We start from the raw sequence: 56,417 nt of genomic DNA, 5'->3' as shown, positions 1-56,417 counted from the left end.
GCCGGCCGGACCCGACGCCGTCGGTCGAGGTGTCGCCGATGGAGCCGGAGCAGGAGGAATACCTGCCGATCTTCGCGTCGGTGGAGTCCGCCTGGTTCCGCAGGCCGCCCGGCGAGCGGGCGCCGGCACAACCGAAGACGCAGGGCGACGGTGAGGTCACGTCTGCACAAGCCGTACCCTCTGGGGAGGAATCGTGGCGAACGGCCGCCGACGCCGGATGGCAGGCGGCGGCCGCAGCCAGCGAGCCGAGCCTCGGCGGCGTCACTGCCGCCGGGCTTCCGAAGCGCACCCCCAAGGCCAACCTGGTGCCCGGCACTGCTAGCCAGCCGGCGCAATCACAACAGCCGCAGCGGCCGGCTCCGGCGCCTCCGGTCTCAGCCGACCGGCTACGCACCCGGATGGCCAGCTACCAGCAGGGTGTGCGACGGGCCCGTCAGGAAGTTCGTGGACAGGAGGAACAGAGTGAGTAAGCGTCCCGTCGGGGAGGATGCGTGACAACCCTTAGCCATGAAGCGCACAAGTTCGACTGGCTGATCACCGACTTCGTCCGCAACACGCCCGGAGTCGCCCATGCCGTCGTGGTCTCCGCGGACGGCCTGTGCCTGGCGAGCTCGGAGGGTTTCCCGCCGGACCGGGCCGACCAGCTCGCGGCGGTCTCCGCCGGTCTGCTGAGCCTGACCGTAGGCGCGTCCAGGGTGTTCGAGGGCGGTGCCGTGACGCAGACCGTCGTCGAGATGCAGCGCGGCCTGCTCCTGGTCATGGCGATCAGCGACGGGTCCGTGCTGACGGTACTCGCGGGGTCTGATTGTGACATGGGGTTGGTGGCGTATCAGATGACGCTGCTGGTAGACAGAGCGGGACAGGCGCTCACGCCGGCCCTGCGCGCCGAACTCCAGGCGGCCAGGGCCCGGTGATGTGATGGAGCTGATGGGAGAGGGCCGTGTACGGCACTGACGGAATTGGGGAAGAAGAGCCCCTGTTCCGTCCTTACGCGGTGACCGGCGGCCGTTCCGAGCCGAGCTATCACCTCGCGATGGAGACCCTGGTCTCGTCCATGTCGATCCCGGACGAAGAGATGATCATGCTCACCCCCGAGCAAGAGGTCATCATGCAACTTTGCAGAACGTTCCGGTCGGTCGCCGAGATCTCGGCCCTGCTCCGCGTCCCGCTGGGCGTGGCAAGGGTGCTCGTGGCGGACATGTCCGACGAAGGGCTTGTCCGCCTGCACCAGCCACGCCTCAGCCAGGGACAGCCAGACCTCAACATGCTCGAAAGGGTGCTCAGTGGACTACGCAGGCTCTAGCCCCGGGCTCACGTCGACGAAGATCGTCGTCGCCGGGGGCTTCGGCGTGGGGAAGACGACGTTTGTGGGGGCGGTGTCGGAGATCCTCCCGCTCACCACGGAAGCCGTGATGACCGACGCGTCCGCGGGCATCGACGATCTCGGGATGACCCCGAACAAGCAGACCACGACCGTGGCCATGGACTTCGGCCGGCTCTCGCTCGACCGTGACCTGATCCTCTACCTGTTCGGCACGCCCGGGCAGCACCGGTTCTGGTTCATGTGGGACGACCTGGTGCGGGGCGCGATCGGCGCGGTCGTGCTGCTCGACACCCGGCGCCTGGCCGACAGCTTCCCCGCCATCGACTACTTCGAAGAGGCCAAGCTGCCCTTCGTGATCGGCGTCAACGGCTGGGAGGGCCAGTTCCCGCACTCCGACCAGGAGGTCAGGGAAGCGCTCGCACTGTCGCCGCACGTGCCGATCGTCCGTACGGACGCCCGCTACCGTGAGTCGGTCAAGGCGACGCTGATCGCGCTCGTCGAGCACGTCGTACGCCTGCGCGCGACGCCCGTCCACTAGGCCCACGGCACGCTCGTCAGCGTGTTGAGCACCGGGACGAGCCGCTCCTCCTCGTAGGCGAAGTGGGCCTCCAGCTCGTCGGCGGGCACCTCGCCGGTGCGCAGCCTGGACAGCTCGTCCCTGAAGTAGTCGTGGATCTTGATGAGCTCGTCCCCGAACGCGCGCAGCCGCTCGCTCTCCGGATAGAGGGCGATGACCGGGATAACCCTGTGCGTCCGCTCCTGGTAAGCGGGGAAGGCCGGGTTGAGGGCGGCCTGGCGGGCGTACATGCGATCGCGCTCCTCGCCCTCCAGCGGCGCCGCCCTGGCCGTGAACCGCTTCTCGCCCAGCTCGACGGTGACCTCGGGGTTTGCCAGGACGTTGTGGCACCTGTCGCTGCTGGCATACCTGCTGTTCGACGGCGCGATGACGGTGAACGAGCCGGCGGCGCGGCTGGAGGTGGCGTCGGCGACGGTCAGCCTGATGGTGGGGGAGCTCAGCCGGAATGGAGTGGGCCTCGTCAAGCTGAGGCCCGGCTGTTCACCAGGGCCTCGATGCCATCGAGCACGCGCTGCAGGCCGAACTCGAAGGCGTGCTCCGGGCTGTAGGCCGCGTTGAGCGCCTCGCCCGCCGCCTGCCCCACCCTGGCCGCCGTCGGGAAGCGGTCGGTGTCGGCGATGCGGCTGAGCAAGGGCCCGTGCGCGGCCCACCACTGCTCGTCGTTCATCCCCGTCCGGCTCTCGGCCTGCGCGGCCTCCACCGCGCCCCGCGCCGTGCCGTGCACGAAGCCGGTGATCAACGTGATCACCGAGTCCATCTCCAGGTCCGTCAGGCCGATGCCGTCCACGGCACGCAGCTCGTAGTCGTACTTGGCGGTGACGTTCGGCCCGAGCACCGGCCGGCTGGCCGCCACCTGCAGCAGCCACGGATGGCGCAGGTAGAGGGCCCAGTTCTCCCTGGCGATCTGCTCCAGCCGGGCCCGCCAGCCGCCCGGCACGTCCTCCGGCCTGGCGGTCTCGCCGTAGACCGTGTCGAGCATGACATCGAACAGTTCCGGTTTGCCCGGCACGTATGTGTAGAGCGACATCGTCCCCACACCCAGCCGCTCGGCCACCCGGCGCATGGACAGCGCCTCCAGCCCGTCGGCGTCGGCCACCTCGATGGCCGCGCGGACGATGCGGTCGACGCTCAGCTCCGGCTTGCCCTTGCGGCTGGTCCGCTCGCTGGTACGCCAGAGCAGCGCCAGGCTGCGGGCGGGATCGCCCTTCCCCGAATACTCAACGGTCACATTCGTACGGTACATCGTACGGTTGCCGTCGTGAACCGTAAGGTGTACGGTACGGCGTACGCAATCGATAGGGAGGGCGGTATGCCAGCGGTACTCGCGCATGGCCTGCGCAAGACGTACGGCGAGAAGGCGGCGCTCGACGGCATCGACCTGGACGTCGGCCGGGGAACGGTCTGCGGTCTCCTCGGCCCCAACGGCGCCGGGAAGACCACGGCCGTCCGCATCCTCACCACGCTCCTGCGGTCCTCGGGCGGCCGCGCGGAGGTGGCCGGGTTCGACGTGGCGACCCAGCCCCGCCAGGTGCGCCGCAGCATCGGCCTGGTCGGCCAGCAGACGGCGGTGGACGAGCTGCTGACCGGGCGGCAGAACCTGGAGCTGTTCGGCCGCCTCTACCACCTGGGCGCGGCGGCGGCCCGGGCCAGGGCGGACGAGCTGCTCGAACGGTTCGGGCTGGAGCACACCGGCCCGGCCAAGGAGTATTCGGGCGGCATGCGGCGCAGGCTCGACCTGGCGGCGAGCATGATCCTGGCGCCGTCCGTACTCTTCCTCGACGAGCCGACCACGGGGCTCGACCCGCGCAGCCGTACGGAGATCTGGCGTGCGGTGCGCGACCTGGTGTCCGGCGGGACAACGGTGCTGCTGACCACGCAGTACCTGGAGGAGGCCGACCAGCTCGCGGACCGGATCTCGGTGATCGACGCGGGCCGGGTGGTGGCCGAGGGCACGCCCGACCAGCTCAAGTCCAAGCTCGGCGGCGACCGGCTCGACATGGTGATCCATGACCCGGGGCGGCTGGCCGAAGCCGCCGCGATCGTCGGCGGGGTGGCGGCGGGGCCGGCCGAGGTCGATCACGACACCAGGCATGTGTCCGCTCCGGTGAGCGAGCGGGTGCAGGCCCTCACGAAGGTCCTCGCGGCCCTGTCAGCGGCCGGGATCGAGGTCGAGGACGTCGCGCTGCGCAGGCCGACGCTGGACGAAGTGTTCCTGAACCTCACCCACACCGAAGGGGCCGCGAAATGACCGACATCTCCCTCAAGGAAACGCGGCTGCGGTGGGCGCTGGCCGACGGCTGGACGGTGGCCCGCCGCGACCTGATCCACTGGGCCAACCAGCCGATGACGGTGGTGTTCGGAGTGGTCTTCCCCGTGATGATCACCCTGGCCTTCGGCTACCTGTTCGGCGGCGCGGTCAAGGTGCCGGAGGGGGCGGACTACTTCGCGTTCCTCATGCCTGGCATGTACGGCATGACGATGCTCTTCGGCCTGAGCGCCACCATGATCGCCGTCACCACCGACGCCTCCAAGGGTGTCACCGACCGCTTCCGCTCGATGCCCATGGCGCCCTCAGCGGTGCTGATCGGCCGCGCCATCGCCGACCTGCTCAACTCGGTGCTGGTCCTGGCCGGGCTGCTGGCGTGCGGGCTGGCGGTCGGCTGGCGCCCGGCCACGCTGTCCGGCGCGCTGGGTGCGGTGGGCCTGCTGCTGCTCCTCCGCTTCTCGCTGCTGTGGGCCGGCATGTACCTGGGGCTGCTCACCAAGGACCCGGGCGGGGTGGTGGCGATCCAGACGCTGGAGTTCCCGATCGGGTTCCTGTCGAACGCCTTCGTCGCCCCGCACACCATGCCGGGCTGGCTGGGCGCGATCTCGGAGTGGAACCCGCTGTCGTCCACGGTGGCGGCGGCCAGGGAGCTGTTCGGCAACCCCGGCTGGGGCGGGGACTCGTGGGTGGCGCAGCACGCGGTCCTGATGGCCGTGCTCTGGCCCCTGGCGATCACTGTTGTGTTCTTCGTCCTGTCGGTCCGCCTCTACCAGCGTCTCGACCGCTAAGGCTCGGCCAGCCGCTGCCGCACCACCTTCTCGAAGGCGTCGGCCGACTGCCTTTGTGCTCCGCAAGCGGGGGCAGCGGGGTGTTGCCGAAGATGAGACCCGCCGCCCACGATGGCGCGCTCGAGCCTCAGCGGGGAATCCAGTCCTTCCACACGATCTTGTTCTCCGCCACCCAGCGCTTGGCGGCCTCCTCGGCGGTCATCTTCTCGTTGATCATGTCGCTGGCGACCGCGTTCTGGTCGTCGTTGGTCCAGGTGAAGTTGCGGACCAGCTCGTACGCCTTGCCGCCGGTCTCCGCGAACCGCCTGCTGACGATCTTGTCCAGCAGATACGGCGGATAGTCGCAGGCGACCTTCGCCGCGTTCGCGTCACAGCCCACGGCATACGGAGGCAGCGCGATCTTCACGAGTTTGACCTTGGTGAACAGCCATTGCGGTTCGTAGAAATACATGAGCAACGGCGTCCGATTCTTCGTCGCGTACTGGGCGGCCTTGATCAACGCCGCCTCGCTGCCCGAGTAGACGACCTTGTAATTGAGGCCGAGGTTCTTGACGAGAGCCTCGTCATTGGTGACGAACGTCGGATCGCCGTCCAAGATCTGTCCGGCATCTCCGGTTTTTTCGGTCCGGAAGAGGTTCGCGAACTTGTTGAGGTTTCGGTAGTCCGTAATTTCGGGATATTTCTTGGCCATCCACTCGGGGACGTACCAACCGATCACTCCCTTGTTCCCCGTGAGGCCGGCCGTCAGGGCCACCTTCTTCTCCTCGATGAACTCCTTCTTGAGATCCGGATGGCCCCAGTTCTCGATGATCACATCGACCTTGCCGGTTTCGAAGTCCCGCCAGGATTGATCCTCTTTCACGGCCCGCTTGTTCACCTTGTACCCGAGCTCGTGCTCCAGCAGGTACGCCAGCACGGCGGCCTGGGCCTCGTACCCGACCCAGGCGTGGATGTCGAGGTTGACGGTCCCCTTGGACCCGGCGGTGGTTTCTGGCTCCTCGCCGGAGCAGCCGGCCAGCAGCAGGGCCGCGATCAGCGGCCCGACGAGCGTCTTCATGCGCATGGGAGTTCTCCGCGGTCGCGGCCCCGGCGGGGCCGCGACCAAGAGGGGGTCACTTGGGGATCCAGGCCTGCCACTTGGCGGTGTTGGCCTCGACCCACTTCTTGGCTGCCTCTTCGCCGGTCATGCCGTTGTTGGTCATGTCGTCGGCGACGGCGTTCTGGTCCTCGTTGGTCCAGCTGAAGTTCTTGACCAGGTCGTAGGCCTTGCCGCCGGTCTCGGCGAACTTCTTGCTCACGATCTTGTCGAGGTCCATCTCGGGGTAGTCGCAGGCGACCTTCTTCGGGTCGGCGTCGCAGCCCTCGGTGTGAGCGGGCAGGTTGACCCGGACCAGCTCCGTCTTGCTGAACAGCCAGTGCGGGTCCCAGAAGTAGAACAGCAGCGGCTTCTTCTGGGTCTGCGCCTGCTGGGCGCCCTTGATCAGGGCCGCCTCGCTGCCACCGACGACGACCTTGTAGTTCAGCTTGAGGTTCTTGATCAGGGCATCCTCGTTGCTGACGTAGGACGGGTCGCCGAACAGCAGCTGGCCCTTGTCGCCAGACTCCGAGGTCTTGAACATGCTCGCGTACTTGTTCAGGTTCTTGTAGTCGGTGATGTCGGGGTGCTCGTCGGCCATCCACTTGGGGATGTACCAGCCGATGACGCCCTTGTTGCCGGTGGAGCCGGCCTCGACCGCGGTCTTCTTCTCCTCGATGAACTTCTTCTTCAGGTCCGGGTGGCCCCAGTTCTCGATGATGACGTCGACGTCGCCCGTCTCGAAGCCCTCCCAGGCCAGCTGCTCCTTGATCTCGGGCAGCTCGACGGTGTAGCCCAGCTCGTTCTTCAGCAGGTACGCGACGACGTTCGCGCTGGCCTCGTACCCCACCCACGGGTTGATCGCGATCTTCACGGTGCCGGCGGCGCTGCTTGAGCCGGCCTGCGGGGCGGCGGAAGAGCTGGGAGAGGTCTCGACTGTGGCCCCGCCGCAGCCCACGGCGGTGAGTCCAAGTGCGAGGAGGCCTGCGAGCAGGCGAATCTTCATGTGAACATCCTCTTTCGGGGGGAAGGGCGCTTGTCCGCGCCCTGCGTGATGCGATCGAGCATGACTCCGAGCAGCACCATCGCGATGCCGGCGACGAAGCCCAGCCCGAAGTCGGTCCGCTGGGAGAAGCCGAGGATCACGTCGTAGCCGAGTGCCCCCGCTCCGACCAGGCCGCCGATGACGACCATGGCCAGCGTCATGACGATGCCCTGGTTGGCGGCGAGCAGGATGGCCTGCCTGGCCATGGGCAGCTGCACCTTCCACAGGAGCTGGCCCGGCGTCGAGCCGGCCGCGGTGGCGGCCTCCACGACCTCGACGGGGACGCCCCTGATGCCGTCCTCGACCAGGCGTACCACCGGTGGCACCGCGTAGATGATGGAGGCGAAGATCGCGGTGAACCTGGTGCTCTCGAACAGGGCCAGCGCCGGCAGCAGGTAGACGAAGGCGGGCATGGTCTGCGCGGCGTCGAGCAGGGGCCGCTGCACGGCCGAGTAGCGCGGCGAGCGGGCCGCGGCCACGCCGAGCAGCAGGCCGATGAGCAGGGTGACCAGCACCGCCACGGCGACCGTGGTCATCGTCTGCATGGCGTGCTCCCACGTGCCCAGCAGCGCGATCGCCAGCAGGCAGCCGAGCGCGATCAGCGCCGGGCGCATGCCGCTCACCCGCCAGGCCACGGCCAGCACCGCGAGCGCGATCAGCCACCACGGTGCCGAGGTGAGCAGCGACTCCAGCGGGTTGAGCAGGGCATGGGAGGTGACGTCCTTGATGAACGTCGTGACGGGGTACCAGCTCGTCTCGGCCCAGCGGACGACGTCGTTCACCTCGGCGACGAGGTTGATCGTCCAGCTCTCCGGCCACACGCGCGGCAGCACGGGGATGAGCGCGAGGCCGGTCACGGCCAGCGCGCCCGCCGCGACGAGGTCGGCCCGGCCAAGCCTGGCCTGCCGGCCGCGCGTCATCCGGTCGAGCATCACGGCCATGATCACGATGGCCACGCCCGCCGGGAGCATGATGCCGACCTGCGCCCGCGACAGGCCGCGGATGATCTCACTGCCCAGGCCGGGCGCCGAGATCAGGTTCGCGATGACGACCATGGACAGGGCCATCATGATCGTCTGGTTCACCGCCAGCGCCATCGTGGACCTGGCCAGCGGCAGGTAGACCTTGAACAGCGTCTGCCGGCGCGTGGCGCCCAGCGACGACGACGCCTCGACCGCCGTGGGGGAGACCCCCGAGATGGCCAGCGCGGTGATGCGGATCGCCGGCGGGATCGAGTAGATCATCGTCGCGATGGCCCCGGCCGGCGCGCCGATGTGGAAGAACAGCGCCAGCGGCGCCAGGTACGCGAACGTCGGCATGATCTGCATGACGTCCAGCACCGGCGTGATCGCCCGGCGCACGCGGGCCGAGAGCCCGGCCCAGACGCCCACCGGGATCCCGATCGCCAGCGACAGCAGCACCGCGACCGACACCAGGGCCAGCGTTTCGACGCTCGACTCCCACAGGCGCATGAACCCGAACGCGCTCAGCCCGGCGACCGCCAGCAGCGCGATGCGCCAGCCGCCGGTCAGCCAGGCCAGCGCGCCCATGACGCCGGTGATGCCGGGCCAGCCAAGGGCGTGCAGGACGATCAGGAACAGGTCGTAGAGAGCGCCGACGAAGAGCCTGATGTAGTTGAGGAAGTACAGGAAGAGCGGGTTGTCGTTCCGGTGGTCGTCGATCCACTCGCGCAGCTCGGTGACGGCCAGGAACTGCGGTGCCTCCTTGTCGTGCGGCAGCGTCCCCGTGCCGCGGAAGACCAGGTACGCCGCCACGAACAGGACCGCCGCCCCCGCCGGCGCCGCCCACTTGGGCAACCCGAGCCGGGACGGTACGCCGGCCAACGCCGTACTACTCATGCGCCGGCCCGCATGGGGACGTCCTGGCCGGACAGGAAGGACAGCAGGTCGACGCGGTCCACGACGCCCACCAGCGCGTCGCCGTCCACGACCCTGATCGGGCGGGAGGACTCCGAGGCGGCCGCGATGGCGTCCTTGATGAGCGTGCCGGCCGCCAGCTCGGGCCCGTCCAGCGGCTCGCCGGGCTCCGGGTCGCGGCTGATCCAGCGCAGGGTGAGCACGTGGCTCCTGGGCACGTCGCGGACGAAGTCGGCCACGTAGTCGTCGGCCGGCGCGGCCACCAGCTCCTCCGCGGTGCCGAGCTGCACGATCGCGCCGTCCCGCATGATCGCGATCCGCTCGCCGAGCTTGAGCGCCTCGGACAGGTCGTGCGTGATGAACACCATCGTCTTGCCGACCTCACGGTGCAGCCGGATCACCTCGGCCTGCATGTCCCGCCTGATCAGCGGGTCGAGCGCGCTGAACGGCTCGTCGAACAGCATCACCTGCGGCTCGACCGCCAGCGCGCGGGCCAGGCCGACGCGCTGCTGCATGCCGCCGGAGAGCTGGTCGGGGTAGGAGTCGGCGTGCCCGTCGAGGCCGACAAGGGAGAGGATCTCCGCCGCCCGCGCGTGCCTGACGGCCTTCGGGGTGCCCTGGACCTCCAGGCCGTACGCGACGTTGTCGATCACCTTGCGGTGCGGCAGCAGGCCGAAGTGCTGGAAGACCATGCTGACCTGGTGGCGGCGGATCTCGCGGAGCCGGGCGGGGGAGGCGCGGCAGATGTCCTCGCCGCCGATCCTGATCTCGCCCGCGGTGGGCTCGATGAGCCGGGTGAGGCAGCGTACGAGGGTGGACTTGCCGCTGCCCGACAGGCCCATGACCACGAAGACCTCGCCGGGGTGCACCTCGAAGCTCACGTCTCTGACGGCGGCGGTGCAGCCGGTCCTCTCTCTCAGCGTGGCGGGCTCGAGATGCCGGTTCTCGCTGTCCAGCACTTTATGTGCCCTGGACCCGAAGATCTTCCAAAGGCCCTCAACGGTGATTGCCGCGCTGTTGGGAGAATCCCCCACACCCGCCTCCTCGTTTGACGTCGCTCAACATATGTGGTGAATAACGTCAATCTCAACGCCGTGACCTTCCGGAGATCGTGGTGCCTCCCATGTGTTATCTCGTTTGAAACGATAAAATCGCCCATGCGGCGACAATAGGTGTGATATGGGCTAATTTCTCACCTTATGGATGGCTAGATGGAGCCCCAGGTTTCTTCCCATGCGCCACACGACTCGAATTTTGTCGCGTATGTTCGGTTGGCCACCGGCAATGGGATGTGTTCCAATTACCCGCACACTTGCTGATTTCCCCAGGGGGCACAGCACCCCTCATATACGCCGATTCGGGCGAGGTGTGTTCGGTGAGTACAGAGCTGGGCGAGAGGCAGGCCAGTGAGGGCAACTGGCGCCTGCGGAATTGGCGTGTCCGAGCGCGCCTCGTCGCCCTCATCCTGATCCCGACGGCGGCCACCGTGCTGCTTGGCGGCATTCAGGTGCTCGCCTCGACGGCCGCCGCCGGCGACTTCGCCCGGACGAACCAGTTCGCCCAGCTCTCCGAGGAACTGGGCGTGCTCACCCACGCGGTGTCCGGCGAGCGCGCCAGGACCTCCTGGTACATCGCGCGCAACCGGCCCCCGGGCGGGCTGGCCGAGGTGCAGAAGCAGATGGGCGAGGCGGATCTGGCCGCCAAAGAGGTACGCGGCGTCGCCGGGGTGTTGCTGGCCGAGTCCACCGGCCGTACCGCCGACCAGCTCGAGCAGTTGCTCAGCCGCCTGGACGACCTGACCGCCCTGCGCAAACAGGCGCTCGAGGCCAACCTCCTGCCCGGCCCCGCCGTCGAGCTCTACACGACAGTGATCAACGATCTGCTGTCCGTCCACAACGAGCTGATCAAGGGCAGCGCCGACGACGAGCTGTTCCGCCAGACCCGCATGCTCAACGCGCTCGCCCGCGCCAAGGAGAGCGTCTCCTACCAGCAGGCGCTGGTCACGGTCGTCCTCGCCGAGGGGGCGTTCGACCAGGAGCAGCTCAAGCGCTTCCTCGGCGAGCAGTCCAGGGAGGCCACCGAGCGCAAGGGCTTCGCCGCCGAGGCCACCGCCGAGGAGCGCCGCTTCTTCGACGAGACCGTCAACGGCGACTCCGCCGAGCGCATGCTGTTCCTGCGCGAGCTGGTGCTGATCAGGGCCACGAACGGGCTGCCGCTGCGCGGCCTCGACCTGAGCGAGCGCGACGACGCCAGGGAGTGGTTCGAGGCGTCCAGGGTCATCGTCGACTCCATGCGCACGGTTGAGGAGCGTCAGGCCGGCGGCATCGTGGCACGTAGCGAGGCGCTCAGCGCGGACGAGCGGCAGCGGGCGTTCGTGACCGCGGGCGCCGTGCTCGCGCTGCTGGTGGCCGTGCTGCTGGTCACCACCGGGGTGGCCAGGTCGCTCGTACGGCCGCTGCGCCGCCTGCGCGGCGAGGCCCTGGAGATCGCCGGCAAGCGGCTGCCCGCCTTCGTCCAGCACCTGCGCGAGTCCCGTGACGGCGCGATCGACGCCGAGGTCCCGCCCATCGGGATCTTCTCCAAGGACGAGGTCGGCGAGGTCGCCCGCGCCTTCGACGAGGTGCACCGCGAGGCCGTGCGGCTGGCCGGCGACGAGGCGCGGCTGCGCTCCAACGTCAACGCCATGTTCGTCAACCTGTCCAGGCGCAGCCAGACCTTGGTCGAGCGGCAGCTCACGCTGATCGAGAAGCTGGAGCGGGGCGAGCGCGACGACGCCCGGCTCGGCGACCTGTTCAAGCTCGACCACCTGGCCACCCGCATGCGCCGCAACAGCGAGAACCTCCTCGTCCTGGCCGGCCAGGAGGCCGCGCGCAAGTGGAGCGAGCCGGTCGAGCTGATGGACATCGTGCGCGCGGCGCTCGGCGAGGTCGAGAGCTACGACCGGATCAGCATCCAGGTCCAGTCGGACGTCGCCATCGCCGGGCAGGCCGTCACCGACGTGGTGCACCTGCTCGCCGAGCTGATCGAGAACGCCGTCTCGTTCTCCTCGCGGGATACCAAGGTCATCATCTCCAGCAGCCGCATCGACGGCGGCTCCCTGATGCTGTCGGTCACCGACCACGGGATGGGCATGAGCCAGGAGGAGCTGACCGGGGCCAACTGGCGGCTGGCCAACCCGCCGGTCGTGGACGTGTCGGTGTCGCGGCGCATGGGCCTGTTCGTGGTCGGCAGGCTGGCGCTGCGTCACAACATCAGGGTCCAGCTGCGCCGCCAGGACATCGGCGGGCTGACCGCCATGGTGCTGATCCCGCCCATGCTGCTCACCGCCCTGCCCGGCACGATGCCCGCCCTGCAGCCGCAATCCCAGCCGCCTGCCCCGCGGCACCGCGCGCTGCCGCAGCCGCAGCCGCACGTCCAGGTGCCCAGGCAGGCGTCCTCGCCGATGCCGTCCTTCGGGCACCCGTCGTTCGACGTCGCGCCGCAGGCGCCCGAGCCCTCGTCGTGGTTCAGCTCGCCGAACACGCACTCCGCGTCCGTGGAGCAGCCGGTCACGTCGCAGGAGTCGTACCCGTCGTTCGTCACGCCCATCCCCTCATACCCCACCCCGAGCCCGGCCTCGGCCAAGGACGAGTTCCTGCCGATCTTCGCCTCCGTAGAGGAAGAGAGCAGCTGGTTCAGCAAGCCGGCGTCGACCGCCGATCACCGCGACCCCGCCTGGACCTCGCCGGCCGACCAGGGCTGGCGGGCCGCCGAGACGGCCGCGGAGCCCGCGCAGAGCGAGACCACGAACTCCGGCTTGCCGAAGCGGACTCCAAGAGCGAATCTGGTACCGGGCACCGCAAACCCGAAACCACCGCCCGCTCCCGCTCCGGCTCCTCCGCTGTCCCCTGATCGCTTGCGTAGCAGGCTGGCCAGCTACCAGCAGGGCGTGCGCAAGGGTCGCTCAGAGCTCGAGGAGGGCTGATGAACTGGCTGGTCAGCAGCTTCGTCGAAGAGGTCCGCCGGGCGGGCCGAGCTGTCCGCGAGGCCGGACAGGTGATGGGAGCAGACGTTGGCATCGTGGGATAACGGGGAGCCGGAGCCCGAGCGCAGCTCGCTGGTCCGGATGTACGCCGTCACGGGCGGCAGGACCGCTCCGCGCACGCAGCTCGCCATGGAGGCACTGGTATCGTCGGCCACCTCGGCGCAGCTCGGCCCGACCTACGCCCGCGAATTCCGAGCGATCAGCGAGCTGTGCCGCCAGGTGAGATCTGTGGCGGAGATCTCCGCGCTGCTGAGCGTCCCGCTCGGTGTGGCGCGGGTGCTGATCGCCGACATGGAGGCGGACGGGCTGGTCAAGGTGTACCAGCCGCAGTTGGAGGCAGGTCTTCCCGACAGGAGCCTGCTCGAAAGGGTTTTGAGTGGACTTCGCAGGCTCTAGCCGGCTCACCTCCACGAAGATCGTCGTGGCGGGCGGGTTCGGCGTAGGGAAGACCACGTTCGTGGGCTCGGTCTCCGAGATCATGCCGCTGACCACGGAAGCGGTGATGACCGAGGCCTCGCAGGGCATCGACGACCTCGAGCACACGCCCGGCAAGACGACCACCACGGTGGCCATGGACTTCGGGCGGCTCTCCCTCGACAGCGATCTGATCCTCTACCTGTTCGGCACGCCCGGGCAGCACCGGTTCTGGTTCATGTGGGACGACCTCGTACGCGGGGCCATCGGGGCCGTGGTGCTGGTGGACTCGCTGCGGCTGGCCGACAGCTTCCCCGCCGTCGACTACTTCGAGGAGTCGGGGATTCCGTTCGTGGTCGGGCTGAACGGCTGGAACGGCGAGTTCCCGCACGTCGAGAGCGAGGTGCGGGAGGCGCTCACGCTCTCGGCGCACGTGCCGATCCTCCGGACGGACGCGCGGCACCGGCAGGCGGTCAAGACCACGCTCATCACGCTCGTGGAGCACGCCCTCACGGTGCGCTCCGCCTGAGCCGTTCCCTTTGGGCCGTCCTATTGGGCGGTCCACCAGTACGCCGCCACCAGCTCCGCCACCAGCGTCTCCGTCAGCAGGGCGACGTCCGGGTCGTCGTCGTGCGCGTAGCGGACGGCCGCGGCGGCGTCCTTGACCTCCGCGCCCACGGCGATCACGGTGGACCCGCGCTCGCGTACCCAGTCCATGGCCTGCTCGTCGTAGCGCGAACCCGGGAAGAGCAGGGCGCGGTAGTCGAGGGTCTTGGTGAGGTACACGTCCACGTGGGCCCAGTCGCCGCTCTCGCAGGCGTCGGCGGGGCGGCGCGGGCCCTCGCGGAGCATCAGCGCCGACTGCTCGGCCGACGACAGGCGCTCGGCGGGGGCCACCGTGTAGACGCCGTGCGGGCCGTCCAGCAGCTCCATGGTCAGGGGGAGCCACTCGTCCCTGCGGTCCAGGAGGTCGGCCGTGGCCTCGGCGCTCCGTCTGATCAGGGCCGGGACGTCGCGGCCCGTGCCGGTCAGCCTGGCCTCCAGGGTCAGGAGGAGCGCCAGGGTGTGCTGGAACGTGCGGCACGCCACGCCGCCGCGCTCGTCGCCCGCGTGCATCGGGATCACCGCGTCGGCCGCCTCCGCGAGGGGCGATCCCGGGGCGTTCGTGAGGGCGGCCACGAAGGCCGGGCCATCGGCGTAGCGTTCCATGGCGTCCAGGGTCTCCCTGCTGGCGCCGGTCGCGGAGATCGGGATGACCAGGGTGTCCTTCGAGGGCGGGTACGTGGCCGCGGCGGAGGCGTAGTCGGCGTACGCGTCGATGCCGGCGGCGCGCAGGCGCAGGGCGGCCACGCCGGCGGCGTACCGGGAGCTGCCCATGCCCAGGAACAGGACCCTGGCGATGTCCTTCGGGAGCTGCTCGAAGGGGTCCGCCTCGGTCAGGGCGCCGGCCAGTCGCCCCAGGGCGGCCGGCTTGGACTCCAGGTCGGAGAGGTAGAGCTCGGAATTCACGCGGGGTTCTCCTCGGTGTACCAGGTGCGCAGGACGCCCATGGGGGCGTAGCGCCAGCGGGGGAGGTGGCGGGCGGAGTAGATCAGCTCACGGCACTCCTGCTCCACCTCGAACGGGCGGATCAGGGTCTCGTCCAGGAGGTCAGGGCGGTTCTCCGCCGCCAGGCGGGCCTTGTAGGCGGTCAGCATGGTGGTGCGGGCCTCGGCCGCCCAGGCCGCTGCGCGGTCGGGTGGGGTGGCTCTTCTCCTGATCGCCACCTGGGCCACGTGCTCCAGGCTCGTGGTGAGCTGGGCCACGTCTCTGGCCGGCGGCTGGTGCGGGTCCGCGTCCGTGACCGTGGGGTTGCCGTCGAAGTCGATGATCGCGTAGCCGTCTCGCCATTTGAGGATCTGGCCGACGTGGAGGTCGCCGTGGATCCTGATCTGCGGGGTGGTGATGGGGGTGTCCAGCGGGGCCAGTTCGCGGCTGAGGTGCTCGGCTCTGGTGGCCAGCCAGCGGCCGTCTACGCCGTCCGTGAGCGCGAGTGCTTCGGCCAGCGCCGCCTCCGCCCTGACCGCCGCCCGGTTCCTCGCCAGACCGGCCGCGTCGCGCGTTGCGCCGGCATCGTCCGACCCAACCGCGAAAGGCGGGTTGTCGTGCGGTGGGGGGAGGGTGGCCAGGGCCAGGTGGAGGTCGGCGGTGAGGCGGCCGAGATCCGCGGCGAAGGCGGTCCGGCCGGCTTCGGCCTCGTCGACGCACCATTCCCAGCCGTCCCGCGCCTCCGGGAGGTAACCGGTCACCAGGGCCAGAAGGTGATCACGGCCGTCCACCACGCATGTCAAGGCCGCGTAAGGAGGAGCCGTGTCGTTGAAGCCGGCCTCAACGAGGTGGGCGAAGATCTCCGGAGTGGGATGGGGCAGGGGTACGGGAGGGGCCAGCCACTTGACGACGATCTTCTCGGCCACCACCACCGAGTAGTTCGTCTGGTCCACGTGGGGGCCGAAATCTCGCTCGGCCGGGACCCCAGTGTGGAGATCACCAGGGTCGTACGAGAGGCTGGGCAACGGCTGGAAGTGGCGTACGGTGAACGGCGCCGGCGCCTCCCCCTCCAACACCGTCAGGAGAGCGGCGGTGAGACCACGATCTCGTGCGGTAAGGGGTTTCTCACCGAGAGAGATCAACCGGTGAGCAATTGAATCCCAATTCAATGCGTAGACCAAACTTCCTGGTAGCAATGTCTGTAAAAGTCTTGCTCATGTTGATTTCTGCTGCAACACTCCTGGTTTGGTCTGCTGTGTCCGGTAAGGTCGCGCGACCCCTCGTACATCGCACATTCAGAAGGAGTAGCGGCCGTGTCCCGTATCCGGTTCACCCGTCGTCTTCCGGCCGCCGTTGCGGTGGCCGGCCTCGCGCTTGCCACCGCGGCGTGCGGCGGTGGGTCGTCGACCAGCTCAGAAGGCACGACCGCGGCGGCGGCCGACCAGCTCAAGCCCAACGCGGACCTGTCGCAGCAGACGCTCCAGGTTACGGTCTGGGACGGCTATACGCCCAAGGAGCTTCCCGGGAAGGTCAAGGAGAAGCTCAAGGTCAAGGACATGAAGATCGGGCTGCACGCCACCAACGAGGAGGCGATGCAGAAGCTGACCGCCTCCGGCGACAGCGGTATCGACGTGGCGTTCGTGTCCGGCCAGTACGCCCAGGCGCTCAATGAGCAGGGCCTGCTCGAGCCGATCCACGCCGAGCTGATCCCCAACCTGGCCAACCTCTACCCGGAGGCCACCCAGCTCTCCTACGACAAGGGCAACAAGTACTCGGTGCCCTACACCTGGGGCACCACCGGGATCTGCTACCGCTCCGACCTGGCGAAGACCCCGGTGACGAGTTGGAACGATCTTCTCAAGCCGCCGGCCTGGGCCGAGAAGAAGGTCACCATGATGACCACTGAGCGCTGGCTGGCCCTGCCCGCGCTCAAGGCGCTCGGCTACTCGGTCAACACCGACAAGGACGAGGAGATCGCCAAGGCCAAGGAGCTGCTGCTCGCGGCCAAGCCGCACCTGCTCGCCTACGACGACACCACGTTCGGCGAGAAGCTGGTGTCCGGCGAGGCCGCCATGGTCGAGGCGTGGGACGGCTGGTGCCCGACCACGGACGAGAAGCAGAACATCAAGTTCGTGGTGCCGAAGGAGGGCAGCGACCTCTGGGTGGACACCATGGTGATCATGAAGACCTCCAAGAACAAGGAGGCGGCGCACGCCCTGATCAACTACATCCTCGACCCCGAGATCCACAGCTGGGCCGCCGCGAACATCAACTACAAGGTGCCCAACAAGGCGGCCATGGAGAAGGTCGAGGTGCCCAAGGGCTCGCTGCTCGGCATCAAGCCCGCCGAGCTGCTCGACGGTGAGGCGATCATCGACCTGGGCCAGGCGTCGACCAAGTTCACCCGCCTGCAGACCGAAGTCACGGCGCAGTCGTAGTTGCGGTGAATTCTGAGACAAAGGCCCGGCCGGCGCCCCTTTCCCGGGGTCGCCGGCTGGGCGCGTTCGTTTTCCTGTCTCCCGGGCTGACGTATCTGGTCGTGCTGCTGCTCGTGCCGCTGGCGCTGGTGCTGAGCTACACCGTGTTCCAGCGCGGGCGCTTCGGCGGCGTGGTGTACGAGTTCACCACGGAGAACTTCACCCGCCTGGCCGACCCGCTCTACCTGGGCGTGGTCGGCAGCTCGCTGAAGATCGCGGGCCTGACGACGCTGATCGCGCTGCTCGCCGGCTATCCGACGGCCTACCTGATCGCGCAGCTGCCGCGAAGGTGGAAGACCATCGCGCTGGTCGCGATCGTGCTGCCGTTCTGGACGAACTTCATCATCCGCGTGTACGCCTGGATCATCCTGCTCAGCGGCCCCGGCCTGGTCAACAGCGGGCTGAAGGCGCTCGGGCTCGGACCGTTCGAGCTGCTGTACAACCAGGGCACGATCGTCACCGGGCTGCTCTACTCGTACCTGCCGCTGATGGTGCTGCCGCTGTACGCCGCGATCGAGCGGCTCGACCCGCAGCTGCGGGAGGCGTCGGCGAACCTGGGGGCCTCGGGGCTCACCACGTTCAGGAAGGTCACGCTCCCGCTGACGATCCCGGGCGTGCTGACCGGGTGCCTGTTCGTGTTCGTGCCCAGCTTCGGCAACTTCGTCATCCCCGAGATGCTCGGCGGCAACAAATCGACCATGGTGGGCAACCTGATCCGCAGCCAGTTCCTGTCGGCACGCGACTGGCCGTTCGGCTCGACGCTGGCGCTGGCCCTCATCGCGGTGCTGATCGTGCTGCTGATCGCGCAGGCCTGGGCGGCCCGCCGTGCGTAGGTCCAAGCTCCTGTATGTCCCGTTCTGGGCCACGTACGTCTTCCTCTACCTGCCGATCATCGTGCTCGTCGTCATGTCGTTCAACGCCGGCCGGTCGGCCTACACGTATGAGGGCTTCAGCCTCAAGTGGTACGGCGAGCTGGCCGCCGACGAGCGGATCAGGGACGGCGTGGTCAACACGCTGATCGTGGCCGTCGGCTCGACCGCTCTCGCCACCGTGCTGGGCACGCTGCTGGCCGTCGGGCTGGCCAGGCACACCAGGTCCAAGACGCTCGACGCGATCTCCCTGATGCCCGCCGTGCTGCCCGACCTGGTGCTGGCGATCGGGCTGCTGGTCTTCTACGGCATGATCCAGCTGACGCTCGGCCTGTACTCGGTGACGCTCGCGCACGCCCTGTTCTCGATGGCGTTCGTCGCGGCGGTGGTGCGCACCAGGCTCACCAATGCCGACACCTCGCTGGAGGAGGCCTCGCGCGACCTGGGCGCCGGGCCGGTGGTCACGTTCTTGAAGATCACGCTGCCGCAGCTCACGCCGGGCATCGTGGCGGGCGCGCTGCTGGCGTTCACGCTGTCGCTGGACGAGTTCGTGATCGCCTTCTTCACGATCGGGAACGCCGAGCCGACGCTGCCGATCGTCATCTACTCAATGGTTCGTTTCGGGGTGACCCCGAAGATCAACGCGCTGGCCGCGATCCTGCTCCTCGTGAGCTTCACGGCGGTGATCGCCGGGCAGCGGCTGACCAAGCTCGGGGAGAGGGAGCCGAACCGGACACCTGCAGTCAGAGTGCAAGGTGAGGCGGACTCGACCAGTCAGAGAGGGCAACGTGCTCAAGATTGACGGCGTCTCCCGCAGGTTCGGGAGCGTCACCGCGCTCGACGACGTCTCGCTCCGGATCGAGCAGGGCGAGTTCTTCGCCCTGCTGGGGCCGTCCGGCTGCGGCAAGACGACGCTGCTGCGCATCATCGCCGGGTTCGAGACGCCCGACGCGGGCAAGGTGACGCTCGACGGCGACGACCTGCTGTCCAAGGCGCCGAACCGGCGGCCCATCAGCCTCATGTTCCAGTCGTACGCGCTGTTCCCGCACATGACCGTGGCCAAGAACGTGGCGTACGGGCTGGAGCGGGAGCGGCTGCCCCGCCAGGAGATCAAGCAGCGGGTCGGCGAGGTGCTGGAGACCGTCGGCCTGTCGGCGCACGCCGGGCGCAGGCCCGGCCAGCTGTCCGGCGGGCAGCGGCAGCGGGTCGCGCTGGCCCGGTCCATCGTCAAGCGGCCCCGCCTGCTGCTGCTCGACGAGCCGCTGTCGGCACTGGACAAGAAGGTGCGCGCCGACATGCAGCTGGAGCTCAAGCGGCTGCAGCACGAGGTCGGCATCACCTTCGTGGTCGTCACCCACGACCAGGAGGAGGCCATGTCGCTGGCCGACCGCATCGCGGTCTTCGACAGCGGTCAGGTCCGGCAGGTGGACGAGCCGGTCGCGCTCTACGAGCGGCCCAAGACGCCGTTCGTGGCGGACTTCGTCGGCGCCAACAACCTCTTCCAGGGCGCCGCCAGCGGGCTCGACGCGCTCAAGAGCGAGGAGTTCGGCATGCTGCCCGGCACGCCGCTGACGGAGCTGGAGGCGGGCGCCAAGGCGCTTCTGGCGGTACGGCCCGAGAATGTCGAGCTCGTGGACGAGAGCGCCGCCAGGGGCCTGCGAGGCGGTGTCCTGGACGTCAGCTTCTACGGCGGCGTGTCGCACATCTCCGTGGACGTGCCGGGGCATCCCAAGCCGGTGCTGGTGGCCGTGCAGGGGGCCAGCGCGGTCCAGACGGGCGCCAAGGTCAGGGTGCGCTGGGACGCCCAGGACGCGGTCATCATGGCGGTCGATCAATGAGCCAGATCGTTGCCCGTGGCCGCGCGGGCGTAGGACAGGATCAGCTCGGCGGCCTCCGCCGGGCCGATCACCGGGTGCCGGGCCGTGATGCGGTAGCCGTACGCGTCCTCCAGGGCCACCAGGTTGCGCGCGATCGTCAGCGAGTCCGAGCTCAGCCGGAACACGCCCAGCGCGGCCCCCGTGTCCAGGATCGCCTGGTACATCGACACCTGGCGGTCGTAGAGCGAGGTGAGCAGCACGCCGTAGACCCGGTTGCGGCCCGCGGCCCCGCCCAGCTCGTTGAGCAGGCGCACGTCGGGGTCGAGCGGCCCGGTCGGCAGCCCGGACCGGATCGTGACGACCAGCTTCTGGACCGGGTCGGTGAAGTCGGCCAGCCGGCGCATCCGCAGCTCGTAGAAGCGCTCCATGCCCGCGTGCTGCGCCTCGACCAGCAGCTCGCCGAGGTCGGGATAGTGGTAGAGCACCGCGCCGGAGGTCAGACCGGCCTCCTCGGCCACGTGCGAGAGTTGTACGCCGTCGACGCCGTGGCGGATGATGGCTTTGCGCGCCGCCTCGATCAAGTCGATGCGCCGGTCGCTCCGGCTTTTACGCTGAGCCACCCTCACCACCCTCACTCGTTTGGCCACTGTTCAGTTAGCCGTGACCATAGTGCCCGTAACTTGACCATCACGCCAGCCACCTTTTTGAATTGCCCTTCAACTTGATGAGTTCCCCCGGAGTGTCGATGTCTCTCACGATCCTGTTCATGCCGGAAAGCGCCTACGGCCCGACCAACAACTCCATCGGCATCGGCGACATCCTGCGCCGGCGCGGCCACCGCGTCGTCTTCGCCGCCGAGGCGTCGTGGAAGGGCAAGCTCGAAGCACTCGGCTTCGAGGAGGACCTCGTCGATCTCGCCCCGCCTCCCGAGGGCGGCGAGGAGCAGGACCCGGGCCAGTTCTGGAAGGACTTCATCCGCGAGACCGCGCCCGAATACCGCAAGAGCACGCTGGAGCAGCTCGATACCGTCACCAAGCCCATCTGGGCCGAGCTGATCGACGGCGTGAAGTACTGTGAGCCGCAGCTCAAGGCCATCCTCGAGCGGGTGAACCCGGACGTGATCGTCGAGGACAACGTGATCACGTTCCCGGCGCTGCTCACGGCGGGCAAGAAGTTCGTCCGCATCGTCTCCTGCAACCCGCTGGAGGTGCGCGGCGAGGACATCGCGCCGGTCTTCTCCGGCCTGCCCGCCGACGACCGCTCCGAGTGGGACGCCTTCCGCGCCGAGTACGCCCGCACCCACCGCGAGCTCTGGACCGCCTTCAACGAGTGGTGCGTCGAGCAGGGCACCGAGCCGCTGCCCGACCTCGACTTCATCCACGAGGGCGACATGAACCTCTACGTCTACCCGGAGATCCTCGACTACACCGACGCCCGCCCGCTCGGCCCGGCCTGGCACCGGCTCGACTCCTCGGTACGCGAGACCGACGAGGACTTCACCCTGCCCTTCCAGCGCAACAACGGCTCGCTGGTCTACTTCTCGCTCGGCTCGCTCGGCTCCTCCGACGTTGAGCTGATGCAGCGGGTGATCGACGTGCTGGCCACCACGCCGCACCAGTACATCGTCTCCAAGGGCCCGCTGCACGAGGAGATCAAGCTGGCCGACAACATGTGGGGCGCGGAGTTCGTGCCGCAGACGAAGATCATCCCGCAGTGCGACCTGGTCATCACGCATGGCGGCAACAACACGACCACCGAGGCGCTGCACTTCGGCAAGCCGATGATCCTTTTGCCACTCTTCTGGGATCAGTACGACAATGCCCAGCGGGTCGATGAATTGGGCTATGGTGTCAGGCTTTCAACCTATTCGTTCACAGACGAGGAACTGACCGGGGCGGTCGCACGGCTGCTCGCCGACACCGAGCTGCGGGCGAGGCTCGCCGCCGCGGGCGAGCAGATCCGGGGTCGCGACGGCCTGCGCAAGGCCGCCGACCTCATCGAGCAGCTCGGCCAGTGAGGACATGACTTTCCATGCGTGAACTGATCAACCCCGCCACCGGACTCCCGTGTGCCGAAATTTCGGACACGCCGGTGGAGGGCGTGGCGTCGGCCGTACGGGCGGCTCGCGCGGCGTTCGAGGAGTGGTCGCAGACCACCCCGGCCGACCGCGCGCGGTTGCTGCTGCGGCTGGCCGACCTCGTGGAGGCCGACGCCGAAGAGCTGACCAGGCTCGAGGTGGAGGAGACGGGCAAGCCGGCGGCGGTGTTCAGGGACGGTGAGCTGCCGTTCGCCGTGGACAACCTGCGCTTCTTCGCCGGCGCCGCCCGCTCGCTGGAGGGCTCGGGCGCCGGGGTGTTCAGCCCTGGCTACACCTCGGTCATGCTGCGCCGCCCCGTCGGGGTGGTGGGGTCGATCGCGCCGTGGAACTTCCCGTTCGTCATGGCCGTCTGGAAGGTCGGCCCGGCGGTGGCCGCGGGCAACGCAGTGGTGATCAAGCCGGCCCCGCAGACGCCGCGCACGACGCTGCGGCTGGCCGAGCTGTTCGCCAAGGCGGGCGCCCCTCCGGCGCTGGTGCAGGCCGTCACCGGTGCTGCCGAGGTCGGCCAGGCGCTGGTCACCGACCCCGGCGTGGACATGGTGAGCGTCACGGGCTCCACGGAGACCGGCCGGGCCGTGATGACCGGCGCCGCCGCCACGCTCAAGCGGGTGCACCTCGAGCTCGGCGGCAAGGCGCCGGCGCTGGTGTTCGAGGACGCCGACCTGGCGGAGATGGCCCGCGGCGTGGCCATGGGGGCGACGTACAACACCGGGCAGGACTGCACCGCCGCCACCCGCGTGTACGTCGCCCGGGAAAAGTACGGCGATGCGGTGGAGGCGCTTCGGGCAATTCTTGCCGAAATCTCCTTCGGCGACCCGTGGGACCCGGCGACGGACATCGGCCCGCTCATCTCGGCCGCGCACCGGGATCGGGTGCACGGGTTCGTCTCCCGCTCCGGCGGGCGCGTGCTGCACGGCGGCGCCCCCGTCGACGGGCCCGGCTTCTTCTATCCGCCCACACTTGTGACCGATGTCGCACAGGGCAGCGAGATCGTGCAGGGCGAGCTTTTCGGGCCGGTCCTGGTGGTGCTGCCGTTCGACGGCGAGGACGAGGCGGTCCGGCTGGCCAACGACACCAGATATGGTCTGGCCTCCTCGGTGTGGTCGCGCGACGTCGCCAGGGCGATGCGCGTCTCGCACCGCCTGGACGTGGGGGTGACCTGGGTGAACGACCATCTGCCCATCGCCAGCGAGGCGCCGCACGGCGGGGTGAAGGGCAGCGGGTTCGGCAAGGACATGAGCCAGGAAGCGGTGCAGGAGTACTCGGTGACGCGGCATCTGATGGTGAAGCACGCGGCGCCGGTCGAGCGGGATTCGTTCCGGCCCGCCTGAAAACGTGTACGGCGATATACGCCCTGAAGTGCTGCTATGGGCGTGTTTGATGGGATATGTTCGGTTGGCCGATCTGGTACGGGTTGTGTTCCAATTACCCAGCCGGACGAAATCCCATGCGCCACACGCGTGTCTGACTTTTTTCGAGCACGTACCGGCGAGAGGTTGCAGAGTCAGTGAGGACGGATAACCCCAGGCACACGCGGTCAGGGGAGTACACAGGCGGAAGGTTCCGGCTGGGGAACTGGCGTGTGCGCTCGAGGCTGGTCGCGCTGATCCTCATCCCCACGGTCGTGGGCGTGCTGCTCGCCGGCGTCCAGCTGGCCAACGCCATCGGCACCAGCACCGAGTACCAGCGGCTCACCCAGGTCGCCGAGCTGGTCCAGCGCATCGGCGCGCTCAACCACGAGCTCGGCAAGGAACGCACGCTCACCGCGTGGTACGTCAGCGACCGCAACCGGACCGGGCGCTTCGTCCAGCTCAAGACCCAGCGCCAGGCCACCGACAAGATCAAGGCTCAGGTGCTCGCCGCCGCGTCGGCCATCGACGAGACGCACTCGACCCGCGTCCGCGAGGGCGTCGGCAACATGCGCCGCTGGCTCGACGGCCTCGACAGCCTGCGTAACTCCATGGTGGCGAACGTGCCGGCGCGCGCGGCCATCGGCACCTACACCACCATGATCGGCATCTTCGCGTCGGTCCAGGCCGGTCTGGCCGACGGCGTCGGCGATGACCGCCTCCAGCGGGACGTGGCCGCGCTCGCTTCGCTGTCGAGCATGAAGGAGGAGGTCTCGCGCCAGCAGATCATCCTCATCGTCGCGCTCGTCGAGCGCGAGCTGGACAACGAAGCCCTCGCCGACTTCCTGGGCTCCTGGAACAAGCAGCAGGCCGCGCAGGCCGCCTTCGAGCAGGAGGTGCCCGACGCCGAGCACCTCAAGGCGTTCCAGCAGGGCGTCAGGGGGCCGCAGATCGACCGCGCCGACGCCATGCGGCAGCGCGCGCTGGCCCAGGTCCGCGAGTACAACCGCATCAGGGATCTGGACATCACCACCACCAGGGACCTGTCCCGCTGGTACGACACCACCACGGTGACCGCCAACGCCATGCGCAAGGTCGAGGACGGCCTGGCCACCGAGGTCGTGGCCACCACCCGCGAGCTGAGCGACAGCGAGCAGCGCAGCGCGATCATCTCCGGCGCGATGATCCTCGTCCTGCTGCTCCTCGTCCTGATCATCACCACCCGCGTGGCGAGCTCGCTGGTCCGCCCGCTGCGCAGGCTGCGGGCCGAGGCGCTGCAGATCGCCACCACCCGGCTGCCCGACACCGTCCGCGTGCTGCGCGAGTCCGGCGACGGCGCCCACGTGCCCGAGCCGCCCTCGGTCGGCGTCAACACCCGCGACGAGATCGGTGAAGTGGCGCGGGCGTTCGACGAGGTCCACCGCGAGGCGATCAGGCTGGCCGGCGACGAGGCCAAGCTGCGCGCCAACGTCAACGCCATGTTCGTCAACCTCTCCCGCCGCAGCCAGACGCTGGTCGAGCGGCAGCTGCAGCTCATCGAGGGCCTGGAGCAGGGCGAGGAGGACGAGCAGCGGCTCGCGAACCTGTTCCGGCTCGACCACCTGGCCACCCGCATGCGCCGCAACAGCGAGAACCTCCTGGTCCTCGCCGGCCAGGAAGCCGCGCGCAAGTGGAGCGACCCGGTGCCGCTGGTCGACATCGCCCGCGCCTCGCTGTCCGAGGTCGAGAGCTACGAGCGCGTCCAGATCCAGATCCCGTCCGGCACGCTGATCGTCGGCCCCGCCGTCACCGACGCCGTCCACCTGCTCGCCGAGCTGATCGAGAACGCCATCTCGTTCTCCCCCCGGGAGAGCAAGGTCCACGTCACCAGCACGCCCGCCGAGGGCGGCGTGCTCGTCACGATCAACGACCTCGGCATCGGCATGAGCCAGGATGAGCTGGCCGACGCCAACTGGCGGCTGGCCAACCCGCCGGTCGTGGACGTGTCGGTGTCGCGGCGCATGGGCCTGTTCGTGGTCGGCCGCCTCGCCCTGCGGCACGGCATCAGGGTCCAGCTCAGCATGCGGGAGACCGGCGGCCTGAGCGCGCTGGTCATGCTGCCCGACATGCTCCTCAGCAACGGCCTGGGGGTCCCGCAACAGGGCGGGCAGTACGAGGCGTTCACGTCGTTCGACCCGAGCATGTTCGGGCAGCCGTCGCAGAACGGGTCCGGCGCGCACTATTCGACGCCCTCCGTCGACGCGCCCGACCAGGTGGTGGACACGCAGTGGCCGGGCTCGCTGCCCGTGCCGGGCACCGGCAACTGGCCGTCCTTCGGCGACCAGCCCGCGGCTTTCGGGGAGCAGCCCCCGGCGTCCGGCGACCAGCCTCCGGCGTTCGGCGAGCAGCCTCCGGCGTTCGGGCAGCAGCCCGCGGCGTTCGGCGAGCCCACTGGGATGCCGGGCGGGGCGCAGGGCAGCGGGGTGGACGAGCCGCGCTGGCCGTCGTTCGCCGAGGAGCCGCCGCCCGCCGCGCGGCCGCAGGAGGAGCAGCGCCGGTTCGGCGATGACTCCCGCTGGCCGTCGTTCGCGGAGGAGCCGCCCGCGCCGTCGCAGCCTCAGTCCTTCGCGGAGAACCGGTGGCCGTCGTTCGCCGAGCAGCCGCCGCCCCTGCAGGAGGAGGAGCCGCGCTGGCCCTCGTTCTCCACGGAGCCGCCGAAGGAACAGGAGGAGCCGGCCCGGTGGTCGTCCTTCTCCGACCCGTCGCCGCGCAGGTCGCTGTTCGAGACCGACGACCGGCCGCGGCGGCCGTTCGACGAGCAGTACCGCGCGGCGTTCGGCGAGGACCCCCAGCCCGCCGGCCAGTTCGAGCAGAACGGGCACGGTGACTACGGGCCGTACGGCCCCGGCGACTACTCCTCGCAGGACATGACCGGGCCGCTCCCCGTGGTGCGCACCTCGCCCATGGAGGAGCAGGGCGAGGAGTTCCTGCCGATCTTCTCGTCGGTCGGCTCCGACTGGTTCCGTCGGCCGGAGCCCGAGCAGTTGAGGCCGCAGCCCGGGCCGGAGCCCTCGTTCGAGAGCGAGCCGGAGATCACCGTGGTGCACCCGGCCATCCCCGCCGACCCGCCGCCGCCCGCGGCCTCGATGGAGATCCCGGGTAAGGCACCGCTGCCGCAGCGCCGGCCCGGGCAGTCGGGCGCCGGCGCGACCTGGTCCTCGCCCGCGGACTCCGGCTTCCAAGCCGCTCAGGCCGCCGTACAGCCCGCGCAGGGCGGCACGACGGCCTCCGGGCTGCCGCGCCGCGTTCCCAAGGCCAACCTGGTGCCCGGTACGGCCAGCCTCGCCGAGCCCCAGCCCATGTCACCTGCGCCGCAGGTCTCGCCCGAGCGGTTGCGCAGCCGGCTCTCCAGCTTCCAGCAGGGTGTCCGGCAGGGCCGAGCGTTCACCCGCGGAGATGAGAATGAGGAGGACAAATGAGAGAGTTGAGCCAGGGAGCGCGCGGTATAAGCTGGCTGATCACGGACTTCGTGAACAACGTGCCAGGCGTCGCGCACACCGTGGTGGTGTCGTCCGACGGCCTGCCGCTGGCCTTCTCGGAGGGATTTCCCAAAGACCGGGCCGACCAGCTCGCTGCGGTCGCCTCCGGTGTGGTCAGCTTGACCCAGGGCGCCGCGCGGGTCTTCGAAGGCGGTATGGTGTCCCAGACCGTCATCGAGATGCAGCGCGGGCTATTGATGATCATGTCCATCAGCGATGGATCCTGCCTGGCGGTCCTTGCCGCGCCCGACTGTGACATGGGTCTGGTGGCTTACCAGATGACCCTGCTGGTCGAGCGCGCGGGACAGGTGCTGACTCCGGCCGTACGCGCTGAGCTGCAAGCGACCCGTCCCCGCTAGCCGGGTGGTCGTGACAGGAGATCATGGTGACAGGTCAGGGTTGGGCTGGTGATAGCACTCCGCCGCATCCGGCGGCCCCCCGTCCGCAGAAGCAGAGCTCCCTGGTCCGGCCCTATGCCGTGACTGGGGGGCGCACTGCCCCGCGGATGAAGTTCGCCATGGAGGCATTGGTGTCCTCCGTGACGTCGGAATACCAAGACATTTCCCTACTCAGTCCGGAGTATCAGGCGATCATCCAGCTGACTCGGAACGTCCGGTCGGTTGCTGAGATCTCCGCCCTTTTACGCCAGCCCCTTGGTGTGGTCCGGGTGCTGATAGCCGACATGGCGTCGGAGGGCCTGATCCGCGTGCACCAGCCTGCGCTGGACGCGGGAAAGCCGGACCTCAACTTGCTCGAAAGGGTGCTCAGTGGACTTCGCAGGCTCTAGCCCCGGCCTAACCTCGACGAAGATCGTCGTGGCCGGGGGCTTCGGCGTTGGGAAGACGACGTTCGTGGGTGCGGTCTCGGAGATCCTCCCGCTCACCACGGAAGCCGTCATGACGGACGCGTCCGCGCACGTGGACGACGTCTCTCTCACGCCGAACAAGACGACCGTGGCCATGGACTTCGGCCGGGTCTCGCTCGATCGTGACCTGATCCTCTACCTGTTCGGCACGCCCGGGCAGCACCGGTTCTGGTTCATGTGGGACGACCTGGTACGCGGGGCCATCGGCGCGGTCGTGCTGGTGGACACGCGCCGTCTGGCCGACAGCTTCCCGGCCATCGACTACTTCGAAGAGGCGAAACTGCCGTTCGTGATCGGCATCAACGGCTGGGACGGCCAGTTCGCGCACGCGGAGGATGAACTCCGCGAGGCCCTGTCGATCGGCGGCCACACCCCGATCGTGCGTCTGGACGCCCGCCAGCGCGACTCGGTGAAGTCAACCTTGATCACCTTGGTGGAACACGCCCTGACCCGCCACATGCACACGCCGGTCTAGCCGTTAGCTGGGTGCCGCCCGGAGTAGGTCTGGGCGGCACCCACGCTCTTCTGCCCGGGCCGGCGCGACCCCGTGGTGCCGCTCAAGCTGGACGTGTGAGCGGAAGGCGCCGGATCTCCTCCAGCGGGTACGGCGTTTGCCTGCTCTCGCGTGCCTCGATGCGGGCGACGTCGATGTCTCCATCGGGGCACTCCAGATCATCCGGTAGTCGACGTGTGTTCCCACGGAATATCTTGACCTTGTCAGAGCGGTCAGTGATGATCAACTGCGATGCCCCGCCGAAAGGTGAATACGTGCGCAGAATCGTCGGCAAAGCTGCAGCTTTAGCCACCGTCCTGACAACCGCCCTGGCCACCCACCTGGTGGTCCCGCCCTCAGCCTCCGCCGCCGCCCAGCTCGTCGGGAACGGCACCTTCGCCACCTCCACCGCCCCATGGGCGGCGATCGGCCAGTCCGCGGTCACAGCCGAATCAGGGAGGATGCGGGTGGACGTGAAGTCCGTCGTCGCCAACCCCTGGGACGCTATGGTGGCCGCGCCCACCACGGCCGCTCTCAACCCGGGCAAGAGCTACACGCTCTCGTTCGACGCCTCCTCATCGGTCGCCTTCAAGGCCCGTACGACAGTGCAGTACGTGGCCACCCCCGGCTCCAACCAGTCGCTGGCCGCGGATGTGCAGCTCACCTCGGCCAGTAAGCGCTACAGCATCCCGTTCACGGCCACGGCCGCGGCCGGCACGGCCGCTGAGGTGACGTTCCAGCTCGGCGGGTCCGGTGGGACTCCGGTGGTGCGCTTCGACAACGTGTCGCTGATGGAGACGCAGACGACCCGGCCGACCGCCCTGTACGTGTCCAGCCAGTCGAACCCCGCCAAGTGGGTCGCCGCCCACCAGGGCACGAGCGAGGCACAGGCCATCGGCGCGAACATCGCCAACAAGCCGATCTTCGAGTGGTTCGGCGGCTGGTTCGGGGACATCACGCTGGCGGTGGACACCTATGTGGGCGCCGCGCAAGCCCAGGATCGGCTGCCGATGCTGGTGGCGTACAACATTCCCAACCGCGACGCGTGCGCCGGCCACTCGGGCGGCGGCGCCGGCGACGCGACCGGATACCACAACTGGATCACCGAGTTCGCCAGGGCGATCGGAAACCGGCACGCCGTCGTCGTGCTCGAACCCGACGCGGTCGCCGCCGCCGGCTGCGTGGCCAACATCGGAAAGAACCCCGAGGACCAGTACCGGATGCTGCTGGACGCGACCGAGGTGCTGCGTGCCCAGGCCCCCAACGCCTGGGTCTATCTTGACGCCGGCAACGCCACCTGGATCAAGGCGGCCGACATGGCGCCATCGCTGGTCAAGTCGGGCATCGCCAACACCCGTGGCTTCTCCCTGAACGTGTCCAACTACATCACCACCGCCGACACCGAGGCGTACGCCATCGCGCTCAACGGCCACCTGTCCGGCACGGTGGGCGCCAAAATGTACGTGATCGACACCAGCCGCAACGGCAATGGCCTGTACACGGACCCGACGCCGGGGGACAACTGGTGCAACCCGCCGGGACGCAAGCTCGGCGCTTCCCCGGCTACGCAGACGAGCGGCGCTGAGTACCTTTTCTGGGTCAAGGTGCCGGGCGACTCCGACGGCCCGTGCGGCCTCGGCGAGCGCGACCAGATCCAGGCAGGGACGTTCAGCCCCATGCTGGCCATGGCTCTGATCAACGGCACTCCCTGACAGGGGCGTGATCCCTTTCACCGAGAACGGGTGGGCTGGCGGTGACCAGCCCACCTTGGTGGCATCGTGCGCCGGGCCCTTCGGCGACCCGCAGTTCACCGGCCTCTTCAGACCCTCGGTTCGCCGGACTGCGGCAACAGGTGTTTCACCGGCTTCCTGCCTCTGCGAGTGCCTCGTCCAGCCGTTCGTAGCCCTCGGAGACACCGCGTGCCATCGGGGAGGCGATCACCAGATCACGTGCCTGCCTTGAGGCGAACAGATGTGTCGTGGTGAGCGTGGTCGTGCCGTCCTCCTCGGTGAAGTCATGGCTGACCAGCGCTTCGCCCGGATACCAGTGGTCGTCGAAAGACTCGGTGTAGGACAGCCGGGAAGGTGTGACGGTCTCGCGGTAGACGCCGCCGGAGGCCATGGTGGCGCCGCCCGGACCACGCCAGACGAACCGCCAGGCGCCGCCCACTCGCAGGTCGATCCGCGCGTCGACGATGTCCCAGCCTTTCGCGCCGTACCATCGTGCGACCAGCTCAGGCTTGGTCCACGCGGCGAAGACCAGGTGGCGGGGGGCGTTGAACGACCGCGTCATGACGATCGCGCGGTCCGATGGAGTCGCAATGGTCAAAGCCGTGGTCACGGCCGCCACCGCGGATCCCGCCCGATGAAGGCGAGCAGCCTGTCCTGAGCGGAGGCGTCCTCCTCGACCTTCACCTCCGGGCCGAACACCTCGATCCCCGGCCCGAACGCGCCCGGCGTCCGGTACCTCTCCATGAGGTCGGCGGGGATCGCTCTCATGGCCGACCAGGCTCGCTCGACATCCGCGGGGTCCATCGTGTCGTCCTGGGACGTCGCACGGGCGAGGTCCCAGCCGTGCATCGGGAGATCGTCACTGACGACCTGATCGATGTGCTGGTCCGCCGTCATCCGGCCGGTGGGCGTGTCGCCCTCCCGGGCGGCGAGCGAAGGGTCGTCCAAGATCGCCTCCACGTCCGCGCGGGCGGCGCGGAAGGCGGCCACCGGGTCGTCGTCGACCGACGGCGCGGGGCCGAGGGAGCGGCCGATGGGCCGTAGCATCGCCTCGTGCATGTCGATGATGTGCCGTACCACGTCCCTGGCCGTCCACTTCTCGCACGGGGACGGATTCGACCACTGGCCGGGGCGGACGGACACGACCTTGCGCTCGAACGCGTCGGCCCGGCGCCGGTAGCGGTCTGCGATCTCATTCATCACGGGCATCCTTTTCGTTGAGCTCGGCCAGGAGGGCATCGAGCTGCTGATAGCGGTTCTCCCAAAAGTCCCGGTAGCCCTCCAGCCAGTCGGTGGCCTCCTTGAGCGCGTCGGCCTCCAGGCGGCAGGGACGTCGTTGCCTGTCCCGGCCGCGAGAGATCAGCCCGGCGCGCTCCAGGACCTTGAGGTGTTTGGAGATGGCCGGCTGGCTCATGTCGAACGGCGCCGCCAGCTCCGTCACCGTGGCCTCACCCGACCTGAGCCGGGCCAGGATGGCCCGGCGCGTCGGATCGGCGAGCGCCGCGAAAGTGGCATCAAGGGTTTCCGCCATGCACCCCTCCATTCATAACCAGGTATTAATATAACTACTTGGTTGTCAAGGGATGCTGTTTGAAGCAGCACCGCGGCGGTGGCGGCGATCCGCGCTCTAAGGGAGGTGCGCGATCTTCCGTACGGTGAGCTGGACCCTGTTCGCGTGGTTGCCCGCGTTGGTGAAAGCCGTCGAACTATCCCGTACGACCTCGCCGCGCCAGCCGCAATCGCAGGCCGCCGCGTACCACACACCCTGGCCGAACTCCTCCACCCGGCCGACGTGCCGGCGGCCGCGTGCCTGCCTGGTCAGCACGTGAACGCTTATCACCAGCACCGCCATCGCGCCCCAGGCGTCGATCGCCACCACGGCGCCCACCAGTTCGGTCTGGCCGGGGTCTTCCAGTTGAAGTGCACGATTATTCCTGGTGAACCCCACCATTCCGGCCACGACGGAAATTGCCAGCAGGACGACCAGGGCCATGGCGGTCACGACCGTCCGGCGTGACCTGCGGATCATGGCCAGGGTAGTGAGAACGGCCATGAGGCCGGTGCCGATCGCGGCGCCCATGGCGAGACGAGGCCACAAGTGCGGCTGGCCGGCGGTCTCGTCCCAGAGGGCCAGGGGGATCGCGCCGATGGCCACGGCAACCACCGGGAATGTGGACCACGGATGCCGCTCCAGGAAATCATCAACCCGCCCCATGCTGGGGAAACGGCCCGTAGCAGGCAAGTGTTCCCTTCGCAGACCTGCTCTTCACGACAGCGGGAAGCGAATCCCTCTGAACCGGCATGCGCGGCACCCTGATGAGGTGGTCAGCGGCTGGGAGGGTGGGGCTCGGTTCGCAGGCGATCCGCGTGCCGCTGCTGGTTGCGCAGAGCCATGGTCAGGAACCTCTCGATCAGGTCCAGCTCGGCGGCGCTGAACCCGCCGAGCGCGGCCTGGGCGTCGACCACGATGGGGCCCCAGATCTGCGCGCTGAGCCGCTCCGCGCGCTCGGTCAGATGGACGAGAACGCGACGCCGATCCACGGAGTCCCGGACGCGCCGGGCGAGCCCGGCCCGCTCCAGCCGGTCGATGACGGTGGTCATGGCGCCGCCCGTGAGCCCGGCGGCGGCGGCCAGGTCGCTCGCCGTCATCGCGCCGCGGGCGCTGAGCCGGCTCAAGCAGCGCAGATCCGTGCGGTTGATGCCCAGGTGGCGGGCGGCCAGCTCGTCGATGAGGTCCGTGGCGTCCTGGAGATCCTGGACGGCCCGGGTGACGGTGTCGATCCTAGATTGCTTTGACAATCTAATCCTTAGGAAATTAAAGTTTCTTCCATCGAGCGCAGTCTACTCTTGTGGAGGCGGACATGTCAGACCGGCGGATCACCCTGCGCCCTGCGACGGCGGAGGACGTTCCGGCCCTGGTGTCCCTCATGGACGCCGTCCTCGGCTGGCTCGTCGAGCGAGGCCGGACGGAGCAATGGGGCACGGTGCCCTTCTCCCGGATCCCGGGCTTTCCCGAGCGGGTCGCGGACTGGACGTCGCAGGGTGTCATCACGCTGGCGGAGCGCGACCACGCCTGCGTGGGCCTGCTCGCCGCGGCGCCGATGGTCCCGCCGCGCATCCCCGCGGGTCTGGTGACCGAGGGGGCGATGTTCGTGCACACCGTGATGTCGGACCGGGGCCCTGGAGGGCGTGGCGTCGGCTCGGCGCTCATGGAGGAGGCGGAACGCCGCGCCCGGGCGTACGGGGCTCCCGCGCTCGCGCTGGACCACTGGGCGGGGAGCGCCGAGCTGGCCCGCGTCTACGACGGCTTCGGATACGTCCTGGCGGGGGAGTGCGAGGACGAGCAGGAGGACGGCAGGAAGGTCCGCAACGCCGTCCGCGTCCGCCGTCTCGATCCCCAGAGCGGCGGGAGCGTTCCACGGAGCTCTTGACCTTGCCGGAGCGGTCAGTAATGCTTCCTGACGTCGGGGGTTCTGGACGACTTCATCGATCCGGCGGCGATTCTTTGAACGCGCTGCGGCTGATCGATGCCGTACCCGGCGGTCGAGGCAGGGTCTGGCGAGGTGGCACGTGGCTGGGAATCGGCTCGGGGGCGGCAACGACGGAGGCGCGGTCCTGGTAGGGCGCACAGTCCGGCGGCAGGTGGGGGCGTGGACGACGTCGGTCCATGAGCTGTTGCGGCATCTGGAAAACAAGGGGTTCGAAGGGGTTCCCCGCGTTCTGGGCATCGATTCGGACGGGCGCGAGATTCTCTCCTTTCTGGACGGCGATGCCGTCGGGGATCGCTCCGTGTGGCCCGAGTGGGCCCACGCCGAGGACACGCTCATCCAGGTCGCGAAGTGGTTGCGCGCCTACCACGAGGCCGTGGCCGATTTCGTGCCGTCCGCGGACGCTCACTGGCGCACCGGCGAACGATGGTCACCGGGGTTGATCATCGGGCACAACGACACCGGCCCATTCAATGCCTCCTGGCACTCCGGACGACTGGTCGGTTTCTTCGACTGGGATTTCGCCGGGCCGACCACGGTGGACTCGGATGTGGCCTTCGTAGCCATGTGCTGGGTGCCGCTCCACGCACGTCACGTGGCCGCATCGGAGGGATTCACCGATTTCGCTTCGCGGCCCGCGCGGTTACGCCGGTTTCTGGACACGTACGGATGGACGGGGGATCCAGGAACGATCATCGATGATGTCCAGGCGGGAATGAGGGTGCGGGCCGCTCAGATACGGCGGCTCGGAGTCACCGGCGATGGTCTCTACGTGAGGCTGTTGCAGCGGGGAGTCGCGGACGACCTCGATCAGGCCGTCCGGGAGCTGGACGACTTTTTCCGGTAGCGACTGCTCAATGATGATCCTGGGCCTGCCAGGTCTCATCGGTCGCGGGCCGGCTCCAGTGGGGGCCGGGCGGTGTCGGCGCTGGGCCTGACGCCGACATGAGCGCCCACGTCGTCCGCCTCCGCCGCGGCCAGCACCACCTGAAGCAGTCCGGGAAAGCGTGTCTGCAGGTCATCCCGGCGCAGGATCACGAAGCAGCGGGTGCCCTCCTGGCGAGTACGGGTGAGTCCGGCGTCACGTAACACCCGCAGGTGGTGGCTGAGCGTTGACTTGGCCACCGGCGCCCGCAGTTCGCCCCAGCCGCGCTCGCGCCCGTCCGCCAGCACCCGTACCAGCCCGAGCCGGATCGGGTCGCTCAGGGCGGCCATCACCTCGGTCAGCGTGATCTCGCCCAGTTCGGGGTGATGTGCCTTCTTCATCCACCCATGGTAGCTTGTTCGACGTTTCACGAACATCGAACGAAGGAGAAGCCGTGGCCGACCAGTCCGCCGGCCGCCTGCGGGGCAGGGCCGTAGTCGTGACCGGAGCCGGGTCCGGGATCGGGCGGGCCGCCGCGCTCGCCTTCGCCCGCGCCGGAGCACACGTGCTCGGAGTCGGGCGCCGGGCCTCTGCCCTGGAGGACACCGCCGCTCAGCATCCGGGCATCGCCGTCCTGGCCGCCGACATCTGCGGCGGTGAGCAGGCGGCGCGGGCGATCGTCGACGCGGTGATCGAGCGGTGGGGGCGCCTGGACGTGCTGGTCAACAATGCCGGGGCCACCGCCGTGATGCCGCTGGCCGACACCGACGCCCAGCGCATCAGCGACCTGTTCGCGCTCAACGTCACCGCGCCCAGCCTGCTCGCCCACGCGGCGCTGCCGCACCTGCGTGCCGGACACGGCGCGATCGTCAACATCTCCAGCACGTACGGCCACCGGCCGCTGCCGGGCGCGGCCCACTACGCCGCCTCCAAGGCCGCCCTGGAGCAGTTGACCCGTAGCTGGGCGTTGGAGCTGGCCGCGGACGGCATCCGCGTCAACGCCCTGGCGCCCGGGCCCACCGAGAGCGAGGCGCTGGCCGCCGCCGGTCTGCCCGGGAGCGTGGTCGAGCAGATCAAGCAGGATGAGGTCGCGCGGATCCCGCTCGGCCGGCGCGGGGATCCCGAGGAGGTGGCGACCTGGATCGTGCACCTGGCCGACCCCGCCGCCACCTGGATCACGGGCCAGGTGCTGACCGTGGACGGCGGCCTGGAGCTCACCTGAGGTAGCGCACGCGCTGGATCAGGAGGGGAAGCGGCCTACACGCGTCGGAGCAGGAGGGAGACGAAGCCGAGCATGCCCCTGTAGCCGTTGAGCCACATCTCGCGGTGCTCCCTCATGGCGGCGAGGGCCTGGTCGCCGTCGGGACCGGGATTGTCTGCGGCCCAGCGGGCCAGCGTGCCGGTCCACGAGAACTCGTACTCGTCCCATTCAGCCAGGTCGCTCACATGGCCGTGGACGGTCAGCCAGCCGCCGGACTCGGCGGTCGCCACGGTCCCTGTCAGGTCGGGGTACGTACCGATGGCCTCGACGAGGTCCGGGGCGGGAGCCCGTTCCCAGAAGCCTTCCCCCACCAGCGCCAGCCCGCCCGGGCGGACGTATCCGGCGATCGCCTCCATCGTGTCCTTCAAACCGCCGAAGGCGTGGGTGGAGCCCAGGCAGAGCACCAGATCGTACGGCTCGGTGGCGGAGAACTCGGCGGCGGGCGTCAGGTGCAGCCGGAGCCGGTCGGACAGGCCGCGCGCGGCGGCGGCCCGTTCCGCGGACGCCAGGGCGTGCGGGGAGAGGTCCACGCCGTCGGCCACCGCGGACGGGACGAGCTCGAGCGCCCGGAGCGACCATTCGCCCTCGCCGCAGCCGAGATCGAGGATGCGGGCCCCGTCCGGCAGCGCCGCCCGGCGCAGCAACCGGTCGAGGTTGGCCTCCGAGATGGGGGCGGCGATCGGGTGGTCGCGGTGTGCGATGGCGCTGAGCAGTTGCCGATCCATGCTGCCCATCCTTTCTCAGAAGTATCTCCCGGTCAGGTCCCCCTGGGGCCAGGAGGAGACGCTGACCTTGTTGATGTCGTCGTCGATCGTGTCGTAGTCCAGCGACCCGCTCTCCTCCCGCCGGTTGAACAGCACGGCGTAGCTGAACCCGTTCTGCAGCCGGGCCAGGTACGTGAACGTGCCCGGCATGGAGCCGTTGTGCCAGGTGTTGAGGTGGCCGGTGACCTGGCGAACCCACCATCCGCCGCCGTACCAGGAGCCGTACTCGTTGATGCCGATCTCCGGCTTGGCGACGAGCTTGGCGATCGAAGCCGAGCTCAGCACGGTGCCCGGCTTGTCGAAGGCGAGGGTCCAGCGGACCAGGTCCACGGCGGAAGCGAGCCAGCCGCCGTTGGCGTCCTGGTTGGGCATGTTGAAGCCGCCATAGGGGAACGGGACGACGGTGCCGGAGGTGTCCACCACCGACTTGTTCGTGTACTGCGACTCGTAGGCGATCTCGCCGGGCGCCGCCTGGCTCCTGAGGCTCTTGCCGAGCCGCATCCGGGTGATGCCGAGCGGCTGGAGCAGCTTGGTCTTGATGTATGACTCGTAGGACGTGCCGGAGACCTTCGCGATGATCCGGCCGAGCAGCATGTAGCCGTAATTGCTGTAGACCATCTTCGTGCCCGGGTCGAAGTCGAGCTGACGGGCGGTGGCGTACCGGATGATGTCGGCGTGGCCGATCGGCAGCGGCACGTCGAGGGTGGCCGCGATGGTGTGGTCCAGCCAGAGCTGATCCTTGGAGACGTCCTTGTCCCAGCCGCCCAGGTGCTGCATGAGCCGGAGCACGGTGACCTGCGCCATGCGGGGGTCGGCCGGGGTTAGTCCCAGCAGCTGGGTGACCTTGGCCGACAGGCTCAGCTTGCCGTCCTGCACCAGGCGCATGATCGCGGCCGAGGTGATGTTCTTGCTCACGCTGGCGATCCGGAACAGCGACGTCGGCGACACCGTGGGCAGCGCCCTGGAAAAGTCGTTGTAGCGGTAGCCGCGAGCGAGCACGATCCTGCCGCTCTTCATGATGGCGAGCTGGGCGGCGGTGATCTTGCGGTCCTGCACGAAGGTCTTCATCACCTTGTCGAACCCGGCCAGCTGGACCGGCGCGCTGCCCGAGGTCTCCACCACCGGTAAGGGCGCGGCCGCCAGCGCCGGGCGTCCGGCCAAAGCCGCGGCCGGCACCCCGATCGCGCCCGCCTTGAGAAGGTTCCTGCGAGAAAGCGTCGTCACGTCAAGCTCCTGAATCACATGCGTACTGTTAAGCCGCATACTTTACGCATGTCACGATCACGCTTGACGCGAGAGTGGCGAACAGGGTTGACGGTAAGGCTCGTGGCGCAGTCCGCAGGTCGGTGACAGGCCCCAGGCTCAACGGCCGCCCGGGAACCGGTCAGACCGCCGCGTGGCCGCGGACGAGGCGGCCCACCTCGGCGCGGAGGTGGACGAAGTCGGGGTGCTCGCGGGTGGTGATCTGGTCGCGGGGCGCGGGCAGATCCACCTTGAGGTCGCCTACCACGTGTGCGGGGGCCTTGGAGAGGACCACCACGCGGTCGCCCACGTAGACGCTCTCGTCGATGTCGTGCGTGATGAGCACGATCGTCATCTGGTGGTGGCCGCGCACCTTCAGGAGCAGGTCCTCCAGGTCCTCCCTGGTCTGGGCGTCCACCGAGCCGAACGGTTCGTCCATGAGCATCAGCGTCGGCCGGTACGCCAGCGCCCGCGCGATCGCCACCCGCTGCTGCATGCCGCCCGAGAGCTGGAACGGGTATTTGCGCTCCGCGCCCGCCAGCCCGACCGACTCCAGAGCCTCCTGGGCGGCCTCGCGGCGCTGGCGCTTGTCCATGTTCTTGCGGCGCAGCGGCAGCGCCACGTTGTCCGCCACCGACATCCACGGGAACAGCGAGCGGCTGTAGTCCTGGAAGACCACGGCGAGGTTGTCCGGCGTCTGGCGCACCACGTTGCCCTCGACACTGACCTGGCCGCCCGTCGGGGTGATCAGGCCGGCGATCGACCGCAGCAGCGTGGACTTTCCGCAGCCTGACGGCCCGACGATGCACAGCAGCTCGCCCGCGGCGACGCTCAGGTTGAGGCCATTGATGGCGTGGTGCGCGTTCGGGCTACCGCCGCCGTAAATGTGGGAGAGGTTGTCTATCTCGAGCAATGGAATTCCTCAGGGGGGCGAGACCGCTGACAGCACGGGAGTCAGCACAAGACTCTATCGGAGCGAGAAAAGCTGGACATGTCTGTCAGGTAAACCTCTTCGGGTAGACCTCATAAGGCGTGATCCTACTCTTTCGCCGCGGGCTCCCACAGCTAGCCGACCAGTTGCTGGGCGGCGTGATGCCAGGCGAGCACGCGGCGCTCCACGACCAGGAAGAGCTCGTTCAGCAGATAGCCGAGTATCCCGAGCAGCACGATCCCGGCCCACATGGCGGGCAGGTCGAACGTCGCGTACGCGTCCGTGATCTGGAATCCGATGCCGTTCGTGGTGCCGGGCAGCAGCTCGGAGAACACCATGACGATCAAGGAAAGCGACAGGGCCAGCCGCAGCCCTGCGAACATCTTGGGCAGCGCCGACGGCAGGATCACCCGGCGCAGCCGCTCGGCCCGCGACAGGCGGAACGCCTGGCACGTCTGCAGGTGAAGCGGCTCGACAGAGCGGGCGCCGTCGGCGGTGTTGAGCAGCACCGGCCACACGATGCTGAACATGATGAACGCCAGCTGCATCCGCAGCCCGAACCCGAACACCACCAGGAACACCGTGACCAGCGCGGGCGGCGGGATCGCCCGCAGGAACTGCAGCACCCCGTCGAGATAGTCGTACGCCCGGGCGGACAGCCCCAGCGCCAGCCCGAGCACGACCCCGGCCAGGGCGCCCCCGGCGAACCCGGCGGCCATCCGGCCGAGGCTGGGCAGGATGTTCTCGATGGCCAGGTCGGTCAGGAAGAGCGTGCCAGGCGGCCCCGAGAACCACATGGCGTGCATCCGCGCCACGATGGTGCTCGGCGGTGGGAAGAACGCGCTCCCGGCCGCCCGCGTGGCCGTCTCCCAGGCGAAGACGAGGACGATCAGCACCAGCCAGCGGAACGCCGCCGTGCGCACGCCCTTCCTCCGCGCGGTTCCGGCTCTCTCCGCGACCCGGGCTCTGCCGGCGACTGCGGTGGCCTTCATCCCGGCTCTCCCAACCGCGCGTGGTGCCAGCGGAACGCCCGCCGCTCGGCCGCCACCAGCAGCGCGTTGACCGCCACCCCGAACAGGCCCACCCAGCAGACCCCGGCCAGGATGTCGGCCATCCGCGCCGGCACGGCGATACCGGCGAAGAAGATGAACACGCCGATGCCCTCGCCCCGCCCGGCCACGATCTCGGTGCTGACGGTCAGGATCAGCGCCACCCCGGCGGCCAGCCGGAAGCCGGTCGTGATGAAGGGCGCCGACGACGGCAGCGAGACCCGCAGCAGCACGGACAGGGGGCCGAAGCCGTACGACCTGAGCGATTCCTTGGCCAGGGGGTCGACGCCGCGCAGGCCGTACATCGTGTTGTAGAGGATCGGCCACAGCGAGGCGTAGACCACCAGCGTGACGCGCAGTTGCAGGCCCGTGCCGATCACGAGCGCCACCAGCGGGATCAGCGCCACCGAGGGGATCGGCCGCAGGAACTCCACCACCGAGCGGGTCGCGGCGTCGATGATCGGTACGCTGCCGAGCAGCAGGCCGAGCGGCACCGCGATCACGGCCGCGAGGCCGAGCCCGATGGCCCAGGCGAGCAGGCTCGTCAGGGCGTGCGCGCGGAAGGCCGGGTCGAGCACGAGCGTCATCGCCCGCCCGGCGATCTCCGTCGCGGGCGGGAGGAACTCGGGATCGGCCAGGCCCGTCCGGCTGAGCAGCTCGAGCAGCGCGGCGAAGGCGACGGCCCCGGCCGCCCGGCGCGACCACCGCGTGGCGGTCGTGGCCGGGCGGGCGGGGGTCAGGGTCCGCGCGCTCACCCGGAGGTGGTCGGCGACATGAGCGACTTGACCTCGATCGCCTTGGAGAGCCATTTGGCCTCCAGCATCCAGTCGGCCACGCGCTGCAGGCGGACCGGGTTGTCGTTGCTGGAGAAGTACGGGAACGTGACGGTGGCCGCCGTCGACGCGTCGATCTGCGTGAAGTTCGGCAGCACCTTGGCGACCGCCTCGCGGTTGGTCTCCATCAGCTTGGCCGCGTTGTGGATGGCCCGCTGGAACGCCGCCGCGACCTTCGGGTTCTTGTCGTACCAGTCCTGCGTGCTGACGTACCCGGAGATCGGGAACTCGGCCGCGGGGCCGGAGGCAGGGTCGAGGATCTTACGGGCGCCCATCGACGCCGTGGCCGCCGTGACCATGGGCTCGCCCAGGTAGGCGGCGTCGATCTGGCCGCCCTTCCACGAGGGCATGATGTTCTGGAACGTCACCTGGACGTACTTGATGGAGGCCGGGTCGACGTTGTTGGCCTTGAGCACCTGCGTGAGCGCCAGCTCCTGGAAGTTGTGCAGGACGTTCACGTTGACCGTCTTGCCTTCGAGGTCCTTGGGCGTCTTGATGGGCGAGTTGGGCAGCGCCATGATGCTCAGCGAGTCGGGGGCGGCGCGCGAGCCCTCGGCCAGGATCCGCAGCTTGAGCGAGCCCTTGTCATGGGCCTGGAACATCGACACGTAGTTGCCGAACATGGCGTCGATCTCGCCGTTCAGCATCATGGGGATGGCCTCCGGGGCGGCTTGGACGACCTGCGGAGTGACCTCCAGACCCTCCTTCTCGAAAAGCTTCTGGTCGATGGCGACGTAGATGGCGGCACTGTCGATGGCCGGCAGCGTGGCGACCTTGAGCTTCGTCTTCTCCAGGCCACCGGCGGCGGAGGCGGACGGTGGCGCGCTTGCGGTCGTGGAGCCGCCCGTGCTGCACGCGACGGCGCCGAGTGTCAAAGCGAACCCGATGATGGCGGCCCTGGCGGGACGGCCAAGCCTCATGTCAGGGACTCCCTTCAGATGGAGCCAGGGGGTGAACCGGGCGGCTTCTGCTCCCGGGGACTGTGTGCCTGACGCACAGCAGGGATCGACCGTAACACCAAATTCGCGGTTGTTATCGCAAAAACAACACTTGTGGTTGCAATGTCTGTTTGGCGCTATATCGTGAAAATTTGACGGGCCGTAAGTATCTCAGTGTTTGTCCTGTTTGGGAAGGAGGTGACTTGCGAGACTTCCGTTACTGATGGGGATTGCTTTCGATCGCTTTCCACGGGTTGGAGATGGCTCGTGGGAGGGCCTTCTGTTGCCTATATCCCCTGATGGGCGGGGGTCTACCGATTCTGTTGTATTTTTCGGACAATCAGGGATAAACACCTCATTGGGGCACTAGTAGTGGTTGGCCCTGGCTAACCCGTGTGCTCAAATGGCGCTTATCTCGACGTACATATTGCCCCACGTGCATTTACCTGCATGGTCACCGAGTATTCCCCTCCAGGGCGAGAGGTTGCGAAGGCAAGTGAGAACGCAGAGCGCTGAAGCTTCCGCTGACCGCGAGCCGCACGGCCATCAGAAGCAACGGCTGTCCACACCATCCTCTGGCAGGTTCGGGCTGGGCAACTGGCACGTACGGTCGCGCCTCGTCGCGTTGATCGTCGTGCCCACGGCCGTGGCCGTGGGTCTTGGCGGCCTGAACGTGATCACCTCGCTCAGCGACGCCAACACCTACCAGACCCTCCGAGAGGTCGCCGAGGTCAGCGAGCAGCTCGGGGCCGTCACGCACGGGTTGTCCTTCGAACGCGACGAATCCGCCCTCTACATCGTCCAGGGCCGGCCGGAGACCCGCGAGGCCCAGCTCCGCACCACCTACAGCGGGGTCAACGGCCTCATCGACGAGGCCAAGCAGCGGGCACAGGCGATCATGGACACTCATCCCGATGCCGTACGACCGGTGCTGCGGCGTCTGGAGGAGATCCCGACGCTGCGTGACACGGCCGTCAACGGGAAGATCCAGCCGCTCCCGATGATCCAGAAGTATTCGCAGATCATCGCGGCCCTCCTGCAGTTCCACGACCAGGTCGGCCAGGTCGCGGTCGACGACGAGGTCTCCCACAGCGCCAGCGCCGTGGGCGCGATCGCCAGGGCCAAGGCACAGGCGTCCAAGCAGCGCGGCATCCTGGCCAGCGCGCTGGACAAGAAGGGCTTCGACAGCGGGGAGCTCGACGCGCTCACCGACGCCAAGTCGCGCGAGGAGAGCGAGACGACGCTGTTCGCCACGCTGGCCAACCTCGACCAGCTGGAGCTCTACCGCAACACGGTGGTCGGCAGGGACGTGGACCAGACGGACCTGTTCCGGCTGCGCGCCATGGCGCAGTCGGCCGAGGGCAAGGAACTGAGCATCGGCGTGCCGTCCAACAAGGACGTGGCCACGTGGTTCGACGTCAGCACCGGGAAGATCGACGCGTTGCGCAGCGTGGAGAAGGACCTGGCCTCCTCGGTGATCCTGCGCGCTCGCGCCCTGGAGGAGGGCGCCAACCGTTCGGCGCTGATCTCCGGCGGGCTCATCCTGCTCCTGCTGCTCGCGGTGCTCGCGATCATCTCGCTCATCGCCCGCTCGCTCATCAGGCCGCTACGCAGGCTGCGCCGCGAGGCGCTCGACATCGCCGAGCAGCGGCTGCCCGAGACCGTGCGGCAGCTGCGCGAGAGCACCGACGGCACGGTCGGCCCCGTCGTCCCGATCGGCGTGAACACGCACGACGAGATCGGTGAAGTGGCGCGGGCGTTCGACGAGGTGCACCGCGAGGCCGTCCGCCTGGCCGGCGAGGAGTCCAGGCTGCGGAGCAACGTCAACGCCATGTTCGTGAACCTGTCGCGGCGCAGCCAGACGCTGGTGGAGCGGCAGATCACCTTGATCGACGGGCTGGAGCAGGGCGAGCAGGACGAGCAGCGGCTCGGCAACCTGTTCAAGCTGGACCACCTGGCCACCCGCATGCGGCGCAACAGCGAGAACCTGCTGGTGCTGGCCGGGCAGGACCCGCCGCGCCGGTGGAGCCAGCCGGTGAAGCTGGTGGACGTGGCGCGGGCCTCGCTGTCGGAGGTGGAGAACTACGAGCGGGTGGTGCTCCAGGTGCCAGACGGCGTCTCGGTGGCGGGCCAGGCCGTCAACGACGTCATCCACCTGCTGGCCGAGCTGGTCGAGAACGCGTTGTCGTTCTCCCCGCGAGAGACCCGGGTGACAGTGTCGGGCAGCAGGATCGACGGCGGCGGCGTGATGCTGTCGATCACCGACTCCGGCATCGGCATGACGCAGGAGGAGCTGATCCAGGCCAACGAGCGGCTGACCGACTCGCCGACCGTGGACGTGTCGGTCTCACGGCGGATGGGCCTGTTCGTGGTGGCCAGGCTGGCGCACCGGCACGGCATCCGGGTGCAGCTGCGGCCGCACGCCTCCGGCGGCCTGACCGCGATGGTACTCATCCCGGAGAACATGCTCGGCTCCCAGGCCCCGAACCTCGCCGGCACGCCGTCGTTCTCCGGCAACCAGCCTCCGTCGTTCAACCAGCCGCCCGCCTTCGCGGGTGAGCCGGCCTCCTCGTTCATGGGCGACCGGCCGCCCGCCTTCCCGGGCGAGCAGCCGCCTGCCCTGGCGGGCGCGGCGAGCGGCGGCGGCAGGGACGAGCCGTACTCGGGACCGCATCCCGCCCCGCCCGCCACGGACTGGCCGCAGCCCCCCACGTACCAGATGGGCCCCGGCCACCCGTCCTTCCCGTCGAACCCGGAGGCGGGCGGCGGCTGGCCGGCGCCGCCCCAGTGGCAGCCCGACCCCACCGCCTGGTCCGGCGAATCGCGCGCCGGCAGCGGGTACGACAGCGCCGATGTCTGGTCGCCGCCCCGCGGCCCGGCCTGGAACGGCGACCGCGGCCTGCCCAAGCGCCCCGTGCCCCAGCCGCCGCGCGGCGGCTGGAACGGCGACACCATGCCGCCGCAGCGGCCCGGGTTCGACTTCCCCGAGACCGAGTCCCCGGCGACGGGACACATGCCGGCTGCCCAGGCCGCGTCCGCCGGGGACGATTACCTGCCGATCTTCGCCGCCGTGGAGTCCGCCTGGTTCGGGCGCGACAAGAGCTGGAGCTCGACCAAGGCGGACGAGGGCTGGAGCGCTGCGGAGGCTGTGGTGGAACCGGTGCGTGACGGATCGACGGCTGCCGGGCTGCCCAAACGGGTGCCCAAGGCCAACCTGGTGCCGGGCTCGGCGGACACGTCGTCGTCGCCGAAGGGCGTGACGCCGATGCCGTCGGTGTCGCCGGACCGGATACGCAGCCGGCTCTCGAGCTTCCAGCAGGGCTTCCGGGCAGCGCGCGACGACATCAGCGAGGGCAGGGCGTTGCCCTCCGGTCCCTCGAGCCCTTGGAACAACGACAGGGAGGAGGGCGCATGAGCGAGCGGAGCGAGCGGCCGATCAAACACAGCCGACTGTCGTTCATGCGACCGACGAAGGAGGGCGCATGAACGATCTCAGCCACGCGGCACGCGGAGTCGACTGGCTGATCACCGATTTCGTCAGCACGGTCCCAGGTGTCGCGCACGCGGTGGTCGTCTCGTCCGACGGGCTGCCGCTGGCGGCGTCGTCGGGCTTTCCGGCCGACCGGGCTGATCAGCTGGCCGCGATCGCGTCGGGGCTGGTGAGCCTGACGCAGGGCGCGGCCAGAGTGTTCGAAGGCGGTGCGGTCAATCAGACGATCGTGGAGATGCAACGGGGGCTGATGCTGATCATGTCGATCAGCGACGGCTCCTGCATGGCGGTGCTGGCCGCCCCGGACTGCGACATGGGTCTGGTGGCGTACCAGATGACGCTGATGGTGGATCGCGCCGGTCAGGTGCTGACCCCGGCTGTGCGCGCGGAGCTGCGCGCCAGCCAGACCAGGTGATGTAGGTGACAGACCCGAGATGGAACAGCGGCGGTTGGGCGCCTCCGCCCGAGCCCCAGTCCCAGTCGCAGCTGAACCCAGACCCGGCTTCGCCCGTCCGTCCGTACGCGGTGACAGGTGGACGGACGGCGCCGCGGGTCAAGCTGGCGATGGAGGCTCTGGTGTCCTCGGCCACGGCCGAGCACCGGGAGTTCTCGCATATCACGCCGGAGTACCAGGCGATCAGCCAACTGTGCCGGCAGGTCCGGTCCGTGGCAGAGGTGTCGGCCCTGCTGGGGATCCCGCTCGGCGTGGTCCGCGTGCTGATCGCTGATATGGCGGCCGAAGGCCTGGTCCGCGTGCACCAGCCACAGCTGGACGCCGGCCGGCCGGACGTTAATCTGCTCGAAAGGGTGCTCAGTGGACTTCGCAGGCTCTAGCCCCGGCCTCACCTCGACGAAGATCGTGGTGGCTGGAGGTTTCGGGGTGGGCAAGACGACGTTCGTCGGTGCGGTGTCGGAGATCATGCCGTTGACCACGGAGGCCGTCATGACGGACGCCTCCGCGGGCATCGACGACCTCGGCATGACACCGTTGAAGTCGACCACGACCGTGGCCATGGACTTCGGCCGGGTCTCCCTCGATCGTGACCTGATCCTCTACCTGTTCGGCACGCCCGGGCAGCACCGGTTCTGGTTCATGTGGGACGACCTGGTACGAGGGGCGATCGGCGCGGTCGTGCTGGTGGACACGCGCCGTCTGGCCGACAGCTTTCCGGCGATCGACTATTTCGAGGAGGCACAACTGCCGTTCATCGTGGGCGTCAACGGCTGGGACGGTGAATATCCGCACAGCGACTCCGAGGTGCGCGACGCCCTGACGCTGGCCCCGCACATCCCGATGGTGCGGCTCGACGCCCGCAAGAAGGATTCGGTCAAGAGTGCCCTGATCGACCTCGTCGAACACGCGCTCACGGTACGGATGGCCGTGCCGGGCTGGGGCGGCTGAGCCCGGCGCGTTGACAGGGCCGACACCCTCATGATCAGAATGGCTGCGGGTTCCCCGAGCACCGCAGGAGCACCATGCCGAAGCGCAGCCGCCGATGAACGTGCTCGACCCGCTCACCGGGCAGGTCGACAGGCCACTCGCCCCCATCCCGCCGTCCCGGCTCGCCGCCGCCGCGGCCGGGCTGCGCGCGCGGTCCACCGCCTGGGCGGCCGCCGATCGCGGCGCGGTCCTGTCGCGGTTCGGCGCGGCGCTCGCGGCTGACGAAGACCTGCTCGCCGCGCTGGTGGCCGACACCGGCAGAATGGCGGAGTCCCTGCTGGAGCGGCAGATCACCGCGGCTCTCATCGACCGGTGGGTACGCCGGGCACCCGCGCTGCTGGCGCCGCCGGCCGAGGTCCCCGCCTCGCTGCCGGGCGTCGTCGTGGGCGGCGACGCGGTGCCGTACGAGCTCGTCGGGGTGATCAGCCCGTGGAACTTCCCGCTGCTGCTCGGCCTCATCGACGCAGTCCCCGCGCTGGCCGCCGGGTGCGCGGTGCTGGTCAAGCCGAGCGAGATCACGCCCAGGTTCATCGAGCCGCTGATGCGGCTGGTTCCCGCCGAGCTGCCGCTCACGGTCGTCGAGGGCGACGGGGAGACGGGCGCGGCGCTGGTGGACATGGTGGACGCCGTGGTGTTCACCGGCAGCGTGCCGACGGGGCGGCTGGTGGCGCAGGCGGCGGCCCGCGCGTTCGTGCCCGCGTACCTGGAGCTCGGCGGCAAGGACCCGGCGATCGTGCTGGCCGGCGCGGACCTCGCCCGCGCGTCGTCGGCGATCCTGTGGGGCGGCACCGCCAACGCCGGGCAGTCGTGCCAGTCCATCGAGCGCGTCTACGTGGCCCGCGAGGTCCACGACGAGTTCCTGGCGCTGCTCGCCGCCAAGGCCGCCCAGGTGGACCTGACCTGCGAGGGCGGGCCGATCGGGCCGATCATCGCGCCGGACCGGCCGGATGTGATCGCCGCGCACCTCGCCGACGCCGTGGCCAGGGGTGCGGTCGTGCACACGGGCGGCGCGATCGAGCGGCACGGCGGCGGCCATTGGTGCCGCCCGACCGTGCTGTCCGGGGTCGACCACACGATGCTGGTGATGACGGAGGAGACGTTCGGCCCGGTGCTGCCGGTCATGGCCGTGGACGGGCCCGACGAGGCGGTCGCGCTGGCCAACGACTCGGCGTACGGGCTGTCCGCCGCGGTCTTCGCCGCCACGGAGGAGCAGGCTCTGGCGTTGGCCGCCCGGCTGCGGGCCGGGGCGGTCAGCGTCGACGACGCCGCGCTGACCGCGCTCGTCCACGAGGGGGAGAAGCACTCCTTCGGCCTGTCCGGGCTCGGCGCCTCCCGCATGGGCGCCGCCTCCATCCTCCGGTTCCTGCGCCGCAGGGCCTACCTGATCAACCGATCCGGCGCCGCCGACCCCTGGTGGCACGCGACGAAGGAGTAGCCGCATGGGACTGCGCGCCGACATGCCGCTGCTGGCCCGGCACGAGGGCGAGTGGGAGGGCGAGTACCGCCACGTCGACCGCGAGGGGAACCTCCTCGACCGGCACCGCGTCCGGATGACCTGCCGGGTCGTCGACGACGCCGCCTACCACCAGATCAACCGCTACACCTGGGACGACGGGCGCACCGAGACACACGAGTTCCCCGGCACGTATCTCGGCGGCGGGCGGTGCGGCTTCGACACCGAGCGGCTCAAGGGCGAGTTCCGGGAGCTGGACGACACCACGATGTACCTCACGTGGGAGTACAAGGGGCGGCCCCTGCGGCTGTACGAGATGATCGTGCTGAGCGCGGACGGCGCCACGCGCAGCCGGGTCTGGCAGTGGCTCGAGGACGGAGTGTGCGTGCGGCGCACCCTCATCGACGAGAGGCGGGTCGGCTGACATGACCGCGTTCACCGCTCTGGCGCTGCAGGTCGAGACCAAGGCCGTCAACGCGGCCGCCGATCCGCGGGGCTCGATCCTGGCCGCCGTCGAGCGGATCGGCGCGCAGGTCGGCGCGGCGACCGCTTGGCTCGGGCCCGAGCTGCGACTGGTGGTGCTGCCCGAATACGTGCTGACCGGGTTCCCGATGCGGGAAAGCTTCGCCGAGTGGCGGGACCGGGCCGCGCTCGATCCCGGCGGCCCGGAGTATCGGGCGCTGGCCGAGATCGCCTCCCGGAACGAGGTGTTCCTGTGCGTGAACGCGTACGAGCGCGACGAGCACTTCCCGGACCTGTACTTCCAGGCGTCGGTGATCCTCTCCCCGCGCGGCGAGGTGGTGCTGCGCTACCGCAGACTGCACTCGATGTTCACGCCGAGCCCGTACGACGTGTGGGACCGCTACCTGGAGATCTACGGCATCGACGGCGTGCTGCCGGTGGCCCGCACCGAGATCGGCAACCTGGCGGTGCTGGCCTCGGAGGAGATCCTGATGCCCGAGCTGGCCCGCGCCCTGGCGTTGCGCGGCGCCGAGATCTTCTGCCATCCCACCTCCGAGGCGTCGTCACCGGCGCTGACGCCGAAGGCGATCGCCCGCCGGGCCAGGGCGGTGGAGAACCTGGCGTACGTGGTCTCGGCCAACAGCGGCGGCCTGTCGGGCATCGCCATCCCCGGCGACTCCACCAACGGCGGCTCGGAGCTGATCGACTACGAGGGGCGGGCGCTCGCGCAGGCGGGCGCGGGGGAATCGCTGGTGGCCGCGGCGGAGCTCGATGTGACGGCGCTGCGCCGCGCCCGGCGGCGGCCCGGCATGGGCAACCTGCTGTCCCGGGTCAAGACCGGGCTGTGGGCCGAGGAGTACGCCAGGCACGACGGCGAGCCGCCCGGCGGGCTGGCCGCGGGCGCGCGGGATCGGGCGTGGTTCCGCGCCCGCCAGGCGGAGTCGATCGAGCGGCTGTTCGGCACGGGCTAAGCAGCGTTCCTGGCGCCGCGATGCCACGACAGGACGAGCCGCTCGACACCCAGGAACGCGGCGTTGAGCGCGATGCCGAGCAGCCCGAGCAGCACGATCCCGGCCCACATGGCGGGGATGTCGAACTGGCTCTGCGCCTCCAGCATGCGGTGGCCGATGCCCTCGCTGCTGCCGACCAGCTCCGAGATGACCATCATGATCAGCGCCAGCGACACGCTCAGCCGCAGCCCGGCGAAGATCTTCGGGGACGCGGCGGGCAGGACGATCCGGGTGAGCCGCTGCCAGGGGCTCAGCCGGTAGACGGCGCCGGTCTCGATGTACTGGCGGTCGACGTGGCGGGCGCCCTCCATGGAGTTGATCAGCACCGGCCAGATGACGCCGTACACGATCGAGGCCAGCTCCATCGGCGTGCCGATCTTGAACAGCACCAGGAACACCGGCAGCAGCGTGGCCGGCGGCACCGACCTGCCGAAGTGCAGCAGCGGCTCCACCAGGGCCGACAGCCGGCCGGAGCGGCCGAGCGCCACGCCGGCCAGCACGCCGGCCGCGCACGCCATCGCCCAGCCCGCGAACAGCCTGGCCAGGCTCGGCAGCAGGTCGGCGACGGCCTCGTCGGTCAGGAACGCCCGCGACAGCGGCCCCGAGAACCACATCTCGTGCAGCCTGGCCACGATCCGCGACGGCGGCGGGAAGTACGCGGCCTGCGCAGACCGGGTGGCCAGCTCCCAGGCGACCGCGGCCACGGGGAGCAGCCAGTACCACGCCAGCCGCCGGATCATGAGGCGCCGCCCGTACGCGCGTGGTGCCAGCGGAACACGCGCCGCTCCCCGGCCGTGAACAGCAGGTTGGCGGCCAGCCCGATCAGCCCCGCCCACACGGTCGCCGCCAGCATGCGATCGACCCGGTTCGCGCTGCCCGCCAGCGACAGGAACGCGCCGATCCCGCCCCCGCCGGGCGCCAGCAGCTCCACGCTCACCGCCACGATCAGGGTGACCGACACGGCGATCCGCACGCCGGTCGCGATGAACGGCGCCGCGCTCGGCAGGCTCACCCGCAGCACCACCGCCAGCTGGCCGAAGCCGAAGCTCCGCAGCGTCTCCTTGGCCAGCGGATCGACGTCGCTCAGGCCGTACATGGTGTTGATCAGCAGCGGCCACGAGCAGGTGTAGACGATCAGCGCGGTCTTGGCGTCGTGGCTGGCCGGGAACAGGAACACGGCCAGCGGGATCAGCGACACCGACGGGATCGGCCGCAGGAACTCCACCAGCGGCCGCGCGGAGCGCTCCATGAACGGCACCGTCCCGAACAGCAGCCCCGCGGGCACGGCCACCGCGATCGCGATGGCCAGCCCGCTCAGGCAGGCCGCCAGGGTGGCCAGCACGTCGGCCCTGAACGGCGCCTCCATCGGCAGCCGCGCCGCTGTGGCCAGCACGTCCGAGAGGTACGGCAGCACGCCCGGGATCAGCCCGGCCCGCCCCGCCAGCTCGGCGACGACGAGAAACCCCGCGACCCCGGCGGCCCCCAGGAGCGCCCGCTCGCTCATCCGCTCAGCGGCGCGAACAGCTGCGTCACGTCCACCTTCGCCTTGAGGTAGCCATAGCCGTGCAGCAGGTCGGCCAGCTTCTGGACGCTCGCCTTGTCGGGCTCCGCCGAGAACTTGCCGAGCGTCATGGCCGCGGCCGCGTCCGCAGGGATCTGCGTGTACGCCGGCACGACCTCGTCGATCGCCTTGCGGTCGGAGCCGGCGATCTCCTGGGCCTTGGCCAGCGCGCGGTGCAGGGCGGCGGCCGTCTTCGGGTTCTTGGCCAGCCAGTCCTCGCTGACACCCCACCCGTCGATCGGCACGCCTGCCGTCACGCCGTCCGTGGTGTCGATGACCTGCGTCGCGCCGCTCTTCTTGGCCGCGGTCAGGAACGGCTCGACCAGCCACGCCGCGTCCACCTTGCCGGAGGACAGCGCGCTGAGCTGGTCGGCGAACTGCACCGGGACGTACTTGACGTCCTCCGGCCTGATCCCGGCCTCCTGCAGGTGGGCGTTGGTCAGCGTCTGCCCGAGCGCCTTCAGCACGTTGACCGCGATCGTCTTGCCCTTGAGGCCGGCGGCCGTCTTGATCGGCGATCCCTTCGCCACGACCACGCCGGCCACGCCCGGTGCGGCCTCCTGGGTGTGCTGGAAGAGCTTGAGCTTGGCGGCGCCGGAGTCGTTGATCGCCATCAGCGACACGTAGCTCGTCAGGAAGGCGTCCATGCTGCCGTTGAGGATCTTCGGCATGACCGCCTGCGGGGCCTGGATGATCTCCGTCTTGACGGTCAGGCCCTCGGCCTTGAAGAAGCCGCGCTTCTCCGCGATGAACAGCGGCGCGGACGACGGCACCGGCACCACACCGACCAGGAGCTCCGTCTTCTCCAGGCCGCCCGAGGAGGCTGTGCCGCCGGTGCCGGTGCCGGCCCCTCCTCCGCACGCGCTCAGCGTCAGCGCGATCGTCATACCTGCGACTACGATCCTGGCCAGCTTCATGACCGTGCCTTTCTGGTCGTGGTCAAAGAGCACCTCTATATGATCACGCATTTCGGGTCGCCTGCCGATGTTTCCTGGGCTGTCGGACCAGGACGGTCGTCGCACCGCCGCAGCCGGTCAGGGTGAGGACGGCGGCGACGCGACCGGCAGGGTCAGCGGCGCACGCTCCACGAGGGCCGCTCGTTCAGCTCCCGCACGTCCGCGTCGGTGAGCCGGTGCTGGGCGTCGGCCATGGCGGCGAGCTCCTGCTCGGTGAGCACCTCCGAGATGTCGGAGAAGCCGTCCGGCGCGCGCTCGGCCACCAGGTCCACCCATGTGTCCGTGGGCAGCGACCGGTGCCCGTGCAGCAGCGCCGCCGTCGGGGGCAGCCGTTCGTTCTCGTACGCCTTCAGGGCCGCGGCCGGATCGCCGGCGCCCGCCAGGCACCTGGCCAGCACCCGCGCGTCGAGGACGGCCTGCGACCCGCCGTTGGAGCCGATCGGGTAGAGCGGATGCGCGGCGTCGCCGAGCAGCGTCACCCTGCCCTCGCCCCAGTACGGCAGCGGGTCGCGGTCCACCATGGGGTATTCGAGGATCCGGTCGGAGGCCGCGATGAGCGCGGGAATGTCGAAGTGGCGATGGTTCCAGCCGGCGTAGTGCCCGGCCACGTCCTCCAGCCGCCCCGGCCGCGACCAGTCGGCCTCCTCGTCGATCACGCCGCCCTCGGCCACCTTCACCTCGGCGACCCAGTTGACCAGCCGCGGGTCGGTGGCGGAGATGTGGTAGGCGACGAACTTGCCCGCGGAGTTGGACCCGGACACGAGCACGGTGGCGCCGTCCATGATCCGGTCGGCCACGGCCACGCCGCGCCACATCCTGATCCCGTCCCACATCAGCGGGTCACCCTGCGGGTGCAGGCGGGCGCGCACGGCGGAGAGCACGCCGTCCGCGCCGACCAGGACGTCCGTCCGCTCGCGCAGCGTCGCACCCGACGATTGGTCATACAGAGTGACAGTGACCCCGTCGCCGTCCTGCTCGAAGTCCTCGAACCGCAGCCCCGTGCGGACCGGCCCGATACGCTCCTCCACCGCGGCCAACATGATCATCTGCAGCCGGCCGCGGTGGATGGAGTACTGCGGCCACCGGTAGCCCGCCCGTCGCCCGCGGGGCAGCGCCAGGATCTCGTTGCCGGCGCGATCGGTGAAGGTCACGAAGGTGGTCTCCACGCCGCTCGCCGCGAGCTCGCCGTCCAGCCCCAGCTCGGTGAGCTCGCGTACGGCGTGCGGCTGCAGGTTGATGCCCACCCCGAGCGGCCGCAGCGCCTCGGCGGCCTCCACGATCTCGCAGTCGAGGCCCGCGGCGTGCAGGCTCAGCGCGGTGGTGAGCCCTCCGATGCCCCCACCGATGATCATCGTCCGCATCGGGCTTCCTCCAACCTCGATCAGGGGTGAGGCCAAAAGAAGAGCGCCGTGGCGATCACGATGAGGCTCCCCCGGCCATCATCACGTTGACGTCGTACTTCTCCTTGAGGTAGCCGAACTCGAGCATCAGGTCCGCGACGCGCTGCAGCCGCGTGGCGGTCACCGAGGTGGAGAAGCCGCCGAGCTGCATGAGATCGGCGGTGGCCTTGTCGATCTTCGTGTACTTGCCCAGAGCCGTGTTGACCTCGGCGCTGTTCGAGATGGCCAGCTCGGTGGCCTGACGCAGGGCGCGCTGGAAGGCGGCTACCGTCTTCGGGTTGTCCGTCGCGAACTTGCCCGTGGTGAGGTAGCCGGCGATCGGGAAGTCGGCGGTCGGCCCGGTGAACATGTCGGTCAGCTTGACGGCGCCGTTGGCGCCGGCAGCCACCTGATGGAACGGTTCAGGCAGGAACCCCACGTCGATCTGGCCGCTTTCGAGCGCGCCGGCCATCTCGGGGAACGGGCGTTCGGCGAACTTGACATCGGTAGGGGCGAGGCCGTTGGCCTTCAGCAGCGCGCTGACGGACAGCTCGGCGACGTTCTGCAGGGTGTTGACGCCGATCGTTTTGCCCTTGAGGTCGGAGATCTTGGTGATCGGCGAGCCCTTCTTCGTCATCAGCATGAAGTTGCCGGGCTTGGCCGTGTACGCATCGCCGACGACCTTCAGGGTGGCCTTGCCGCTGGCGTTGGCGAGGATCGCGGAGACGTAGTTGCTGTGCAGGACGCTGAGCTTGCCGGAGACGAGATCGGGCAGTGCCGCGGCGCCGCCCTGGATGATCTCGATCTTGACATTGAGGCCCTCGGCCTTGAAGAAGCCCTTGTCGATGCCGATCTGGATGGGGGCGACCTCGGGGAGGGGCAGCATGCCGACGACGAGGTCGGGCTCCTCCACCCCGCCGGCGGAAGCGGAGGTGCTCGGCTCGCCGCCCCCGCATCCGCCGGCGAGCATCGCGGTGGCAGTGAGTAAAAGGGCGGAAATGCGCAGACGGCGCCGAAGACCGGACATGAACGCTCCAGGGAAGACGCATGTGAACAACGCAGATGAGGCGCGATCTTGGGGGGATAGAGCCTAGCGTAAGCCTGGATTCGAGCCGTGGCACCGTCAGGAACATTGCAACCGAATATCACTACATAGAGTAAATATTCGCATTTATATGGTTTTCCTGAATTTCGGCGCCTTGGGGAGCGTTCCAGCAATGCGGGCGACGCGCATGCCCCGTACGCCGCCCCTTTGTCTCAGGCGATCCGCTGCCAGCTCAAGGCCCTGCGCTCGACCAGCAGGAAGCCCTGGTTGAGCAGATAGCCCAGGACGCCGAGCAGGGTGATCGCGCCCCAGACGCCCGCGATGTCGAACGAGCGCTGTGCGGCCCGCAACTGGAACCCGATGCCCTCGGTGCTGTAGAACTCCGCGATCACCATGAGAATCAGCGCGAGTGAGAGGCTGAGCCGCAGTCCCGCGAAGATCTTCGGCATCGCCGACGGCAGGATGATTCTGAACAATCTCTGCACCCCGCTGAACTGGAAGACGCGCCCGGTCTCCAGGTGCTGCGGGTCGACGTTGCGCGCGCCGTCGGCCGCGTTGAACAGCACCGGCCAGACGATGCCGAAAGTGATCGTCACGATCTGCATCCGCGCGCCCGTCGAGAACAGCGCCAGGAACATCGGCAGCAGCGCGGGCGGAGGCAGGGCGCGCCCGAACTGGATGATCGGGTCGACGAAGCGGTAGAAGACGGGCGAGCGGCCGAGCATGATCCCGATCGTCACCCCCATCACGCCGGCCAGGATCCAGCCCGCCAGCAGGCGGGCCAGGCTGTGCGGGAAGTTGTCCAAGGCGGTCTCGCTGAGCCACAGCCGGCCGGGGGAGCCGCTGAACCACAGCTCGCCCATGTGGGTCACGATCTCCAGCGGAGGGGGGAAGAAAGGGTGCTCCATGGCCCGCGTGGCCAGCTCCCACGCGATCAGCACGACGGGCACGATCCAGAGCCGCAGCACGCCCGCGAAGAACTTCCTGATCACTGCGTCGCTCCCATCATGGCCGTGTGCCAGCGGAAGATCCGGCGCTCGCCCCAGACGAGCGCGCCGTTGGCGATGATGCCGAGGATGCCCGCCCAGACGGTGGCGGCCACGGTCAGCGTCAGGCCGTCGGGGCTGCTGCCCGCCACGATGATGAAGGTCCCGATGCCGTCCGAGCCGCCGCCGAGCAGCTCCGTGCTGATCGCCAGGATGAGCGCGATCGTCGCGGCCACGCGGACCCCGGTCGCGATGAACGGCGCCGTGCTCGGCAGCGAGACCCGCCACAACACGGACAGTGGGCCGAATCCGAAGGCCCGCAGCGTCTCCTTGGCCACCGGGTCCACGTCCTTGAGTCCGTAGATGGTGTTGATCAGGATCGGCCACGTGGACGCGTACATGATCATTGCGATCTTCATGTCGAGCCGCTCGGTGAAGATGAACGCGGCCAGCGGGATGAGCGCCACCGAGGGGATGGGGCGCAGGAACTCGATGATCGGCCGCAGCGCCCTTTCGACCGGAGGCAGGCTGCCGAGAAGGAGGCCGGCCGGGACGGCCACGGCCACGGTGAGCACCAGGCCGAGCGCCCAGCCGCCGAAGGTGGCCGCGACGTCGCCGAGGAACTCCGGGTCCGCGGCGAGCTGCACGGCGTTGACCAGGATGGTCGAGGCGAGCGGGAACTGCGTGGTGGAGATGAGCCCGAGCCTGCCTGCCGCCTCGGCGACACAGATCAGGCTCACGACGCCGATGATCCCGCAGACCACCGCGTTGTCGAGGAGCCGCCGGGCGATCACCCGCATGAGATCGCCCCGGTGCCGTCGGGGGGACACGTCATTGAGCTCTCCGTGACTTTGTCCGTTCAGCCGGTTCAGCAGGCCAGGCGAGTGCGGACGGAGGGAAGACGGGCAAAGGTGGGGCCAGGGTATCCGAGTCGATCACCCTGCTCATCTTGTCGTGAGAATTGCCCAAAGGTACCGAAAGGAAACTTTGCGAGGTGTGGGGCTTTTTGTCAGGCTTGATGCGAGTTATTGTGACGGCATTAGTCGATTTAATGTAGGTGCTCAAATAAGCACTCGCCCGATGGGGATGTTCGGCACCCACGGCCGAACGTGGCTGACCGCGTTCCGCAT

Annotated in this window: 58 protein-coding genes (1 of these 58 running past the window's edge); 30 read left to right on the top strand and 28 right to left on the bottom strand. The window is 69.2% G+C overall.

Annotation, left to right across the window (positions count from 1 at the left end; translation table 11 throughout):
* The 4 genes in view from EJK15_RS23085 to EJK15_RS23070 are tightly spaced (at most 26 nt apart) and all read left to right on the top strand, a layout consistent with a single transcriptional unit that may run on beyond the window.
* Positions 1–470, top strand: partial view of a sensor histidine kinase gene (locus tag EJK15_RS23085; protein WP_138712537.1) — the 3' portion only. It extends 2,413 nt beyond the left edge of the window; 470 of the gene's 2,883 nt are visible here — the last part of the coding sequence; its start codon lies off the left edge, out of view; it ends in the stop codon at positions 468–470.
* 21 nt (positions 471–491) lie between these two features.
* Positions 492–914 (top strand): roadblock/LC7 domain-containing protein, encoded by a 423-nt coding sequence (locus EJK15_RS23080; RefSeq protein ID WP_138712536.1) that lies wholly within the window; start codon positions 492–494, stop codon positions 912–914.
* Between the two features lie 26 nt (positions 915–940).
* Positions 941–1,303 carry a DUF742 domain-containing protein gene (locus EJK15_RS23075; protein ID WP_138712535.1) on the top strand — a complete coding sequence of 121 codons (363 nt, stop codon included), beginning with the start codon at positions 941–943 and terminating at the stop codon, positions 1,301–1,303.
* Positions 1,284–1,862, top strand: coding sequence for a GTP-binding protein (locus EJK15_RS23070; RefSeq protein ID WP_138712534.1), 579 nt, complete (start codon positions 1,284–1,286; stop codon positions 1,860–1,862). Before EJK15_RS23075 ends, EJK15_RS23070 begins: the two co-directional genes overlap by 20 nt.
* Here the strand turns inward: EJK15_RS23070 and EJK15_RS23065 are convergent.
* Both EJK15_RS23065 and EJK15_RS23060 read right to left on the bottom strand, forming a co-directional pair.
* The gene (locus EJK15_RS23065) at positions 1,859–2,365 is read right to left on the bottom strand and encodes a nitroreductase/quinone reductase family protein (RefSeq protein ID WP_138712533.1); all 507 of its coding nucleotides are present in this window, start codon (positions 2,363–2,365) and stop codon (positions 1,859–1,861) included. The genes EJK15_RS23070 and EJK15_RS23065 overlap by 4 nt on opposite strands.
* Positions 2,362–3,129 (bottom strand): TetR/AcrR family transcriptional regulator, encoded by a 768-nt coding sequence (locus EJK15_RS23060; RefSeq protein ID WP_138712532.1) that lies wholly within the window; start codon positions 3,127–3,129, stop codon positions 2,362–2,364. Before EJK15_RS23060 ends, EJK15_RS23065 begins: the two co-directional genes overlap by 4 nt.
* A gap of 81 nt (positions 3,130–3,210) precedes the next feature.
* Between EJK15_RS23060 and EJK15_RS23055 the strand changes: the two genes are divergently transcribed.
* The gene (locus EJK15_RS23055) at positions 3,211–4,149 is read left to right on the top strand and encodes an ATP-binding cassette domain-containing protein (protein ID WP_138712531.1); all 939 of its coding nucleotides are present in this window, start codon (positions 3,211–3,213) and stop codon (positions 4,147–4,149) included.
* Entirely contained in the window at positions 4,146–4,955 is an 810-nt protein-coding gene (locus tag EJK15_RS23050; protein WP_138712530.1) for an ABC transporter permease, read from the top strand. Before EJK15_RS23055 ends, EJK15_RS23050 begins: the two co-directional genes overlap by 4 nt.
* A 127-nt stretch (positions 4,956–5,082) precedes the next feature.
* On the opposite strand, the gene EJK15_RS23045 is transcribed toward EJK15_RS23050, so the two are convergent.
* The 4 genes from EJK15_RS23045 to EJK15_RS23030 are packed head-to-tail and all read right to left on the bottom strand — an operon-like array spanning position 5,083 to position 9,986.
* A complete protein-coding gene (locus EJK15_RS23045) occupies positions 5,083–6,018 on the bottom strand; it encodes an ABC transporter substrate-binding protein (protein ID WP_138712529.1) in 936 nt (311 codons plus the stop codon).
* Positions 6,019–6,067: 49 nt separating this feature from the next.
* Positions 6,068–7,036: an ABC transporter substrate-binding protein gene (locus EJK15_RS23040; RefSeq protein ID WP_138712528.1), complete on the bottom strand. Its 969-nt coding sequence runs from the start codon at positions 7,034–7,036 to the stop codon at positions 6,068–6,070.
* Positions 7,033–8,934, bottom strand: coding sequence for an ABC transporter permease (locus EJK15_RS23035; protein ID WP_138712527.1), 1,902 nt, complete (start codon positions 8,932–8,934; stop codon positions 7,033–7,035). Before EJK15_RS23035 ends, EJK15_RS23040 begins: the two co-directional genes overlap by 4 nt.
* On the bottom strand, positions 8,931–9,986 hold the full coding sequence (locus EJK15_RS23030; protein WP_138712526.1) for a quaternary amine ABC transporter ATP-binding protein: 1,056 nt from the start codon (positions 9,984–9,986) through the stop codon (positions 8,931–8,933). The genes EJK15_RS23035 and EJK15_RS23030 overlap by 4 nt, the downstream gene beginning before the upstream one ends.
* A 341-nt stretch (positions 9,987–10,327) precedes the next feature.
* Between EJK15_RS23030 and EJK15_RS23025 the strand changes: the two genes are divergently transcribed.
* The 3 genes from EJK15_RS23025 to EJK15_RS23015 all read left to right on the top strand — a co-directional run bounded on the left by EJK15_RS23025 (position 10,328) and on the right by EJK15_RS23015 (position 13,919).
* Positions 10,328–12,916 (top strand): nitrate- and nitrite sensing domain-containing protein, encoded by a 2,589-nt coding sequence (locus EJK15_RS23025; protein WP_138712525.1) that lies wholly within the window; start codon positions 10,328–10,330, stop codon positions 12,914–12,916.
* A gap of 87 nt (positions 12,917–13,003) precedes the next feature.
* Complete coding sequence (locus tag EJK15_RS23020; protein WP_138712524.1) at positions 13,004–13,372, top strand: DUF742 domain-containing protein; 369 nt, start codon at positions 13,004–13,006, stop codon at positions 13,370–13,372.
* Positions 13,353–13,919 (top strand): GTP-binding protein, encoded by a 567-nt coding sequence (locus EJK15_RS23015; protein ID WP_138712523.1) that lies wholly within the window; start codon positions 13,353–13,355, stop codon positions 13,917–13,919. Before EJK15_RS23020 ends, EJK15_RS23015 begins: the two co-directional genes overlap by 20 nt.
* 20 nt (positions 13,920–13,939) lie before the next feature.
* On the opposite strand, the gene EJK15_RS23010 is transcribed toward EJK15_RS23015, so the two are convergent.
* A complete protein-coding gene (locus EJK15_RS23010) occupies positions 13,940–14,899 on the bottom strand; it encodes an SIS domain-containing protein (protein WP_138712522.1) in 960 nt (319 codons plus the stop codon).
* A complete protein-coding gene (locus EJK15_RS23005; RefSeq protein WP_138712521.1) occupies positions 14,896–15,990 on the bottom strand; it encodes a hypothetical protein in 1,095 nt (364 codons plus the stop codon). The genes EJK15_RS23010 and EJK15_RS23005 overlap by 4 nt, the downstream gene beginning before the upstream one ends.
* 240 nt (positions 15,991–16,230) lie before the next feature.
* Between EJK15_RS23005 and EJK15_RS23000 the strand changes: the two genes are divergently transcribed.
* Genes EJK15_RS23000 through EJK15_RS22985 form a run of 4 tightly spaced genes read left to right on the top strand, consistent with a single transcriptional unit; the run spans position 16,231 to position 20,101 of the window.
* Positions 16,231–17,355 (top strand): polyamine ABC transporter substrate-binding protein, encoded by a 1,125-nt coding sequence (locus EJK15_RS23000; RefSeq protein WP_138712520.1) that lies wholly within the window; start codon positions 16,231–16,233, stop codon positions 17,353–17,355.
* A 5-nt stretch (positions 17,356–17,360) separates the two neighbouring features.
* A complete protein-coding gene (locus EJK15_RS22995; RefSeq protein WP_240777155.1) occupies positions 17,361–18,227 on the top strand; it encodes an ABC transporter permease in 867 nt (288 codons plus the stop codon).
* Entirely contained in the window at positions 18,220–19,065 is an 846-nt protein-coding gene (locus tag EJK15_RS22990) for an ABC transporter permease (protein WP_240777154.1), read from the top strand. Before EJK15_RS22995 ends, EJK15_RS22990 begins: the two co-directional genes overlap by 8 nt.
* Positions 19,052–20,101: an ABC transporter ATP-binding protein gene (locus EJK15_RS22985; protein WP_138712519.1), complete on the top strand. Its 1,050-nt coding sequence runs from the start codon at positions 19,052–19,054 to the stop codon at positions 20,099–20,101. Before EJK15_RS22990 ends, EJK15_RS22985 begins: the two co-directional genes overlap by 14 nt.
* On the opposite strand, the gene EJK15_RS22980 is transcribed toward EJK15_RS22985, so the two are convergent.
* Entirely contained in the window at positions 20,095–20,700 is a 606-nt protein-coding gene (locus EJK15_RS22980; RefSeq protein ID WP_240777153.1) for a TetR/AcrR family transcriptional regulator, read from the bottom strand. The genes EJK15_RS22985 and EJK15_RS22980 overlap by 7 nt on opposite strands.
* Positions 20,701–20,825: 125 nt before the next feature.
* Here EJK15_RS22980 and EJK15_RS22975 point away from each other — a divergent pair, with 125 nt between their 5' ends.
* The 7 genes from EJK15_RS22975 (at position 20,826) to EJK15_RS22945 (ending at position 30,115) form a co-directional block, all read left to right on the top strand.
* Positions 20,826–22,097, top strand: coding sequence for a glycosyltransferase (locus EJK15_RS22975; protein WP_138712518.1), 1,272 nt, complete (start codon positions 20,826–20,828; stop codon positions 22,095–22,097).
* Between the two features lie 14 nt (positions 22,098–22,111).
* Complete coding sequence (locus tag EJK15_RS22970; protein WP_138712517.1) at positions 22,112–23,509, top strand: aminobutyraldehyde dehydrogenase; 1,398 nt, start codon at positions 22,112–22,114, stop codon at positions 23,507–23,509.
* 251 nt (positions 23,510–23,760) lie between these two features.
* On the top strand, positions 23,761–26,985 hold the full coding sequence (locus EJK15_RS22965) for a sensor histidine kinase (RefSeq protein WP_171074481.1): 3,225 nt from the start codon (positions 23,761–23,763) through the stop codon (positions 26,983–26,985).
* The gene (locus EJK15_RS22960; protein ID WP_138712515.1) at positions 26,982–27,404 is read left to right on the top strand and encodes a roadblock/LC7 domain-containing protein; all 423 of its coding nucleotides are present in this window, start codon (positions 26,982–26,984) and stop codon (positions 27,402–27,404) included. The genes EJK15_RS22965 and EJK15_RS22960 overlap by 4 nt, the downstream gene beginning before the upstream one ends.
* A 23-nt stretch (positions 27,405–27,427) precedes the next feature.
* Positions 27,428–27,832, top strand: a complete 405-nt coding sequence (locus tag EJK15_RS22955) for a DUF742 domain-containing protein (RefSeq protein WP_240777152.1) — start codon at positions 27,428–27,430, stop codon at positions 27,830–27,832.
* Positions 27,813–28,385 carry a GTP-binding protein gene (locus EJK15_RS22950; RefSeq protein ID WP_138712514.1) on the top strand — a complete coding sequence of 191 codons (573 nt, stop codon included), beginning with the start codon at positions 27,813–27,815 and terminating at the stop codon, positions 28,383–28,385. The genes EJK15_RS22955 and EJK15_RS22950 overlap by 20 nt, the downstream gene beginning before the upstream one ends.
* 293 nt (positions 28,386–28,678) lie before the next feature.
* Complete coding sequence (locus tag EJK15_RS22945; RefSeq protein WP_240777151.1) at positions 28,679–30,115, top strand: glycoside hydrolase family 6 protein; 1,437 nt, start codon at positions 28,679–28,681, stop codon at positions 30,113–30,115.
* Positions 30,116–30,260: 145 nt separating this feature from the next.
* On the opposite strand, the gene EJK15_RS22940 is transcribed toward EJK15_RS22945, so the two are convergent.
* The 5 genes from EJK15_RS22940 to EJK15_RS22920 form a co-directional block, all read right to left on the bottom strand.
* Positions 30,261–30,743, bottom strand: a complete 483-nt coding sequence (locus EJK15_RS22940) for an SRPBCC family protein (RefSeq protein WP_240777150.1) — start codon at positions 30,741–30,743, stop codon at positions 30,261–30,263.
* Positions 30,740–31,333 (bottom strand): TIGR03086 family metal-binding protein, encoded by a 594-nt coding sequence (locus EJK15_RS22935; RefSeq protein WP_138712513.1) that lies wholly within the window; start codon positions 31,331–31,333, stop codon positions 30,740–30,742. The genes EJK15_RS22940 and EJK15_RS22935 overlap by 4 nt, the downstream gene beginning before the upstream one ends.
* Positions 31,326–31,664: an ArsR/SmtB family transcription factor gene (locus EJK15_RS22930; RefSeq protein WP_138712512.1), complete on the bottom strand. Its 339-nt coding sequence runs from the start codon at positions 31,662–31,664 to the stop codon at positions 31,326–31,328. Before EJK15_RS22930 ends, EJK15_RS22935 begins: the two co-directional genes overlap by 8 nt.
* Positions 31,665–31,760: 96 nt before the next feature.
* Positions 31,761–32,348 (bottom strand): hypothetical protein, encoded by a 588-nt coding sequence (locus EJK15_RS72915; RefSeq protein ID WP_206061049.1) that lies wholly within the window; start codon positions 32,346–32,348, stop codon positions 31,761–31,763.
* 110 nt (positions 32,349–32,458) lie between these two features.
* A complete protein-coding gene (locus tag EJK15_RS22920; RefSeq protein ID WP_171074480.1) occupies positions 32,459–32,932 on the bottom strand; it encodes a MarR family transcriptional regulator in 474 nt (157 codons plus the stop codon).
* A gap of 62 nt (positions 32,933–32,994) precedes the next feature.
* Between EJK15_RS22920 and EJK15_RS22915 the strand changes: the two genes are divergently transcribed.
* Together EJK15_RS22915 and EJK15_RS22910 are read left to right on the top strand one after the other, a co-directional pair.
* Positions 32,995–33,564: a GNAT family N-acetyltransferase gene (locus EJK15_RS22915; RefSeq protein WP_138712510.1), complete on the top strand. Its 570-nt coding sequence runs from the start codon at positions 32,995–32,997 to the stop codon at positions 33,562–33,564.
* A gap of 139 nt (positions 33,565–33,703) precedes the next feature.
* Positions 33,704–34,468, top strand: coding sequence for a phosphotransferase (locus tag EJK15_RS22910; protein WP_138712509.1), 765 nt, complete (start codon positions 33,704–33,706; stop codon positions 34,466–34,468).
* A gap of 35 nt (positions 34,469–34,503) precedes the next feature.
* Here the strand turns inward: EJK15_RS22910 and EJK15_RS22905 are convergent, their stop codons facing one another.
* Positions 34,504–34,887, bottom strand: coding sequence for an ArsR/SmtB family transcription factor (locus EJK15_RS22905; RefSeq protein ID WP_138712508.1), 384 nt, complete (start codon positions 34,885–34,887; stop codon positions 34,504–34,506).
* 53 nt (positions 34,888–34,940) lie between these two features.
* Between EJK15_RS22905 and EJK15_RS22900 the strand changes: the two genes are divergently transcribed.
* Positions 34,941–35,708: an SDR family NAD(P)-dependent oxidoreductase gene (locus EJK15_RS22900; protein ID WP_138712507.1), complete on the top strand. Its 768-nt coding sequence runs from the start codon at positions 34,941–34,943 to the stop codon at positions 35,706–35,708.
* Positions 35,709–35,743: 35 nt separating this feature from the next.
* Here EJK15_RS22900 and EJK15_RS22895 read toward each other — a convergent pair whose 3' ends face one another.
* From EJK15_RS22895 to EJK15_RS22870, 6 genes are all read right to left on the bottom strand, one after another.
* Positions 35,744–36,472 (bottom strand): SAM-dependent methyltransferase, encoded by a 729-nt coding sequence (locus tag EJK15_RS22895; RefSeq protein WP_138712506.1) that lies wholly within the window; start codon positions 36,470–36,472, stop codon positions 35,744–35,746.
* 15 nt (positions 36,473–36,487) lie between these two features.
* On the bottom strand, positions 36,488–37,735 hold the full coding sequence (locus EJK15_RS22890; RefSeq protein WP_138712505.1) for a serine hydrolase domain-containing protein: 1,248 nt from the start codon (positions 37,733–37,735) through the stop codon (positions 36,488–36,490).
* Between the two features lie 160 nt (positions 37,736–37,895).
* Positions 37,896–38,666 carry an ABC transporter ATP-binding protein gene (locus tag EJK15_RS22885; protein ID WP_171074479.1) on the bottom strand — a complete coding sequence of 257 codons (771 nt, stop codon included), beginning with the start codon at positions 38,664–38,666 and terminating at the stop codon, positions 37,896–37,898.
* A gap of 152 nt (positions 38,667–38,818) precedes the next feature.
* Entirely contained in the window at positions 38,819–39,676 is an 858-nt protein-coding gene (locus EJK15_RS22880) for an ABC transporter permease (RefSeq protein WP_138712504.1), read from the bottom strand.
* A complete protein-coding gene (locus EJK15_RS22875) occupies positions 39,673–40,488 on the bottom strand; it encodes an ABC transporter permease (protein WP_138712503.1) in 816 nt (271 codons plus the stop codon). Before EJK15_RS22875 ends, EJK15_RS22880 begins: the two co-directional genes overlap by 4 nt.
* Positions 40,485–41,486, bottom strand: a complete 1,002-nt coding sequence (locus EJK15_RS22870; RefSeq protein ID WP_138712502.1) for an ABC transporter substrate-binding protein — start codon at positions 41,484–41,486, stop codon at positions 40,485–40,487. The genes EJK15_RS22875 and EJK15_RS22870 overlap by 4 nt, the downstream gene beginning before the upstream one ends.
* Positions 41,487–42,000: 514 nt before the next feature.
* On the opposite strand from EJK15_RS22870, the gene EJK15_RS22865 reads away from it, so the two are divergent.
* From EJK15_RS22865 to EJK15_RS22835, 7 genes are all read left to right on the top strand, one after another.
* Positions 42,001–44,919 (top strand): sensor histidine kinase, encoded by a 2,919-nt coding sequence (locus EJK15_RS22865; protein WP_171074478.1) that lies wholly within the window; start codon positions 42,001–42,003, stop codon positions 44,917–44,919.
* Positions 44,920–44,986: 67 nt separating this feature from the next.
* A complete protein-coding gene (locus EJK15_RS22860; protein ID WP_138712500.1) occupies positions 44,987–45,409 on the top strand; it encodes a roadblock/LC7 domain-containing protein in 423 nt (140 codons plus the stop codon).
* 71 nt (positions 45,410–45,480) lie between these two features.
* On the top strand, positions 45,481–45,828 hold the full coding sequence (locus EJK15_RS22855) for a DUF742 domain-containing protein (RefSeq protein ID WP_138712547.1): 348 nt from the start codon (positions 45,481–45,483) through the stop codon (positions 45,826–45,828).
* Positions 45,809–46,396 carry a GTP-binding protein gene (locus EJK15_RS22850; RefSeq protein WP_138712499.1) on the top strand — a complete coding sequence of 196 codons (588 nt, stop codon included), beginning with the start codon at positions 45,809–45,811 and terminating at the stop codon, positions 46,394–46,396. The genes EJK15_RS22855 and EJK15_RS22850 overlap by 20 nt, the downstream gene beginning before the upstream one ends.
* A 94-nt stretch (positions 46,397–46,490) precedes the next feature.
* The gene (locus EJK15_RS22845) at positions 46,491–47,870 is read left to right on the top strand and encodes an aldehyde dehydrogenase family protein (protein WP_138712498.1); all 1,380 of its coding nucleotides are present in this window, start codon (positions 46,491–46,493) and stop codon (positions 47,868–47,870) included.
* A gap of 4 nt (positions 47,871–47,874) precedes the next feature.
* Positions 47,875–48,312, top strand: a complete 438-nt coding sequence (locus EJK15_RS22840; protein ID WP_138712497.1) for a DUF3598 domain-containing protein — start codon at positions 47,875–47,877, stop codon at positions 48,310–48,312.
* Between the two features lies 1 nt (position 48,313).
* On the top strand, positions 48,314–49,321 hold the full coding sequence (locus EJK15_RS22835; RefSeq protein ID WP_138712496.1) for a nitrilase-related carbon-nitrogen hydrolase: 1,008 nt from the start codon (positions 48,314–48,316) through the stop codon (positions 49,319–49,321).
* On the opposite strand, the gene EJK15_RS22830 is transcribed toward EJK15_RS22835, so the two are convergent.
* The 7 genes from EJK15_RS22830 to EJK15_RS22800 all read right to left on the bottom strand — a co-directional run bounded on the left by EJK15_RS22830 (position 49,318) and on the right by EJK15_RS22800 (position 56,117).
* A complete protein-coding gene (locus EJK15_RS22830) occupies positions 49,318–50,100 on the bottom strand; it encodes an ABC transporter permease (RefSeq protein ID WP_138712495.1) in 783 nt (260 codons plus the stop codon). The two genes, EJK15_RS22835 and EJK15_RS22830, sit on opposite strands and share 4 nt — an antisense overlap.
* Entirely contained in the window at positions 50,097–50,864 is a 768-nt protein-coding gene (locus EJK15_RS22825; RefSeq protein WP_138712494.1) for an ABC transporter permease, read from the bottom strand. Before EJK15_RS22825 ends, EJK15_RS22830 begins: the two co-directional genes overlap by 4 nt.
* On the bottom strand, positions 50,861–51,871 hold the full coding sequence (locus EJK15_RS22820; protein WP_171074477.1) for an ABC transporter substrate-binding protein: 1,011 nt from the start codon (positions 51,869–51,871) through the stop codon (positions 50,861–50,863). Before EJK15_RS22820 ends, EJK15_RS22825 begins: the two co-directional genes overlap by 4 nt.
* A 119-nt stretch (positions 51,872–51,990) precedes the next feature.
* Positions 51,991–53,238 (bottom strand): flavin-dependent oxidoreductase, encoded by a 1,248-nt coding sequence (locus EJK15_RS22815; RefSeq protein ID WP_171074476.1) that lies wholly within the window; start codon positions 53,236–53,238, stop codon positions 51,991–51,993.
* Between the two features lie 55 nt (positions 53,239–53,293).
* A complete protein-coding gene (locus EJK15_RS22810) occupies positions 53,294–54,283 on the bottom strand; it encodes an ABC transporter substrate-binding protein (RefSeq protein WP_138712492.1) in 990 nt (329 codons plus the stop codon).
* Between the two features lie 230 nt (positions 54,284–54,513).
* Positions 54,514–55,293 carry an ABC transporter permease gene (locus EJK15_RS22805; protein WP_240777149.1) on the bottom strand — a complete coding sequence of 260 codons (780 nt, stop codon included), beginning with the start codon at positions 55,291–55,293 and terminating at the stop codon, positions 54,514–54,516.
* Positions 55,290–56,117, bottom strand: coding sequence for an ABC transporter permease (locus EJK15_RS22800; RefSeq protein ID WP_240777148.1), 828 nt, complete (start codon positions 56,115–56,117; stop codon positions 55,290–55,292). The genes EJK15_RS22805 and EJK15_RS22800 overlap by 4 nt, the downstream gene beginning before the upstream one ends.
* Positions 56,118–56,417 lie beyond the last annotated feature (300 nt).

It is taken from the genome of Nonomuraea basaltis (genome assembly GCF_005893125.1).
Lineage (GTDB): Bacteria > Actinomycetota > Actinomycetes > Streptosporangiales > Streptosporangiaceae > Nonomuraea > Nonomuraea basaltis.
The sequence above is the reverse complement of the archived record's forward strand: the minus strand, read 5'-3'. Positions and strand labels throughout refer to the sequence as shown.

Coding starts and splice junctions, on each gene's coding strand:
- EJK15_RS22845 (WP_138712498.1), top strand. CDS start 46,491: ATGAACGTGCTCGACCCGCTCACCGGGCAGGTCGACAGGCCACTCGCC.
- EJK15_RS22815 (WP_171074476.1), bottom strand. CDS start 53,238: ATGCGGACGATGATCATCGGTGGGGGCATCGGAGGGCTCACCACCGCG.
- EJK15_RS22975 (WP_138712518.1), top strand. CDS start 20,826: ATGTCTCTCACGATCCTGTTCATGCCGGAAAGCGCCTACGGCCCGACC.
- EJK15_RS22835 (WP_138712496.1), top strand. CDS start 48,314: ATGACCGCGTTCACCGCTCTGGCGCTGCAGGTCGAGACCAAGGCCGTC.
- EJK15_RS22860 (WP_138712500.1), top strand. CDS start 44,987: ATGAACGATCTCAGCCACGCGGCACGCGGAGTCGACTGGCTGATCACC.
- EJK15_RS23055 (WP_138712531.1), top strand. CDS start 3,211: ATGCCAGCGGTACTCGCGCATGGCCTGCGCAAGACGTACGGCGAGAAG.
- EJK15_RS22960 (WP_138712515.1), top strand. CDS start 26,982: ATGAGAGAGTTGAGCCAGGGAGCGCGCGGTATAAGCTGGCTGATCACG.
- EJK15_RS72915 (WP_206061049.1), bottom strand. CDS start 32,348: ATGGGGCGGGTTGATGATTTCCTGGAGCGGCATCCGTGGTCCACATTC.
- EJK15_RS22840 (WP_138712497.1), top strand. CDS start 47,875: ATGGGACTGCGCGCCGACATGCCGCTGCTGGCCCGGCACGAGGGCGAG.
- EJK15_RS22935 (WP_138712513.1), bottom strand. CDS start 31,333: ATGAATGAGATCGCAGACCGCTACCGGCGCCGGGCCGACGCGTTCGAG.
- EJK15_RS22955 (WP_240777152.1), top strand. CDS start 27,428: ATGGTGACAGGTCAGGGTTGGGCTGGTGATAGCACTCCGCCGCATCCG.
- EJK15_RS22905 (WP_138712508.1), bottom strand. CDS start 34,887: ATGAAGAAGGCACATCACCCCGAACTGGGCGAGATCACGCTGACCGAG.
- EJK15_RS22915 (WP_138712510.1), top strand. CDS start 32,995: ATGTCAGACCGGCGGATCACCCTGCGCCCTGCGACGGCGGAGGACGTT.
- EJK15_RS22830 (WP_138712495.1), bottom strand. CDS start 50,100: ATGATCCGGCGGCTGGCGTGGTACTGGCTGCTCCCCGTGGCCGCGGTC.
- EJK15_RS22930 (WP_138712512.1), bottom strand. CDS start 31,664: ATGGCGGAAACCCTTGATGCCACTTTCGCGGCGCTCGCCGATCCGACG.
- EJK15_RS22870 (WP_138712502.1), bottom strand. CDS start 41,486: ATGAGGCTTGGCCGTCCCGCCAGGGCCGCCATCATCGGGTTCGCTTTG.
- EJK15_RS23050 (WP_138712530.1), top strand. CDS start 4,146: ATGACCGACATCTCCCTCAAGGAAACGCGGCTGCGGTGGGCGCTGGCC.
- EJK15_RS22970 (WP_138712517.1), top strand. CDS start 22,112: ATGCGTGAACTGATCAACCCCGCCACCGGACTCCCGTGTGCCGAAATT.
- EJK15_RS23045 (WP_138712529.1), bottom strand. CDS start 6,018: ATGCGCATGAAGACGCTCGTCGGGCCGCTGATCGCGGCCCTGCTGCTG.
- EJK15_RS22825 (WP_138712494.1), bottom strand. CDS start 50,864: ATGAGCGAGCGGGCGCTCCTGGGGGCCGCCGGGGTCGCGGGGTTTCTC.
- EJK15_RS22810 (WP_138712492.1), bottom strand. CDS start 54,283: ATGTCCGGTCTTCGGCGCCGTCTGCGCATTTCCGCCCTTTTACTCACT.
- EJK15_RS23040 (WP_138712528.1), bottom strand. CDS start 7,036: ATGAAGATTCGCCTGCTCGCAGGCCTCCTCGCACTTGGACTCACCGCC.
- EJK15_RS23035 (WP_138712527.1), bottom strand. CDS start 8,934: ATGAGTAGTACGGCGTTGGCCGGCGTACCGTCCCGGCTCGGGTTGCCC.
- EJK15_RS22895 (WP_138712506.1), bottom strand. CDS start 36,472: ATGGATCGGCAACTGCTCAGCGCCATCGCACACCGCGACCACCCGATC.
- EJK15_RS22880 (WP_138712504.1), bottom strand. CDS start 39,676: ATGAAGGCCACCGCAGTCGCCGGCAGAGCCCGGGTCGCGGAGAGAGCC.